This is a genomic window from Streptomyces sp. NPDC051563, assembly GCF_044454225.1.
GTDB lineage: Bacteria > Actinomycetota > Actinomycetes > Streptomycetales > Streptomycetaceae > Streptomyces.
Map to the genome: position 1 here is coordinate 1 of NZ_JBITDL010000015.1, position 56,181 is coordinate 56,181.

Below are 56,181 nucleotides of genomic sequence, written 5' to 3' on the forward strand. Positions count from 1 at the left end.
GACCCCATTCGCGTCGACTCCCTCCTCCGCCTTGCGATCCACGGCACCAGACCCCGCTCCCTGATCCGGCCTGATCGACAAGACACCCCCTAGGGGGTGTCCCTTCCGGATGTTGCCGGGCCCGCGACGCGGGGCCCGGCGCCCCGGTGGCCCCGTAAACCCTTTGCCGGGCCCTGGGGTCCCCGGCATCATGGCGCCATGACGACCACCCGCCGAAAGGGCGATGCCGCGTAGACGGCCCGGCGCGCTGCGCGCCGAACGAGGAACGTACGACCGCGGGCGACCCCCGGCCTGGGCGTGGGAACTCCCGCCCGTGGACCGGCTGTCGCCCGGCGCCGCCGCCGCCGCGCACTGGGGCCGGCCCGGACGGGGCGCCGAGATCACCGATCTGCTGAGCCGCTACCGGGCCTTCCTCGGCCGCCCCGGCAGCACCCTGCTCCTGCTCCCCTCCGAGTGCCCGGCCTGCCCAGGCTGTGCGCGCGAGGACGTCGCCGTGGTCCGGGACGAGCTGGGCGACCTGTACCGGGAGCTGCCGCCGGCCGCCCGCGCCGCGCTGGGCCGCGTGCTGCGGGGCCTGGACGCACGGTTCCGGCGCCGTACGCTCCCGCACCCGGTCCCGCCCGCCGGGGGATGGGTGGACTGGAGCGGCCGTCCGCGCGCCTGGTGGCACCGGCGGCTCTACGAGGGCGACTGAGGGGGCGCCGGACCGGGCGCCGGGCCGGACGGCTGACGGGACGGCCGGTCAGGGTGTCGTTCGAGCCAAAACGGGAGGACCGGTACGGTGGGTTCATGAGCGGAGAAAACGACCTGCGGAAGCTGCTGGCCGGAATGCGGCCCGAATTGAACGACGGGCTGTACGTGTTCTGCACCATCCCCGGCGACACCGACCCGGAGGCCCTGGCCGGGCTCACCCCCGTCGCCTCCGTCCTGGAACCCGAGGGGCTCACCCTCGTGCTGAGCCAGGAGGACGCCGACGAGGCCGGACTCCCCTACGACTACACCGCCGGCTGGATCACCCTGCGCATCCACTCCGCCCTCGACGCCGTCGGCCTCACCGCGGCCTTCGCCACCGAACTCGCCGCACACGGCCTGAGCTGCAACGTCATCGCCGGCTACCACCACGACCACCTCTTCGTGGACGCCGCCCGGGCCGCCGAGGCCGTGGCCGTCCTGGAAGCCTTCGCGGAGCGTTCCGCACAGGGCTGAGCCCATCCGCCCATACACCAGCGACCGGCCCCCGGAAGAAGATCAGCTCTATTTGCCGCACCGGCCTTCCCGAGCGGGTGCGCGGGCGTACGCTGAACCCCCGAACAGGCCTGGGGGGTACCAGCCATGACGGAACGCCGGACCCGCAAACGGCGCAAAATGTTCGAACGCGAGACCGAGCTCGCCGCCGTCGACGAAGCCCTGGACCAGCTCACGGACCCGGGCCCCGACGCAGGCGGAGCCCTGCTGGCCTTCTCCGGCCCCGCCGGCCTCGGCAAGACCGCGCTCCTCGGCGAAGTCCGCCGCCGCGCCCACACCAAGGCCTGCACCGTCCTCGCCGCCCGCGGCGGCGAACAGGAACAGAGCCAGCCCTTCCACGTCGCCCGACAGCTCATCCAGCCCCAGCTGGCCGGCACCTCCGACGCGGAACTGCGCGAGGCCCTCGGCAGCTGGTACTCCATCGTCGGCCCGGCCCTCGGCCTCTGCGCGGCCGAACAGGGCGCCCCGCCCGACCCCCAGGGCCTGCGCGACGGACTCGACTGGGTCCTCACCCACCTCGTCGTGCAGCGCGCCCCCGTCGCCCTCGTCCTGGACGACGCCCACTGGGCCGACCCCGAATCGCTCTCCTGGCTCGCCGCCTTCGCCCCGCGCGCCGAACACCTCCCGCTCCTCCTCGTCGTCGCCTACCGCCCCGACGAACTCCCCGCGCACGCCGAGGCCTTCCGTACGCTGCCCGGCCGCGCCGGACACCGCCCGCTGACCCTCGCCCCGCTCACCGCCGAGGCCGTCTCCGGGCTCGTCCGGGAGGCCGTCGGGGAACACGCCGACGAGGCGTTCTGCCGCGAGGCCTGGGCCGTCACCACCGGCAACCCCTTCGAAGCCGTCGAGCTCACCGCGAAGGTCCGGGACAAGGGCCTCGCCCCCGTCGAAGCCAGCGCCCCGCTCCTGCGCGACCTCGCGGCCGCCCAGCGCGGCAGTGGCCTCGTCGCCCGCCTGCACAGCCTCGGCCCCTCCACCGTCCGCTTCGCCTGGGCCTGCGCCGTCCTCGGCACCGACATCCCCGGGGAACTCGCCGCCCGCGTCGCCGGACTCGGCACCGAGGAGGCCGTCGACGCCACCGGGCGGCTGCGCGACGCCCGCATCCTGTCGGCCGCCGCCGAGGACACCGCCCCCGAGGAAGCGGCCGGGCTGGAGTTCGTCCACCCCCTCATCGCCACCGCCATCTACCGGGCGATCCCCGACGCCCTGCGCGTCGCCCTGCACGGAAAGGCCGCCGCGGCCGTCATCGACGCCGGACTCGGCCCCTCCGCCGCGGCCCGGCACCTGCTGGAGACCCACCCCGAGAACGACCCCTGGGTGGTGCGCACCCTGCGGGAGGCGGCCGGCGAGAACCTCCGTGCCGGCGCCCCCGAAGCCGCCCGACGCCAGCTCGCACGGGCCCTGCGGGAGCCCCCGGACTTCGACGAACGGGCGGCCGTCCTGTACGAACTGGGCTGCGCCTCCCTGCTCACCGAGCCCGCCAACACCGTCAACCACCTGCGCGCCGCCCTCGCGGAGCCCTTCGAGGACCCGGCGCTGCGCCAGGGCATCGTCATCAGGCTGGCCCAGGTGCTCTCGCACAGCGACCGGCTGGCCGAGGCCTCGGAATGCCTCGCGCACGAGATCCCGTACACCCAGGACGTCCGCGGCCGGCTGCGCCTGCAGTCCGAGCAGTTCATGTGGGACGCCTTCAACGCCGCCGAGCCGGACTCCCCGGCGCGCTCCCGGCGGCTCGCGAAGCTCGCGGACCGGCTGACCGGGCGGGACCTCACCGAGCGGTACGTCATCGGGCTGCGCGCCTGGGACGCCTGCCTGCGCGGGGAGCCCGTCGACGTGGTGCTGCACCATGCCGGGCGGGTCCTGGAAACCGACTTCAGCTGGGCCTACGCGGACCGGGGCTTCGAGGTGCCCGTACTCGTCGCCATGGTCCACATGTACGCCGACCGGCCGGAGCGGGCCGAGGAGCTGTTCGAGGCCGGCACCGCCGAGTTCGAGCGGCAGGGCTGGCGCGGGGCGCACCTGTCCTTCGCCTACAGCCTGCGCGCCTACATCCGCTACCGCCAGGGGCGCCTCGCCGACGCCGAAGAGCTGGCGCGGGCCGGACTGCGCCTCGCCGAACGCGTCGGGCGGCGTACGCCCGTGCACTGGTACGCCATCGCGATCCTCGTCACCACCCTGCTGGCGCGGGGCCGGGTGGACGAGGCCTGGGAGCTGTCCCGGGAACACGAGTACGGGGAACCCTTCCCCGCGGCGGTCGTCTTCCCCGACTCCCAGACCGTCTACGCGGAACTGCTGCTGGCCCGCGGCCAGGCGAAGGCCGCCGCGGCGGAGCTCGAAGCCGTGGACCGGCGGCTGACCCCCAGGGGGATCCAGAACCCGTCCTGGTGCCCGTGGCGGCTCCACCTCGCCCGTGCGGTCGCCGAGGAGGACCCGGCGCGGGCGCGGGAGCTGGCCGGGGAGGCCCTACGACGGGCCCGCGCCTTCGGGGCCGCGTCCGGCATCGGGCAGGCCCTGCGGGTGGCCGCGGAGGTGGCTGCGCCGCAGGACCGGGCCGCCCTCCTGGAGGAGGCCGTGTCCGTCCTGTCGGCTTCGCCGGCGGCCTACGAGCTGGCACTCGCGCTGGCCGCGCTGGGCGCGGAGCGGGGGGACGGCTCCCTCCTGGAGCGTGCGGTCGCGGCCGCGCGGGCCTGCGGGGCGGACGGCCTGGAGGCCCGCGCCACCGACGCCCTCCTCGCCCTCGGGGGCACCCCGCCCTGCCGCCCCGTGCCCGGCCCCGGCCCGACCCCGGTCCACTGACGCCTCCGCCGGGCCCGCGGCGGCAAGGGTCGCTGCGGGGCTCCGGCCCGGGTGGGGGGGGGTGTGCGTCCGGGGCGGGGGCCGGGTGAGGGGGTGGAGGGCCGGGAAACGTGGCGGGGCACGTACCATGGCGGCATGTCCTTCCTCCGCCGCCACCGCGCCGCCACACCCGCCGGCCCGGACTTCGACGTCCTGGCCATGGACCCGGGGGACTGGCCGGGCAATCTCGGGGCCGGGCTGCTGCCCGCGCCCGACGGCAGCTGCCAGGGTGTCTTCCTCCGCTACGACCTGTTCGGCGGACGCGGCCCCGCGATGATCATCGGAAACCTCCCCGAGGGTTCCCCCGCGCGCGACCTCTCCGAGGGCCAGGTCCCCTTCGAGGTCGCGCAGCTCCTCGACGCCCTCGAGAACGACGAGGACGTCGAGGTCACCGGTGCCGAGGACTGCCCCGTCATGCAGGGCGACAACCTCCTCATCGTGCGGAAGATCAAGCTCTCCGAGAGCCGGATCAGCTGCGTGCAGTTCGACCGCAGCGACAACGTGCTGGTCACCATCGCGAGCTGGGACCGGCCGATCACGGACGACCTCTACGCGCTGCTGAAGCCGCTCCCGGCCGAGCTCTTCCAGCAGGGCTAGTCCCGGGTCACGCGCCGTCCGCGATGTCGTTGGCGGCCACGTAGCCGAAGGTCATCGCGGGACCGATCGTCGACCCGGCCCCCGCGTAGCTGTGCCCCATCACGGCCGCACTCGCGTTGCCCGCCGCCCACAGGCCCCGGATCACCGATCCGTCCGCGCGCAGCGCGCGGGCCCGCGCGTCCGTGACGATGCCGCCCTTCGTGCCGAGGTCACCGGGCACGATCTTGAAGGCGTAGAACGGCGGCGCCCAGACCGGGGCCAGGCAGGAGTTCGGCGTCACGCCCGGGTCCGTGTAGTAGTGGTCGTAGGCGGTGTCGCCCCGGTGGAAGTCGGGGTCGGTGCCGCTCCACGCCTGCGCGTTGAAGCGGTTGAGGGTCGAGCGCAGCGCTGCCGCGGGCACCCCGATCTGATTGGCGAGGGCGTCCCAGGTCCACGCCTTCTTCGCCGCGCCCGCCTGGTACCAGGAATCGGGGAAGACGAAGGTCGGCAGGATGTCCTTGAACAGGTACTTGTTGCGGTAGCTCTGATCGACGATCAGCCAGGCCGGGATGTGCGAACCGGTGGCACCCCGGTCCTTCTCGTACATCACGTGCACCACATCGCTGTACGGGGCGGCCTCGTTGACGAAGCGCGCGCCCTTCGCGTTGACCATCAGGCCCCCGGGCAGGGTCCGTTCGGCCAGGCAGAAGTACGGTTCGTTCGGGAGCGGGATGGAGGGACCCCACCAGGCGTCCTCCATCAACGCCAGCGCCGCACCGGCGCGTTGGCCTGCCCGGATCCCGTCACCCGTGTTCTCCTTCGCGCCGACCGACCACTGGGTGCCGATGGGCTGCTGCTGGTACTGGGACCGCATGTCCGCGTTGTGCTCGAAGCCGCCCGAGCCGATGACCACGCCCTTGCGGGCCCGCACCACGCCCCGTACGCCCTCCTTCTCCACCACCACGCCGGTGACGGCGCCGCCCTCCTGGACCAGGTCGACGAGCGGGCTGTTCAGCCACACGGGGACCCCGGCCTGGATCAGTCCGGCCCGCAGGCCCGTCGCCAGAGCCTGGCCCATGGTGAGCGGCTTCTGACCGCACAGCGCGGCCGCCGTACCGCGCGCCAGGCATTCGGTGGACACCGCGAGCCCCTTGGCGCTCACGGCGGCGAGGTTGAGCCACTTGTAGTCCTGGCTGAACACCACCATTCCGGCCGGTACGGGCATGTACGGCGGGTTCAGGTGGGCCAGTTCGGCGCCGAGTATGTTCCCGTCGATCTGGTCCGGTTCGATGGAGCGGCCGTTCGGGAGCCCGCCGGGGAGGTTCGGGTAGTAGTCGCTGTAGCCGTCCATGAAGCGGAAGCGCAGCGGGCTGTTGGCCATCACGAAGTCCAGCATCCGGGGCCCGTTGGCCAGGAAGGCCGCCTGCCGGTCCGCGGAGGAGCCGTTGCCGACCACGGCGGACAGGTACTGCGCCGCCTTCGCCGGGGTGTCGGGCGCGCCGGCGCCCAGGATCACCGAGTTGTTGGGCAGCCAGATCCCGGCGCCGGACCGGGCGGCCGAGCCGCCGAACGTCGGGGCCTTCTCGACCACGAGCACGCTCAGGCCCCGCTTGGCCGCGGTGAGCGCGGCGGTCATCCCGGAGGCCCCGGAGCCGACCACGACGACGTCGTACTCGCCGAGCGAGGGTCCGTCCGCCGCTGCGGCGGCGTGCGCGGCGGCGGACGGCAGCACGGTGGCGGCGAGCGCCCCGGCGCCGGCGCCGGCGAGTACCGTCCGGCGGGAGGGGCGGGCGGAACTCGGTTCGGAACGCGGTTCGGAACTCGCTGCGGAGGCGGTTCTCGCGGTCATGGGCAGGCTCCAGCGGAGAGGGGGAGTGGAGGCGGATCCGGCATTCTGATGCCGAGTCAGAAAAGGTCTTCGGGGGATCATGTGAAGTCAAGGCATGCGCGCCGGTTGCCCTGCCCGCCCGGCCGTGTCCCGGACACGAGAAATCCCGTGGCAGGCACACCTGTTGTGCACACCACGGGATCGATACGTCCCGCCCGCCGCCCGGCGGGAAACCCGCCCGGCCCCCGGCCCCGCCTCAGCCGGTCCGGCTCTCCTCGGCCCGGACCAGGGGCTCGCGCAGCCGGGGTTCACGGTTCAGGACGGCCCGCTCCCGCTCGGTCAGCGCGGGTCCCTTGAGCAGCGGCCGCCGCAGGCCGCGGGCCGCGGCGAACAGCACGGCGGGGCGCCCCAGCACCGAGGCGGGCTTCTTCATGGTCATCACCTCGGTCAGCGCCTTGACCACGACGAAGTTGCCGATCGCGGTGTGGCTCAGCCGCTGCACGTACCGGGCCGCGACCCGGTCGCCCAGGCTGGGGGACTTGGCGACGGCGCCCGGGTAGAACCGGTCCTGGCCCACGGCCAGCAGCCAGGCCGCCGCGGCCGGCCGGGCGATGGCCTTCTGGGCCCGGGCGGCGAACTTCGGTGCGGTCACCGGAGTCTTCACGGCCGTGTCCCGCAGGGCGACGGCGCCCTGAGCGGCCGCGGACATGCCGTGGCCGTAGACCGGGTTCAGGCTCGTGGCGGCGTCTCCGAGGACGACGAGTCCGGCGGGCATCTCGGCCTTCTCGAACCGCCGCTGCCGATTCGCGGTCCGTCCGTAGACCTGTACCTCGCTGACGGGTTCCGCGCGCGCCAGGAACTCGGCGACCAGCGGGTGGCGTGCGCCCCGGGCGTACTCCTCGAAGAGCGCCTCGTCGGAGGTGGGCTCGCCGCCACGGGTGCCGGACAGGCTGACGTGCCACTGGCCGCCCTCGATGGGGACGATGGAGGCGATCCGGCCGGGCCGCCCCTGCCGCGGATCCGCCTGGATGTGGATCACCGGCCAGTCCCTCTCGGTGCCTTCCGGGGCGCGGTAGCGGCGACTGGCGTACCGTACGCCGGCGTCCACGACGGTCTCCTCGACCCGGGGCCCGCCGATCCCCGCGAGCCACTCCAGGATCTTCGAGCCGCGGCCGCTGGCATCGACGACGAGGTCGGCGCCGACCGTCTCCTGCGCGCCGTCCTCGCCGCGGACGACCACGCCGGTCACCCGCGAGGCATCGCCCACCAGGGAGACCACCGTCGCACCCGTGCGCACGCGGACGTTGGGTATCTCCAGGACGGCCGTGCGCACGCCCCAGTCGACGAGGTCGCGGCCGGCCCCGATCAGGTAGTGCGTCTCGGTCCACCGCCGGAACCAGCCCGCCGGTGCCAGGGAGACCATCCCGGTGGGAATCGGTATGCGGTGCGCGCCGGCCTTGAGCCACCGGTCCGTCGTGCCGGGGAGCAGCGACTCGATGGCGTCGGCGCCGCCCGCCCACAGCATGTGGGCGTGCGCCGCCTGGGGAAGTCTTGAACGGGGCACCGGGGATTCGGGGAGCGTTCGCTCGCGCTCGAGCACGAGCACCTCGGAGACGTGCGGCGCGAGGGCGGCGGCCGCGAGGGTGCCGCCCAGACTGCCCCCGAGGATGACGACGCGGGTCTTGCCGGGTGGGGTCTGGGTCATCGTGTGCTGCTCTCTAGGACGGCGGCTTCGCGGGTGGCTCGGACGATGGGGGACTTGGACAGGGCCCGGGACAGGAGTACGAGGCCGGCAGCGTTGACGGCGGAGGAGAGGAGGGGGACGTCGTCGGGCTGCTCATCGGGCGGGACCCCCTGGCCGCCCTCCCTGCGGGCCCGCGCGACGACGGCGTGGGCCAGGGCCGCGGCGTCCGCGATGGCGGCCGCGTCCGCGTCGGTGCGGGCGGTCTTGCGGGCTTCGGCGAGGGAGAGCGCGTGCACTTCGGGGTCCAGGTAGGGATGGACGGCCAGGATCCCGTCGTAGATGTCGGACTCCAGCCGGCACACCCGCACGTCGATCGGGGTCCGCAGCCGGACCGGCGGGCTGATGCCGTGCCGGGTGGCGTCCCGCAGCTCCTTCCACGCGGGCTGTAACTGGTAGTACCGGTGCCACGGGCCCACCAGGTTCACGAGCAGCTGGGACAGCAGCGGGAGAACGAAGCCGGTGCCGATCAGGAGCGCGGCGACGGCTGCCACCGACGGGGCGAGGGGCCAGCTCAGCCGGTCCAGGTCGTGGCCGCCCCAGCGGGCGCCGATCGCGGTGAACTTCAGGGCGTCGAAGGCCAGGTTGAGGACGTAGCCGATGACGATCAGGACCAGCCCGGCGCGCAGCGGCCCGCGCACCACCCGTGCCCAGCGGGTGCAGAGCACGGTCATCGCGACCGAGGCCGTGGTGTGCGCGACCAGATACAGCACGATCATCTCGCGCAGGTACGGGGTGTTCGCGTAGTACGTGTCGAGGTCGACCACCCGCTCGGCCGGGGCGTCGCCCAGGGCGAACAGGCCGATGATCGCGGCGATGACCGCGAGCGTGGCCCCGTTGCAGCGCCGGGACCAGCGGGCCGCGTGCGCGGCCTGGTCGGGTCCGCTGCTCCAGCGGATGATGAGGACCAGGTTGGAGCCCGAGAACGCGGTCAGCAGCGTGTACACGACCGGGGCGGCCGTGTTCGGGACGCCGCTGATCCGGTTGATCGCCGCGATGGAGGGAACCGCGGCGAGCGCGAACACGCCGGAGGCCGTGAAGAGCAGCGCGCAGACGGACCTCAGCAGCTCGTCCTTGGGGTTGTGCCACAGGGCGGGCAGCTTCAGACAGCCGGCCAGCAGCAGGACCGCGCCCGATGCGTAGAACACGGCGCCGTTGGGATTGGTCATGCGGCGACCTGCTCCACGAGGGGATTGCGGCTCACTGCGCCACCGCGAAGTCGTGGCGGAGAGCGCCGTACTGGCGGGATATCCGGGCGATCCCCCGGGTCCCGGTGCCGAGCACGGCGCCGAGGGCGGCGGTGCCCGTCTCCCGGGGCTCCTCGTCCGTCCCGGCGGCCGATTCCTTGGCCCGGATGGCGAGCGCGATCATCGTGGCCGCGGCCAGCGCCCACGCGTCCTCGGGGCTGGCCCCGTCGTCGAGCGCCCGGTCGCGACGTGCCGTCATGGCCCGCAGGTCGCAGTACGGGGCGAGGGCCAGCAGGTCGTCGTGGATGTCCGTCTCGCGGTCGAAGAGCCGGGACCCGAGGGGCTCCCACCAGGTGGTGGTCGCCGGCAGGCCCATCAGGGTACGGAGCCTGCGCCACAGGGGGCCCATCCACCGGTAGCTCTGCCAGGCCTCCCACGCCATGGCCGCGCGCCGGCCCTGCGGCAGCAGGAAGCCCGACGTGGTCAGTACGGCGCCCACGCCCGCCAGCGGCGGGGCGACGTCCGTACTGAGGAAGTCCAGGTCGCCGCCCGCCCAACGGGCGATGACTGCGACGGCCTTGGCCACGCCGAAGCTCGTGCTGAAGGTGAAGCCGGCGACGAGCGTCAGCAGTCCGGCCCGCAGCCATCCGTCCACCACGCGCGACCAGCGCCAGCACATCACCGGGACGACCACGCCGACCACGATGTGCCAGGTGAGGTAGACCACGACCATCTCGCGGATCCACGGCGTGGACGCGTAATGGGTGTCCAGGTCCCGGAGCCGCTCCACCGGTGCCTCGCCCAGCGAGAAGCACCCCACGAGCAGCACGATGACCCCGGCGCAGGCGCCGAACCACCGTCGCACCTGGCGCCGGGCGCCCTCGCCGAAGCCCTCGCGCCAGTACACGAGCAGCACGATGCAGAACGTGTTGAAGACGCAGAGGATCGCGTAGACCAGCGGGGCCGAGACGTTCGGCACGCCCGCCCACCGGTTGACCACGGCGATGGTCGGGGGCGCGGCCAAGGCGAATCCGGCCCCGGACATGAGGAGCAGTCCGGCGACGGCCCTGGTCATGGGATCGCGCCGGCGCCGGATGAATCCGCGGAGTTTGGTGACGAAGGCGATGCCGAGGGCCACCGCCGGTACGTAGTAGTCCGGTCCGCTCATCAGCCGTCGCCGAGGGAGGCCTGGATCCTGGCGGCGGGTCCTTCGAGGATCCGGTGCGCCGGGTCGAATTCGACCAGGTGACGAAAGCGCCGGCCGAGCATGCGGCCGTACAGTTCGGCCTCCGCCTCGTCGCCGGCGAAGGCGTGGGTCCGCGCGGCGACCAGGCGCACGGCTTCGTCCAGCTCCCCGGGGCTCAGGACGTCGTCGCCGAGCAGCCGGGTGGCGACCTGCGCCCCCAGCGCGTGGGTGCCGTGGTGGCCGCGGACCATGTGCCAGATCTCGTGGCCCAGGATGACGAGGGCGTGGAAGGGACTGGTGCTCTTGGCGACGACGATGACGTCCTCGGTCTCGCGGTCCAGCCAGAGCCCCGAAACGGGGCCGATGCCCTGGGGGAAGTCCCGCCGCACGATGCGTACGGGGCGTGCGGGATCGCCGCGGTACTCGGTGAGGTACCCGGCGATCCGGGCGATCAGCTCGTCGACGTCACGGGGTGCGGGCCGGCCGAGACCGGCGTAGAGCTCGTCGCACAGCCGGACCATCTCTTCTTCCAGCTGCTGGCCGCGCCGCCGGTTCCTCACGATCCCCACCCCTGACTCCTCCTTGCACCCCGCGTGCCCTGCCCTGCCGTGCCCTGCCGACCCGTCGTCCCCCGCACCTCCGTACCCCGCTGCCCCTGAACGCCGCCGAGCGGAGCCGGAAACGTTCCTTCAGGGCGCGGGCCGGCGCCCGGACGGCGTCGCGGTCAGGAAGCCGGGGGGCACCCCGAAGAGGTCTTCGATCCACGCCGCGAGTTCTGGACCGGGCCGCCTGCTGCGCAGGCTCTTCAGGTGAGGATCACCCTGGTCCATCACGCAATTCTCCTGGCGGGTCGGCGGCGGTGCGGCGGCCGCAGGACGACGCCGTCACCGGCGGAGCCCCCGGACCAGAGCGACGACCGGTTCCCCAACCGAAACGATCGTCGACGTCGCCAGGGTAAGCCTCACGGGCCGGGCCATCCAAGGGGGACGGTATCCCGGCGCGACGAACCGAGCGGAACCGGGAGTTTCCCAGGCCCGGCGCAACCCGGTCCGGCCCGGAGCCCGGACATGCCGAAGTCCCGCGGCCGGACCGCCGCGGGACTTGGGGACTGCGTGGAGGTTCGGGTCAGCGCGTGCCCACCGCCGCGCGGACCGCGCGGCGGGCCATGCCCGCGTCGTCGTGGAGGCGGCGGAGGAGCAGGCGCTGCTCCTCGCCCGAGGACAGGGAGCCCGCCGGGAGTGCGTGGGTCGGGGTGGTCGCCAGCATCGAGCGCTGCACGGCCGTCTCCGACATTCGGATCTCCCGGGTCAGCACCAGCATCAGGTTGACGAGGAAGGCGTCCCGCGCAGCCGGTCCGGCAGCCTGGGCCAGGCGGCTGATCTGGGCCCGTGCGGCGGGGGCGTCGCCCAGTACGGTCCACAGGGTGGCCAGGTCGTAGCCCGGGCGGTACCAGCCCGCGTGCTCCCAGTCGAGGAGCACGGGACCCGTCGGGGACAGCAGCAGGTTCGACAGCAGCGCGTCGCCGTGGTTGAACTGCCAGGGGTTGCCCGACATCTTCACGCCGTGCAGCAGCTTCTGCAGGTCGCCGAAGTCACGGTCGGTCAGCAGGCCCAGCTGGTAGTCGCGGGCGATGCGCCGGTCGTAGTCCAGCGGCCGCTCGAACAGCTCCTCGGCGGGCCGCCATCCGTTCACCTGGCGCACCGCTCCGAGTGCCGCCCGCAGGTCGGCCCGCGGCGGGGCCTCCACCGGATGCCGCTGGAGTGCGGCGACCCGGCCGGCCATCCGCTCGACGATCAGTACGCAGTTCTCGGGGTCGGCGGCGATCAGCCGCGGCACCCGGACCTGCGGGCGGTGCCGGACGAAGGTCCGGTACGTCGCTATTTCGTGCCGGTACCGCTCGCGCCACTCGGGCGAGTGATCCAGTAAAACCTTCGCGACGGCCGTCATCCGTCCGGTGGTTCCCACCAGCAGGACCGACCGGCCGCTGCGGCGCAGTACTTGCACCGGCGCGAACTCCGGACAGATGCGCTGCACGGAGGCGAGCGCGGTGCGCAACTGCGCCCCCTGCGGACCCGAGAGGTCGATCCTCCCGCTGAGCGGCTGCGATCCGGTACCCGGCATCCGCCGTGCCCGTACGGCGCCCTGCGCCGTGGCCGCGGGGCGGCCGGGTTCGAGGTAGGGGCCGCCGCCCGCGGGGAGCGTGCGGTGCGGCCGGACCGGGGCGGACACGGAGGACGTGGCTGCGTACATGGCGTTACGGATCCCTTCGTGCGCCGACGAGTTGCATACGCCGCCCCGCCGGATCCCGTGCATCACCCTGGGGAGTTCCGCCGGTGACCGGGTCGGGGAGGCGCATTCCTACCTGACACCCGGGCGTGGGTGGCGGACCACATTGCGTGCCCTGGCGAACCCTGGCGAATAGTCGCTCGGCATCTGACGGGGGGCTACTGTCAACTCAGCCGAGAACCTGGGGGCTTGACGTGAGCAAAGGTCCAAACACCCGTCTGAACGACCTGTTCGGCCTGGCCGGCTGGTCCAAGGGCGAACTGGCGAGGATGGTCAACCGGCAGGCGGCCTCGATGGGCCACCACCAGCTGGCCACCGACACCTCGCGGGTGCGGCGCTGGATCGACATGGGGGAGACCCCGCGCGAACCGGTGCCCACGGTACTGGCAGCACTGTTCACCGAGCGGCTCGGTCGTGTCGTGACCATCGAGGACCTCGGGTTCGTACGACAACGGCGCACCGCCAAACAGCAGCCGGACGGGGAGCAGGAGAACCCCGACGGGATGCCCTGGGCGCCCGAACGCACAGCCGCGGTCCTCACCGAATTCACGGGAATGGACCTCATGCTCAACCGTCGCGGTCTGATGAGCGCGGGTGCCGTGCTCACCGCCGGCTCCGCCATCGGCAACGCCATGCACGACTGGCTCCACACCGACCCCGCCCGTGCGAAGGAGGTACAGCGACACGGCGACTCCTTCCAGGCCGACTCCGCGGGCTACGACCGCTACGAGGCGGCGCCCATCGGCTCCCAGGAGATCGAGGCCCTCGAACGTTCGGTGGAGGTCTTCCGCGCCTGGGACGCCTCCAGAGGCGGCGGCCTCCAGCGCAAGGCCGTGGTCGGGCAGCTCAACGAGGTGGGCGGGATGCTCGCCTACCACCACCCCGACCACCTCCAGCGCAGGCTGTGGGGGGTGGCCGCCAACCTGGCGGTCCTGGCGGGCTGGATGTCCCACGACGTGGGCCTGGAGCCCACCGCGCAGAAGTACTTCGTCATCGCCGCGCACGCGGCCCGCGAGGGCGGCGACCGGCCGCGCGCGGGCGAGGCGCTCTCCCGGGCGGCCCGCCAGATGGTCCACCTGGGCAAGCCGAACGAGGCCCTCGACCTGATGAAGCTGGCCCAGTCCGGCTCGGGCGAGCAGACCCTGCCCCGGACCCGCGCCATGCTCCACACCATCGAGGCCTGGGCGCAGGCCGCGCTCGGCAAGGGGCAGGCCATGCGCCGCACCCTGGGCGAGGCCGAGGACCTGTTCGTGTCCACCTCGGGGGACGTGCCGCCGCCGTCCTGGATGCAGCACTTCGACGAGGCCGATCTGCACGGCATGCAGGCGCTGGCCTTCCGCACCCTCGCCGACCACGACCCCTCGGCGGCGACCATCGCGCAGCAGCACGCGAAGGAGGCCCTGCGGCTGCGGGCCGACGGCCACCAGCGTTCGAAGATCTTCGACTACATCTCGATGGCCTCCGCCTGCTTCATCGCCGACGACCCGGAACAGGCCGACCGCTACGCCCGCCTGGCGCTCGTCTCGATGAACGAGACCTCCTCGCACCGGACGTGGGACCGGCTGCGGGAGATGTACCGGCTCAGCGGCCACTATTCCGGATTCGCGGGCATCGAGGAGCTCCGCGAGGAGATCAAGCTGGCCCTCCCGAACAGCCCCGTGGCACGGTCGGTCTGAGCGGGTGGCCGGCCGGACCCGACGACGAGGAAAGGCCGCGCCTTCCGGCGCGGCCTAGAGTCCCGCGGAGTGCCGCGGACGATCTGTCTCCCGCAGCTCGCTAGGAGCCGATCCGGGCCACCAGGACGCAGGCGTCGTCCTCGCGCTCGCCCTCGCCGAACTCCCCGATCACCAGGCGCACACAGTCCTGGGCGGACCGGGCGGCGGAGAAGTGCGGTGCCAGCGCCAGCAGCCGCTCGGTCCCGTCGGCCTTGCTGAACTCGATGCTGCGCGGAGTCAGTCCGTCGGTGTGCAGGACGAGTACGTCGCCCACCTCCAGCCGCTCCTCGGCCTGGCCGTACGTGGCTCCGGAGGTGGCTCCGAGCAGGACGCCTTCGGGCGGCAGCAGCGAACGGCCCTGCCCGCGCCGGAACAGCAGCGGGGCGGGGTGGCCGGCCTGCGCCCAGGTCAGCACGCGGCGCGCGGGATCGTAGCGGCAGCACACCGCGGATCCGAGTGCGGGCTGCACGGAGGTCTCCAGGAGCTGGTTCAGCCAGCCCATCAGCGGGCCCGGTTCGATGCCCGCCATGGCCATCCCGCGCAGGGCGCCGAGCATCATCGCCATGCCGGAGGTCGCGGTCACCCCGTGCCCGGTGAGGTCACCCACCGTCAGCATCGAATCGCCGTGCGGGAGTTCGAGCGCGTCGTACCAGTCCCCGCCGATCAGTGCGCTGGTCGCGGAGGGCAGGTAGTGCGCCGCGAGGTCCAGCGCCCCGGTGTTGTCGTGCGGGAACCGCAGGGAGCCGCGCCACGGGGGGAGCACGGCTTCCTGCAGCTCGACCGCCAGCCGGCGCTCGGTCTGCGCGATCTCCTGCCGGCGCTGCAGCGAGTCCCTGGACTCGCGCACCGCCCGCTGGCTCCGGCGCAGTTCACTCACGTCCCGCAGCACGGCCCACATGGAGGCCGTGCAGCCGTCGGAGTCGAGTACCGGCTCGCCCCTCATGTGCAGCGTCCGGACCCGGCCGTCGGCCCGGACGATGCGGAACTCGCCGTCGATCGGCTTGCCGTCGACCAGACAGGCCGTCACCATCGCGGTCAGCAAGGGCTGGTCCTCGGAGAACAGGGTGGAGCCCAGTTCGTCGAGGGGGAGCGCGCCGGCCTCGGGGGAGCGGCCGAAGATCTGGAAGAGTTCCTCGGACCAACTGACCTCGTCCGTCAGCAGGTTCCACTCGGCACTGCCGACCCTGGTCTGCTGGGCCTCGGCCCCCGTCTCGGGGGCGGCCTGCGGCAGTGCGGCGGACTCGGCCGCGGTGGGCGGCAGTCCCTCCTTGAGCTGGCCCAAGTGCGCGCGGAGGTCGTCGAGGTGGTGGACGGCGAGATCGCACAGCGCGCGCTGCCAGCGGCCCTGTGCATCGTCGTCGTCGACCACGGTGTCGCGGCGGACGGCGTCGACTTCCCCTCGCAGCTGTCGGGTCTGCGAGATCAGCGCGTCCACCGACCCTGGCTCCGGGGGTTGCGCGGGGCGGTCCGCGTACAAGTGGGACGGCATCTGAGCTCCGATACAGGCGCGGCACGGCCAAGTCTGAGGAGGGACCGGTTCTGAAGGAAGGGCCGGTAACGACTGTGGCACAGCCGGCGACGGGTCGTAAGGCGTTTGGCAACATCCGACCCGGACTTGCTTAAGGCATATGCCTGAGGCCTTCCGGCCCTTCCTGGACCGTGCGAACGATTCCGGTCAGCGCGTGCCGACGGCCCGGTGGGGCGGCTCCGCGGGCCCTCGCCGTTCACGGAACGGACCGGCGCTGGCCCGAAGGGTGCGGTGCGTCGCAGCCGTGGTTCTTCACCCTCCTGTCCGCGGTCGGAAACCGGCCTTCCGGACGAGGGGGATCGATCGTACGGCCGAGGTGTACGAGGTCCGCCCGCTGCCGCGCCCACTTGGGGGCGACGCGGGATCCGGATCAACACGGCCGGGCCGCGACCCCCCGAACGAAGGACCCCGCGCTCCGTTTGGCGCCGTCCGCACCGGTCTTGGCGCCGTCCGTCCTGGCCGTCGCCCGGACGGTGCTGCGTCCGGTGTTCCGCCCGGCTGGTGATCAAGACTTCCGCCCGTACCGCCGAATGGCTACTCTACGTGCCGGTAACGAGCCGGGGAGGCCCGCCGAGGCGGGCCGCGCGCAGGGCGGGGACACACGACATGACCGGGCAGAGCCATGCGCCGACGGATGCACCGAACGACGGGCAGGGCCCTGCCCCGACCGACGGGCGGAGCGATGCGCCGCACGGCGGGCGCGGCCGGGCGCCGGCCGACGGCCGCAGCCGGAGCCGGCGGTCCTTCCTCACTTATCTGATCGCCGCCCCGACCCTGGCCCTCGTCACCCGCGCCGGGGCCGACCTCCTCGCCCCGCAGTCGGCACACGCCGTGGTCCCGACGCTGCCCGCCCTCGCCGACCTGGTGGACCTCGGCGACCTGTTCATCCTGGCCGGCGCCGCCACTTCGGCCCTGCTGGCGCTCGTGGTGGAGAGCGACGGAACCATCCGCTTCCGGCTCCCGCGCGAGGAGGTCGGCCAGGGGCTCACCACCGCCGTGGCGATGCTCGTCGCCGAGGAACTGGACGCCCCGCTGGCCGCCGTACGGGTCGAACTGGACGACGCGCGCCCCGAGCTGCTCTTCAACCAGCTCACCGGATCCTCCAACTCCGTCCGCTCCCTCTACGGTCCGGTCCGCCAGTGCGCCGCCACCGCCCGGGCCCGGCTGGTCGCGGCCGCCGCCGTGCGCTGGAGGCTCCCGGCAGCGGGCCTGACCACGGTGAACGGCGCCGTCCGCGCCCCCGACGGCCGCACCGCGACCTACGGTTCCCTCGCCGCGGCCGCCGCCGACCCCGCCCTGATCGTCCTCGGCGCCACCCCCAAGCCGCCGGCGCAGCACGCCCTGGTCGGCAAGCCCACCAGCCGGATCGACGCCCGTGCCATGGTCACCGGGGCGCAGCGCTACACCCTCGACCTCGACGTCCCCGGTGCCAAGCCCTGCGTGGTCCGCCGCCCGCCCACGCTCGGCGGCAGCGTCCGCTCCGTCGCCAACCTCGGCGCCGTCCGGGCCATGCCCGGGGTCCTGCACGTGGTTACCGTCGCCACCGGGGTCGCCGTCGTCGCCGAGACCTTCGGGCAGGCCCTCGACGCCAAGGCGGCCCTCCAGGTCACCTGGGGCCCGGGCCCGGCGGACCAGCTCTCGGACGCGGCCGTACGGACGAAGCTGCGCGCCGCCACTCCGCCGCTGCTCGTGCCGCCGCTGCTCACCGCGCACGTGGACGCCGAGTTCGACTTCGCCTTCGTCAGCCACGCGCCGATGGAGACCAACTCGGCCGTCGCCGACGTGCGCGAGGACCGCGCCGAGATCTGGTCCGGGCTCAAGTCGCCGATCGTGGCCCGCGAGACGATCGCCGCCGACCTGGGCCTGCCCCTCGACAAGGTCACCGTCCACGTGGTGCAGGCGGGCGGCTCCTTCGGCCGCCGGCTGTTCTTCGATGCCGCCCTGGAGGCGGCCCGGATCTCCAAGGCCTGCCGCCGCCCGGTCCGGCTGATGTGGACCCGCGTCGACGACACCCGGCACGGCCGGATGCGCCCGGCCACCCACCACAAGATCCGGGCGACGCACCTGCTGGGCGAGGTGCTCAGCTTCGAGCACCGGGTCGCCGCCGCGGAGACCGACTTCCGGCACGGCCTCGGCGAGATCATCACCGCCACCGCCGCGAGCCTCCCGCTCGGCATCGGCAACGCCACCCTCGCCCAGACCCTGTTCCTCACCACGATCAAGTCCCCGTACCACTTCGGGCTCACGACCCAGGCGCTCACCGAGGTCCCGACCGGAGTCCCCACCGGGTCCTGGCGCTCGGTGTACTCGGCGAACACCCGCGGGGCCGAGGAGATCGTGGTGGACGAGCTGGCCGCCGCGACCGGCCGGGACCCGTACCAGTTCCGCCGGACCTTCCTGAAGACGGCCGCCCAGCGCGCCGTGCTCGACAAGGCGGCCGCCGAAGGGGACTGGGGCCGGGCCATGCCCGCCGGGTGCGCCCAGGGCATCGCCTTCCACGAGGAGTACAAGTCCCGGACGGCCTGCCTGGTCGAGATCGACACCAGGGATCCGGAGCACATCCGGGTGACGAAGGCGGTCATCGCCGTCGACGTGGGCCTGCCCGTCAATCCGCGCGGTCTGGAGGCCCAGATGATCGGCGGCCTGACCGACGCGATCTCCACCACGCTGAAGGCCGGCCTGCACCTGGACAAGGGGCTGCCGCTGGAGGGCAGTTACAGCCAGTTCCACTGGGCGCGGCAGCGCGACACCCCGAAGGACGTACGGGTCTTCGTGCTCCCGGCGACCGGCACCGAGCCCGGCGGAGCCGGCGAGCTGGGCCTGCCCGCCGCCGTGGGCGCCATCGCCAACGCCTACGCCCGGGCCACCGGCACCAAGCCGCGCAGCTTCCCCCTCGACTTCGACGTCGACTTCACCCCTTACCCGCGCTAGCAAGCCAGCCAGGAGCCGAGCCGTGCCCTCGCACACCTTCACCGTCAACGGGCAGAGCGTCACCGTGGACGCGCCCGACGATCTGCCCCTGCTGTGGGTGCTCCGCGACATGCTGAACGTACGCGGCCCCAAATACGGCTGCGGAGTGGACGTCTGCAAGGCCTGTACGAGCCACCTCGACGGGGTGGACGTCCGTCCGTGCGTGGTGCCGGTCTCGGCGTGCGCGGGGAAGGCGGTGACCACGATCGAGGGACTGGCCGACGGCGAGGACCTGCACCCGGTGCAGGAGGCCTGGCTCGAACAGGACGTCGCCCAGTGCGGCTTCTGCCAGCCCGGCCAGATCATGGCGGCCGTCGCCCTGCTGCGGCGGACGAGCACGCCCACGGACGAGGACATCGACGCGATCGCCAACATCTGCCGCTGTGGAACGTACTTCCGGATCCGGGAGGCGATCCGCAGCGCGGCGGCGAAGATGTAGCCGGTTCACCCCATGACACAGGGTTTATATGGGACAAATCAACATGATTTTGGCTGATCATGCCTGAATGAGGCGTATCAATGCGAAACGTGTGCTGGTCGGCGAACCGCTCGACACCGCGCGTCTGGGCGAAACCCTGCTGCCCAAACGGCTCGCGCTCCCGATCTTCTGCAGCGACCCGCTCTCCTCCGTGGCCTACGCCACCGAGGAGATCCTGCTGATCCTCGCCCTCGGCGGGGTCGCGCTGCTCCACCTCGCCTGGTACGCGGCCGCCGCCATCGTGTTCCTGCTCGTGGTCGTCGTCGCCTCCTACCGGCAGACCTGCTACGCCTACCCGGGCGGCGGCGGCGCCTACATCGTCAGCTCCAAGAACCTCGGCCAGACCGCCGCCCTCACCGCCGCGAGCGCCCTGCTCGTCGACTACGTCATGACGGTCGCCGTGTCCGTGGTCTCGGGGGTCTCCGCCATCACCTCGGCGATCCCCTCCCTCTCCGACCACGAAGTCCCCCTGTCGGTGGGTTTCGTGGTGCTGCTGACCCTCATGAACCTGCGCGGGGTGCGGGAATCGGGCCGGGTCTTCGCCGTACCCACCTACGGCTTCGTCCTCGTCATCTACCTGATGTTCGCGGTGGCCGCCTACCGGCTCGCCACCGGAGACACGATCCGCGCCGAATCCGCCGCGCTGCCCATCACCGCCGAGGGCAACTACGCCGGCCTCGCCGTGGTGCTCCTCGCGCTGCGGGCCTTCGCCTCCGGCTGTACCGCGCTCACGGGCGTCGAGGCCATCAGCAACGGCGTCCCCGCCTTCCAGAAGCCGAAGAGCAAGAACGCGGCGACCACCCTCGCCGCGATGGGCGCGCTGGCCGTCACCATGTTCGCCGGGATCACCTACCTCGCCATGACCTACCAGGTGCACGTGGCGGCCGAGCCGACCGAGCTGGGCCTGGCCCCGGGAACCCCGATGTCCACGGCGCTCGCCCAGATCGGCCGGGCCACCTTCGGCGACTGGCACGTCCTGTTCTACCTGCTCCAGGCCGTCACGGCCGGCGTCCTGATCCTCGCCGCGAACACCGCCTTCAACGGCTTCCCGATGCTCGCCTCGATCCTCGCCAAGGACCGGTACGTACCGCGCCAGCTCTTCAACCGCGGCGACCGGCTCGTCTACTCCAACGGCGTCGTCCTGCTGGCCCTCGCCGCCATCGGCCTGATCATCGCCTTCGACGCCCAGCTGACCCGCCTCATCCAGCTCTACATCATCGGGGTGTTCGTCTCCTTCACCCTCTCCCAGGCCGGCATGGTCCGGCACTGGCAGCAGGAGCTGGCCTCCCCGGAGACCCGCAAGGAGGAGCGGATCCACATCCACCGCCGGCTCGCCATCAACGCGGTCGGCGCCACCATGACCTTCGTGGTCCTGGTCATCGTCCTGATCACCAAGTTCACCCACGGAGCCTGGCTCGTCGTCATCGCCATGCCGCTGCTCTTCATCGGCATGAAGGGCGTGCGCCGCCACTACGACACCGTGGCCCGGGAAGTCGCCGTCGCCCCCGGGGTCAAACCCCGCAAGCCCGCCCGCCACCACGTCGTCGTCCTCGTCGCCTCCGTGCACGCGCCCACGCTCAAGGCCCTCGGCTTCGCCATGGGCCTGCGCCCCGACACCCTGACGGCCGTCTCGGTGGCCGCCGACGAGGAGGACGCGAGCCGGCTGCGCGCGGACTGGGCGGACCACGACCCCGGCATCCCGCTCAAGGTGCTGCACTCCCCGTACCGCGAGGTGGTCGGGCCCGTACTGGCCTACGTACAGGAGCAGGCGGCCGCCGAGGGCACGGACATGCTCTCCGTGGTCATCCCGGAGTACGTGGTCGGGCACTGGTGGGAACAGCCCCTGCACAACCAGAACGCCCTGCGGCTCAAGGCGCGTCTGCTCTTCACGCCCGGGGTCGCGGTGATCGACGTGCCGTTCCTGCTGGAGTCGGCGCGGCCGCCGAAGGAGGGGGACCCGGGGGAGCGGCGGGAGGGGGCGGGGACCCGGCCGGGCGCTGGGTGACCGCCGTGTGCGCCAGTGCCAGCTCCACGACGTGGGCGGGATCGGCCAGCGACCGGCCGGTGAGCTGCTCCAGGCGGCGCATCCGGTTCGAGACGGTGTTGCGGTGGCAGTACAGCCGCTGGGCGGCGTACGCGGTCGAGCCCCGGCAGGCCAGCCAGGTGCCCAGCGTGGTCAGCAGCACCCCGCGGTCCTCCGGAGCCAGTGCCAGGACCGGACCCAGCACCACCTGACGCAGCCGGCCCGCCAGTTCGGGCTCGGCCGCCACCAGGGCCGCCGGGAGCCGTTCGTCCAGCAGCGCGGTGTGCGGGCCCTCGGCTCCCGGCGCCGCGCGCAGCGCGAGTACGGCCAGCCGGCGGGCCCCGGCCAGTTCGCCCGGAGTCTCCACCACCGGGCTCACCCCGGCCCGTAAGCCCAGGGGCGCGAGCAGATCGGTCACGGAGGCCAGTGGCAGCCCGCCGAGCTCCACCAGGCCGGTCTCCCCGTCGGCGCGGATCCGCCACAGCACGCGCGGGGCGCCGCCCGGGGCCGCCGGCCGGGCTTCCTCCCCGGGATCGAGGACCACCACGGCGAACCGGCCGCGCTCCGGCAGCCCGAGCCGCCGCGCCGGCTCGGCGGACCGGCCCGCCGGCCCGACGCCGTCGAACAGGGCGTCGAGCAGGGCACCCCGCAGCTCCCGCTCGCGGTCCCCGCGCACCGCCTCGGCCCGCCGGTAGGACTCGGCCGCGGCGTCCGCCATCCGGTCGACCACGTCCCACAGTGCGGGCGCCCCGGGCAGCAGCCGGGGCAGCGCCGCCCGGTCGTGGGCGGCGACGGCCTCCGTCAGGACCTGCCACAGCAGCCTGCCGGCGAGCCGGTGCACCCGCAGCAGGGAATCGAGCGGCAGCCCCTGCCGGGCGCGGAGCTCGCCGTCGGCGCGGGCCTCGCCGAGCTCGGGCGGCAGTCCGCGGGACGCCCGGACCAGACCGTCGACGCTCTGGCGGAGCAGCTGGTGGACCCGCTCGCGCAGGGCGGCCCGGCCGAGCAGGGCGACGTAGACCGCGCAGGCCGGATCCTCGGCCGGCGACCGGTCGGCGAGCCGCTCGGCGGCCACGGCGATCCGGCGGTCCAGGTCCTCGCGTATCTCCCCGATGATCCGCTCCATGACGGGCAGGGTGGCACGTCCGACGGGGCGCTGGGGAGGGCCTCGACGAGGCGGCGTCCGCTAGCGTGTCCGAAGCACTGCACGTGCAGTGCATATGCGGCGGTCATACCGGCGGCCGCGCCCACACGGTCAGGTACCCACCCATGCGCCAGAACCCGGAGCGCCGCGCCGCGCTGCTCGACGCCGCCATCGAAGTCCTCGCCCGCGAAGGCTCCCGGGGGCTGACCCTGCGCGCAGTGGACGCGGAGGCCGGGGTGCCCACGGGCACCGCCTCCAACTACTTCGCCCACCGTGCCCAGCTCCTCGTGCAGATCCTGCACCGCACCCGCGAACGGCTGACCCCCGATCCGGCCGACCTCGCGGGGCCGCTCGACACCAAGGTGCTGCTGCGCCGCCTCCTGGAGCGCATGCGCCGCGAGCGCAGCGTCCACACCGCGATGCTGGAGCTGCGCCTGGAGGCCACCCGGCGGCCCGAACTCCAGGAGGCACTGGCCGGGTTCCAGGGCGCCGAACTGGAGGCGAACCTCGACTGGCACCTGGAGGCGGGACTGCCGGGGGACCGGCAGGGCGTGGTCCTGATCTACCTGGCCATGCTCGGGCTGATCGTCGACGACCTGACCGTGCCCGGACTGCTGGAGCCCCGGTCCGCCGACGGGATCGAGGGGCTCATCGACACCATGGTCGAGCGTCTCCTCCCGGAGGGACCCGCCGACTGACTATCGTGCCGGTAGGGCCGGTTCCGGCAGGACCGGCTCGCATCGCGGGGATCGTGGAGATCGCGGGAGGCAGCCGTGGCATGGGCGGACATCACGGCGCAGGGCGCGGACGAGGGCGCCCGCGGCTGCGACGGGGGCATCCAGTGGCTGGCGGACTGGAGCGCCTGGTACGTCAGCCTCACCTTCGCCCGGGGCATCGGCCCCGAGGAACTCGCCGCCCGGCTCGGCGCCCTGCCGGACCTGCACCCCGGGCCGCTCGGAGCCATCGACGCGTGGAGCATGGTCACCGAGACGGTGGACGGGGACGGCGTCGCCCGGGTCGGGAGCTGGGGCGGCTGGTCCTTCGCCGTGGAACACGGAGTGCCCGCCGGGGCGCAGCGCCTCGCGGAGGTCTCCCGCTCCGGGGCCGAGGCCGTCCACCTCGACCCGCAGCCCGATCACCCGCCCAAGCAGTTCGCGTACGCCCGGGACGGCGAGCTGGTCTGCTGCTTCGGCCTCGGCGAGGAGCACTGGCGCGGCGGCCACCGGCCCGACTTCCTCCTGCCCGAGCTGGTCGAGGCCAAGATCCTCACCCCGGACGGCTGCTACGCCCGCCCCGACGACGAACCGGACGAGGAGCGCGACCGCCTCACCCTCGCCGTACTGGAACACCGCTTCGCCCTGTCCCTTCCCCGCCGCCTCGTCGAGGAGACCCCGCTCCCGGCCTTCGTGACCTGCACGCAATAGGCCGGAGGAACGGGGCACGTCCGAGAAGGAAGTGCGTCCCGGCGGGGCGTACGTCCCTTCAGCCGGCGTGGTCCCGGATCACCCGGCGGGCCAGCACGGCGCGGGCCGCAGCCAGCTCGGCCGCGACCACCTGCGCCCGGGAGCCGTCGCAGACGACCCGGGCGGGCTGCGGCCCGGCCGAGGCCAGGCACCGGCGCCGCAGGTGGGTCGGCGGATGGGTGTCGTCGACACTGTGCCCGCGCCGGGCCGATACCCGGCGCAGCCGCTCGTACTCGTGCTCGGGGACGAGGGCGATCCGCGCGGCCAGCCGTTCCCACAGCTCCCGTTCGGCGGCTTCGCGGACCTCGCGCGCGTCGCGTCCCCCCGATCCGAGGCCGGCCCGGGCCGCCGCCATCGACTCGCGGCGCAGGTGGGCCTCGACGCCCTCGCCGACCAGCATCCGGTCGAGCAGCGTGACGGCCGCCGCGCTGGAACCGGCCCGGGCCGCGCCGGTGTCGGCCAGGTACTCCGCACGCTGCGAGGCCCGCAGGGTCAGGCCGTCGAGCAGGTGGATCAGTCCGTAGACCGTCCAGCGCGGCAGGAACGTCAGGGCGTTCAGGAACCAGTCCACGATGCTCCCGTGGTTCACCGAGCGCAGGACGAAGAGCCATTCGACGAGGGACCGCAGGGCCCCGTGCATCAGGAAGGAGGAGCGGATGTCGCCGTTCGCGAAGTGCCCGAGCTCGTGCCCCAGCAGGGCCACGCGCTCCTGCGGCGTGAGGATCTCCCACAGGCCGAGGCCCAGGACCAGCACGCGACGGCCGCGGTACCCGTAGGTGCTGACCGCGGCGTTGAAGGAGGCGTCCACCACCACCGCGTGCACCCCCGCGGTCCCGACGGCCGCGCCCACCTCGTCGATCAGCCCGAAGAGTCCGGGGGCGTCCGCCCGGTACAGCACCGCGGGACCGCTCGGGCTCCGGCCGGGCCGGGGCAGCAGCACCGCCACGCCCACCAGGAGCAGGACGCCGAGCACCGGCTGGATCCCGGTGTGCCACCCGCCGACGATCAGCACGGCCGCGGCCAGGAACAGGCCCGCGGTGATCCCGTGCACCAGCAGGGCGAGCCCGAAGGCCAGGACGGTCGAGCCGTCCGGCCGGCCCCGGCGGTCCCCGCTCCCGACCCGCCCGATCTCCTCCGCCAGCTGCTCCCCGTGCCGCCGGGCCAGACGGCGCCGGACCTGCGCGAGGCGCCCCCGGTCCGGATCCGGGGCGCCCGGGTCCACGTTCCAGTCACAGGCCGCGCACCAGGTCACGTACCACGGGTGCACGCTCACCTCGGTCCCGCACTCCGGGCACGGCCGTACCTCCGGTCCGTGCGCCTCCGGCGCCTCCGGTGCCCCGGCGTCCCGTCTCACGGTTTCCACGTCCGCTGATCCCCCTCCCCGCCGCCGACCAGCCGTGATCCGCGGTCCGCGCAGGATAGAGGGCCACCGGACGGACCTCGCGGGCGCCCGGGGATGGACGGTTTTGGTCGGGGAGGGGGCGGCTTGTGACACTACGAGGGTGAACGCGACCGACTTGTTCCATCAGACGCTGCGCGAGCGGATCGCCCCGGCGCTGCGCGATGCGGGTTTCACCGGCACGGGGCTGGAGTACCGGCTCCGCGACGCCGAACCCGACCATGCGCTGCTCGGCTTCCAGCGGAGCGCCTCGTCCGGGGCCGCCGAGTGCCGGTTCACCATCAATCTGCGCGCCGTCCCGTACGCGGAGCACGAGGCCCTGCGGCGGCTGCGGCCGGCCCTCGGGACCCGGCTCAGTGCCAACCGCGTCGGCCCCGTCGGCTGGCACTCCAGGATCGGCCGCCTCCTCGGCCATCCGCACGACCACTGGTGGAGCATCACCGACGAACGCAGTGCCGCCCGGGTCGCGGACGAGGTCACGGACGCGGTACTGCGGTGCGCCGTCCCCGCCCTCTGGGGAGAGGTGAGCGACCGGCCCCCGCTGCCGGGGCCGGTGGTGGATCCGGTGCCCGACTGCCTGGACCCGGTGTGCCTGCGCGTGGACGGCGACCCGTTCCCCGTGACGATGGGGGAGGCCCCGCTGCCCGTGGACCTGGAAGGCACCCTCGTCCTGGAGATCGGAGAGCGCCGCCGGGCCTCGCCCTTCCTCACCGTCCACGACGAGTTGACCGATGCGGAGGCGCGCATCGTCATAGACGCCCCCTGGCGGCTGGAGCAGCCGCTCTTCGGCTCGGTCCGGGTCGGCATCGCCGCCGACGGCGACGTCCGGGTCTCCGCCAGCCCCGGCAGCATGCTCCCCGGCCATCCGCTGGCGCTCCTCGGCGAACTGGCCCTGTGCCGGATCAACACGGCCGAGGTCACCGGCAACGGCTCCCTGCGGCTCACCTTCGAACGGGGCACCCCGCGCGAGGCCTGCCTCACCGTCTCCGGCGCTCCGCACGCGCTGACCGTCGGTGCGCCCTGGCACATCGAAGGCTGGACGGCGGCCCGCATCTGAGCGGAGCGCCCGGTCTCCGCGGGGCGGGCATGAGTTGATCTTATGCTCAGGTTTACGCGCGTCCGCTGGTTTTGCGGCCGGTGAGCGACTTTGATGGGTTTGCCAGGCCTCGTACCGGAGCAGGGGGACCACTCATGGGCACCGAACACAGCCACAAGGACAGCGCGGGCGGCGCGGACGGCGCGAGCGGCGCGCACGGCGGCGGCGCCGCCACCCCCACCGCACCTACCCTCATCGGTTCCGTGCAGCGGGCGTTGCGGCTCGTGGAGGCGATGTACGCGGAGGGCGGGGCGACCGCCAAGCGCCTGGCCCGGGTCACCGGAATCCCGCTGCCCACCGTGTACCACCTGCTGCGCACCCTGAGCCACGAGGGCTACGTACAGCGCGAGGGCGGGTCCTTCCGGCTCGCGGACGATCTGCCGCTCGCTTCGTGATCCACAACAACGGTCAAAAGAGGTGGGGTTCCGGCCAAGCTGTCACGTGCCATCGCGCATGTTCCAGCGGAAAATGCCAGAACGCCCTTCCGTACTGCGGAACTTGAGTAAGTTCCCTTCTGTCGCGCCGTACGACCGTGCACCACGCCCGGTCCGGCCGGGAGGGGAGCCCGCGTGCCCGGGATCGACGAATGCCTGCTCGAAGCCATGGCCCTGCCTGGTGCCAGGGGGGCCGCGCTGGTCGACTGGAGCAGCGGACTGGCCCTCGGCACCGCCGGGGAATCACCGGTGGGGGACCACGAGACCACTGCGGCGGAGACCGCCGAACTGGCCCGGGCCGCCGCCGAGTACGAGTCCTTCGCCCCGGACGGAACCGAGGAGGCGCAGGACGGCGCCGGACCGCCCGTCGAGGACCTGATCGTCACCACCCGGACCGGCTACCACGTGCTCCGCTTCGTCGAGACCAGCTTCGACAGCAGTGTGTTCCTGCACCTGTGGCTCGACCGGACCGACGGAAACCTCGCCCTCGCCCGGCACAGACTCAGAGCCCTGGCCGAGGAGCTGGTGCTGAAGTGACCGCCGTCGCCATGGCCGCCGTCTCCCCGCTGCTCACCCGGCTCGCCGCCGAACGGGCCACCGGCGCCCTGTTCCGGGAGCGCGGCACCCTCTTCCTGGAGGACGGCCGCGTGGTGCACGCGGAGAGCCCGGCCACCCCCGGACTCGACGTCCTGCTCACCACGGGCGGGGGGCTCACCCCCGAGCGCTGGACCGAAGCCGTGAACGAGGCCGGCGCCCGCCGCCAGGTCGCCCGCTTCCTCGTCGACAGCGGCGGGCTCGCGGGCGGCGAACTGGAGATATGCCACCTCGCCGCCATCTTCGACGCCGCCTTCTTCGCACTCTCCCCGGGCAGCGGCCCCTCCCGCTTCCGCCGCGGGGCCACCCACTGGATCGGCTCCGTCCGCTCCGTACCGGCCGCCGCCGTCGAGCGGGAGAGCTGCCGCCGCCGCGAACTGCTCGACGCGGTCTGGCCCTACCCGCTGCTGGACACCTCCCCGGTCGTGCCCCGGGCCGCCGCCCCCGGACAGACCGTCACCGCCCGCCAGCGGATCCTGCTCGACCGCGCCGACGGGGTCCGCACACCGGCGGACCTCGCCTGGGCACTGGGCCGGCCGGCCTTCCACACCCTGCTCGACGTACGACGCCTCGCGGCGGCCGGGCTGGTCGAGACCCCGCACGCGCCGGCACCCGCCGCGGTGGAGGCGCCGCTGCCCGACTGGATGACGCAGGCACAGTCCCCGGACGTGGCATTGCTGCGCCGGTTACGCGACGCACTGGAGGCAAGCCTGTGAGGCTCCCGCTGCGAGCCGCCCAGCGCGGCGACCGTTCCGAGCGGCGGCAGCCCGAAAGGAGAAGGTCTGACATGAGTACGGTGCCCGCCGAAGCCGAGGCCGAGATACTCGCCGAGCTCCGACGGCTGCGGGCCCGCGTCCCGCAGCTGGGCGGGGCCCTCGCCGCGAGCGTCGACGGCCTGGTCCTGGCCCACGACAGCGCCGCCACCGAGGCGGAATCCGTCGCGGCCCTGACCGCCGCGGCCCTCGGAGTGGCCCAGCGGCTCAGCGACTGCACCGGCCAGGGCGCCTTCCGCGAGCTGCTCGTCCGCGGGGAGGACGGCTACGTGGCCACCTACGCGGCCGGCGACGCCGCCGTACTGACCCTGATCGCGGAGCCGCGCGTCAACGTCGGCCGGCTCCACCTGGAGGCCCGCAGGTCCAGCCTGCGCATAGCGGAGCTGATCGACCACAGCCTCGGCCGCCGCGGCCCGGCCCCGGGCGCGGTGCCCGGCACCGACCAGGGCTCCTGACCCCCCTCGGATCCCCCCTCGACCACGTACGTACGTACCGACCGAACGAAACGCACAGGACACCGAAGAGAAAGAGGAACCCCCATGGCCAACGTGGAGACATCGCTCAAGCAGGCCACCACCAGCATCGACGGCGTGCTCGGCGTCGCCCTGGTCGACTGCAGCAGCGGCATGGCGCTCGGCACCATCGGCGGCGGAAAGGACCTCGACCTCACGGTCGCCGCCGCGGGCAACACCGACGTGGTGCGGGCCAAGCTCCGCACGATGGAGATGCTCGGACTGAAGGAGGAGATCGAGGACATCCTCATCACCCTGGGAAGCCAGTACCACCTGATCCGGCTGCTGAAGGGCCGGGGCTCGGCGGGACTCTTCCTCTACCTGGCGCTCGACAAGTCGCGGGCCAACCTCGCGATGGCCCGGCATCAGCTGAAGAAGATCGAGGCAGAGCTGGAAGTCTGATCTGATGACGGCTGGGTGGCGGGCGGCTGAACTCATGGCCGCCCGCCCCGGCAGCTTCTCACTTATGTCCGAGACGACCGGAATTTATCATCTCGTTACAGAGTAAGATGCTGTAATCGGCTGATCATCAATATTGTTAGTAAGCTGGAGAACTCGCCGCCCATGCCCCCGCGCCTGAGTATCGTCGTCCCCGTCTACAACGTCGAGCTTTATCTCGACGAGTGCCTGGAGTCCATCGCAGCGCAGACATTCGACGACTTCGAAGTCGTGCTCGTCGACGACGGATCCACCGACGGCAGCGCGGCACTCGCCCAGGCGTTCGTCGACCGCGACGACCGGTTCCGCCTGGTCCTCCAGAAGAACGCGGGACTCGGCGCGGCCCGCAACGTGGGCGCCCGCCACGCCAGCCCGGGCACCGAGTACCTGGCCTTCGTCGACAGCGACGACACCATGCCGGCGTACGCGTACCAGCGCATGATCGACGCCCTCGACGAGACCGGCTCCGACTTCGCCGCCGGCAACGTGAAGCGCTTCCGCTCCGTCGGCATGCAGCAGTCCTGGGGCCACCGCGTCGCCTTCGCTGCCACCCGGCTGAAGACCCACATCTCCAAGTTCCCGGCGCTGGTCACCGACCGCACGGCGTGGAACAAGGTCTACCGGCGGAGCTTCTGGGACGAGCACGCCTTCCAGTACCCGGAAGGCATCCTCTACGAGGACGCCCCCGTCTCCATCCCCGCGCACTACTTCGCCAAGAGCGTCGACGTCATCGGCGAGTGCGTCTACCACTGGCGCGTCCGCGAAACCGGCGAGCGCTCCATCACCCAGCGCTCCACCGACCCGGTCTCGGTCATCGACCGCGTGACCTCCGTCCGCCTGGTCCGCGAGGCCCTCAAGGGCAAGCAGGGTGCCGCCTACACCCGCTACCTGCGCGACTACGACCGCAACGTGCTGAGCGAGGAACTCCCGCTCATCTACAAGTACGTCCCCGAGGCCGGCGACGATTTCCGTGCCGCCTTCGCCAAGGAGGCCGGCGGCCTCGTCCGGGAGATCGGCCCCGGGCTGTGGCCCGACCTGACGGTCGCCGACCGCCTCAAGGCCTACCTCGCCGGGGAGGGCCGGATCGAGGAGTTCGTGGCCCTCGTCCAGCACCAGCGGGACTTCACCTACAGCGTGCCGGTCAAGGGGCTGGCCCGCCCCCAGGCCGACTACCCGTTCCTCAAGGCACCGGTCCCCGCCAAGGTCCTCACCCTCGGCCCGCGCGAACGCCGCGTCGTCAGCCGGGTGGAGCAGGCCCACTGGGCCGACGGCAAGCTGCTGCTGCGCGGCTACGCCCTGCCCGGACACCTGGGCGCCGAGAGCCGCCTCGGCTCGCGCAAGATGCTGATCTTCCGCGAGAACGGCAAGCGCCGCCGGACCGTCGTCACCACCCGCACGGTCGCCTCCCCGATGGCCACCGTGAACTCCCCGCACCTCGCCCTGCGCCACGCCGACTGGGCCGGCTTCACCGCCGTCATCGACCCCACCGCCTTCCAGACGGGCGGGAAGTGGAACGAAGGCGTGTGGAGCACCTCCGTCGCCGTCACCGGCGCCGGCGGACTGCACCGCGCCCGCCTCAAGGGCGGCGAGCACGACAGCGGACAGAACCCGCCCGCGCACTGGGTCGCCCCGGACGTACGGATCGTCCCGAGCACCACCGGGACCTTCAGCGTCCAGGTGGAGATCGTCCGCGCCCGCGCCCTGGACGTCCGCCCGGCCGGTGACGACGCCGTCGAGGTGACCGGCGAGCTCGCCGCCGAAGTCGGCGCAGGAGCCGCCCTGCGCGCCGTGCACGTCTCCACCGGAACCGCGCTCACCTTCCCGCTGGAGACCGCCCCCGCCGCCGCCGGCGGCCGGATCCCCTTCACCGTGCGCGTCCCGCTGGCCGATCTGGCCGCCGTCCCGGACGCCCCGGCCGCGCCCGGCGAGTGGACCCCGGAGCCGTGGCGGCTGTCCGTCACCGGCGCCGGCGGCGCCGAGCACCGCCTCGCGCACGACGAGCGGGCCGGCTTCGCCGGACTCGTCCTCGCCCTGCCCGGGGAAGAGCCCGGCCGGACCCTCTTCGCCAAGCGCGGCACCACCGGGCACCTGACCCTCTCGGTCCAGGTCTCCCCGCCGCTGGTCGACACCGTCGAGGCCAAGGACGGGGCCCTCACGCTCCGGGGCCGGTTCCTCGCGCCCCTGGACGAGCCCTACGAGCTGGTCCTGCACGACCCGACCGGCCTGGAGTTCAGCTACCCCGTCACCCGCGACGGCGACACCTTCGAAGCCGCCTTCGAGCCGGTGCTCCCCGAGAGCCGGGCCGGCCGCACCCCGCTGCCGCAGGGCCGCTGGTGGCCCACGCTGCGCCCGGTCTCCCGGGGCGGAGCCACCGCAGGCCTGCTCGGCGTCGACCGCGGCGCCCCGCTGCAGTTCGCCCCGACCGCCCTGCACGAGGGACCCCACGCCGTCACGGCCCGGGGCCGCCGGATACGCGTCGAAGCCCGCCTCTTCGACCGCGTCGCCCTGGTCGCCGACCCGATGATCAGCCCGCACGACCGCTCGCGCTACGCGCAGCGGATCGCGCGCGACGTGACGTACCCGGCCCAGAGCGCGCTCCCGGTCAAGGACATCGTGGTCTACGACGCCTTCCAGGGGCACGGCGCCGGAGACTCGCCGCGCGCCATCCACGAGGAGCTGCTGCGGCGCGACGAGAAGCTGGAACACGTCTGGCTGGTGCGCGACGGCCGGGCCGAGGTCCCGGAGACCGCCCGTGCGGTCCAGTACGACAGCCTCGAATCCTGGGACGTGCTCGCGCGGGCCCGGTACTACGTGGTCAACGACAGCGTGCCGCGCGCCTTCCGGCGCCGTCCCGGTCAGACCGTCGTGCAGACGTGGCACGGTACGCCGCTGAAGCAGATCGGCCACGACTTCATGCACGACTACTACACCAGCCCCGAAGTGCTGGACGCGCTGGAGCACGACAGCGCGCAGTGGTCGCTGCTCGCCTCTCCCGGCTCGTACGCCACCCCGGTCCTCAAGCGGGCGCTCGGCTACGGCGGCGAGGTCATCGAATCGGGCAGCCCGCGCACGGACGCGCTGGTCCGGCCCGACGCGGAGCGGATCGCGGACGTCAGGCGGCGGCTCGGCCTGCCGGAGGGCAAGAAGGTCGTGCTCTACATGCCCACGTGGCGGGAGAACCGCCTGGGCTGGACGGTCGCCTCCGGCTACAAGCTCGACCTCAAGATCGACCTGGACGCGGCCCGCCGCGAGCTCGGCGAGGACCACGTCCTGCTGATCCGCGGCCACCACAAGGTCACCGAGCAGGTGCGCGAAGGCGTCCGCGACGGATTCGTCGTCGACGTGTCGCGCTGGCCCGACGCCACCGACCTGCTGCTCGTCGCCGACGTGCTGATCTCGGACTACTCCTCCGCGATCTTCGACTTCGTGCACACCGACCGGCCGGTCCTGCTCTTCGCCCACGACCTGGAGCACTACCGGGACACGCTGCGAGGGTTCACCTTCGACCTGGAGAAGAAGGCCCCGGGCCTGCTGCTGCGGGATTCGGCGAGCCTGATCGAGGCCGTGCGGAACGCGGACGCGCTGGGCGCGGAGTACGCGCAGGCGCGTGCCGCGTTCCGCGAGGAGTTCTGCGACCTGGACGACGGCCAGGCGGCCCGGCGGATCGTCGACCGCATGCTCGAGATGTAGCCCGCACGAGTGCATTGCAGGCGGAATGCGAACCGGTCCCGGCCCCACCGATGAGTTTCGGGGCCGGGGCCGGTCTGTATGTGCGGGACGGGATCTTCCCGCCCCCGCACACTCCGGAGGCAGTCATGGCGAGCAACCCCTTCACCACGTGTCTGTGGTTCGACGGCGCGGCGGAGGCCGCCGCCGACTACTACGTGTCGGTCTTCAAGGACGGCAAGATCGGCCGCGTGGGCCTCTTCCCCGAGAACGGCGGCGGCGTCACGGGCGAGGTCATGGTCGTCGAGTTCGAGATCAACGGCCAGAAGTTCGTCGGGCTCAACGGCGGTCCGCAGTTCCCCTTCACCGAGGCCGTCTCCTTCCAGATCAACTGCGCCGACGACGCCGAGGCGGACTACTACTACGAGGCGCTGACCGCCGACGGCGGGGCGGAATCCGCCTGCGGCTGGGTCAAGGACAAGTTCGGGCTGTCCTGGCAGGTCATCCCGGCCGGGGCGATCGAGCTGATCTCCGACCCCGACCCGGGGCGGGCCGGCCGGGCGACGGCGGCGATGATGAAGATGAAGAAGCTCGACGTGGCGGAGATGCGGCGGGCGGCCGACGCGGGCTGACACGGTCCGGCACGGGCGGCCGGGGCCCGGCGCGCGGGCCCCGGAAGGCGGGCCCCGGAAGGCGGGCCCCGGAAGGCGGGCCCCGGAAGGCGTGCCCCGGCGTGCCGGCCGCGGCGTGCCCGCCCCGGTCGGGTCAGAAGGGCGCGCCGCCGGAGGCGATCCGCGCCAGCAGGGCGGGCAGGGCCGTCCCGATGGGCTCGCGGATCACCTCGTCGGCCAGGGGGTCGTACGGGGTCTCCTCCGCGTTGACGATGATCAGGCGGGCCCCGGCCTCCGCGGCCATCCCGGCCAGCGAGGCCGCGGGCTGCACCTGGAGCGTCGAGCCCACGGCCACGAAGACCTGACACCCCTTGGCGACCGCGACGGCCCGGGCCAGCACCTCGGGATCCAGCCGTTCCCCGAACATCACGGTCGCCGCCTTCAGGATCCCGCCGCACGCGAGGCACGCCGGATCCGGCTCCCCGGCGGCGACCCGGGCCAGCGCCTCGTCCATACCGGTGCGCGCATGACAGACCGTGCAGACGACGGCCCGCGCCGTGCCGTGCAGTTCGAACACCTTGCGCGCGGAGGTCCCGGCGAGCTGGTGCAGCCCGTCCACGTTCTGCGTGATCACCCGCAGCGGGATCCCGGCACGCTCCAGCTCGGCGACGGCACGGTGCGCGGCGTTCGGCCGCGCCCCCAGAGCGCCGATCTCGGCGCGCATCAGCCAGGACCGGCGCCGGATCTCCGGATCGGCCATGTAGGACGCGTAGGTCACGAGCTTCTCGGCGCCGGGCTCCCGCCGCCACAACCCCTGCGGCCCCCGGTAGTCGGGAATCCCCGAATCGGTGGACATCCCGGCCCCACTGAACACTGCGACGAGCGGCTTTCCCATGGGGCGACTCTAGGCACCCCGGGCGGGACTCTCCACGGGGTTTCGGCTACCGCGCGGCGTCCGTGTCCAGCAGTTCCTGAAGGCGGGGAACGGCGAAGTCGACCAGGGCCGGGACGGGCAGGAGCCGGCACACCGCGCCGCCCACCCGGGACGGACGGATGCCCGCGTGCCGTTCGAAGTCGGGGCCCACGACGGGGAAGTGGGTGTCGTTGTCGTTGCCCACGTCGGGAGTTTCGATCCAGACCCGCTCGCCCGCCAGTTCCATCGGGAAGCGCCGCACCCGCAGCCGGGGGCGGGGTACGAGGGACTCGACGTAGTGCAGGAACGAGTTCCGGTTGTGACCGACCCCGATCAGCAGGATGTGCGCGCCCAGGTCGTGCAGCCGGCCGAACGGCGAGGTGCGACCCAGCGCGAAGCCCAGCGACTGCCCCGCCGTGACCTCTGCCGCACGGGCGCCGACCGCTGCCACCGAAGCCTGGGGGTGTCCGCTGCGCAGGCTGTCGGGCAGGGACCGAAGGGCCTCCGGTACGGCGCCGAGCGCACGCGTGACCGGCAGCCCCGGGTGGAATAGCGGTACCGCGGCCCGGCGTGCCGCGACCGCGGCGTCCGCCGCGCCCACGTGCTCCGGGTCGGGATCGGCCACCTCCCAGGTGAACGCCGGGACGGCCACCGTCCCGGCCGGCCCCACGGCTTCGCGCAGGCTCGCCACCACCGTCGCGGCGCCGCCGTCCACGCGTCCGAGCGCGGACAGCGAGGCGTGCACCATCAGCGCCATGCCCTCGCAGACGCCTGCCTCCCGCCAGCCGGCGACCAGCTCACCCATCCCGAGCACGAACGTCCTCCCGTTCCCCGGCCGGCTCCGATTCCGGTGCTCCGGCCTTCCGGTTCCTCATGCGATCACATCATTCCGGTGGCCGGCCGGTGCATCCGGGGCCCGGCTCCGCGCGGGCATCCGTAGGGTGGCGGCATGCCGACCACCGTTCTGTACTGCTGCGATCCGCTGAACGGGCGCCGCCCCGACGCCCACTTCGCCGAGGAGGCCCGCGCGGTGCGCTCCGCCGGGGGCGGCGTCGGGCTCATCGACCACGACGCGCTGCTCGCCGGGGAGGCCGGCCGGGCGGTGGCCGGGGTGCCCGCCGGGGCGGGGCCGCTGTGGTACCGGGGCTGGATGGTTCCGGCGGGCCGGTACGCCGCACTCGACGCGGCCCTGCGCGAGCGCGGCAGCGCCCTGCGGGTCGGCCCGGAAGCGTACCGGCGGGCCCACGAACTCCCCGGCTGGTACGAGGCGTTCGCGGGGCTGACCCCGCCCAGCCGCTGGCTGGCGACGCCCCCGGGGAAGACCCCGGAGCCGGCCCGGCTCGCGGACGCCGCCGCGGCCCTGCCGTCCCGCGCGGGCATCGTCAAGGACTACGTCAAATCCCGCAAGCACGAGTGGGCCGAGGCCTGCCACCTCCCCGATCTCGCGGACCGGGCCGCCGTCCACCGCGTCGTGAACCGGTTCGTGGAGCTCCAGGGCGAGGATCTGGCCGGCGGGGTGGTGCTGCGCGCCTTCGAACGGTTCACGGCGGCCGAGGGCGTGGCCACCGAGGTGCGGGTCTGGTGGCGCGACGGCGAACCCCGGCTGGTCACCGCCCATCCCGACAGCCCGTACGCCGAGGCCGCCGCTCCGGACCTCGGACCGGTCCGGGCCGCCGTCGCGGAGCTCGGCTGCGCCTTCGTCACCACGGACCTCGCGCTGCGGGCGGACGGGGTATGGCGGGTCGTGGAGGTGGGCGACGGGCAGGTGAGCGATCTGCACCGGGACGCCGATCGCGCGGCGTTCGTCCGCCTCCTGACGGGTGGTTGAGCCCACCCGGACCAAGGGGCGGATCTGGTACAACAGCGGACATGACCGGACTCACTGGATTCGAGATCAACGGTGCGAGCGCGGCCGACATGGCGCTGCTCCGGGACTGGGCCGACGCGGAGGGCTGGAACCCCGGGGACTCCGACCGGTTCGCGTTCGCCGTCGCCGATCCGGGCGGATTCCTCGTGGGGCGGCTCCGCGGGGAGCCCGTGGCCTGCATCTCGGCCGTCCGCTACGGGGCCGGATTCGGCTTCATCGGCTTCTACATCACCCGTCCCGACCTCCGCGGCCAGGGGTACGGGATCCGGCTGTGGAAGGCCGGCATGGAGCGGCTCGACGGACGGCTCGTCGGGCTGGACGGGGTGGTCGAGCAGCAGCACAACTACCGGACGTCCGGCTTCCGTTCGGCCTGGAACAACGTCCGCCACGAGGGGGTTCCGCGGCCGGCCGGCGAACTCCCGGAGGAGTCGGCGTCCGGGGTGCGGATCGTGGACGCGGCCACCGTGCCCTTCGGGCAACTCGCCGCCTACGACCGGAGGTTCTTCCCCGCACCCCGCGACGCCTTCCTCGCCGCCTGGATCGGCCTGCCCGGCCGTACCGCCCTCGCCGCGGTCCGGGACGGCCGGATCGAGGGGCTCGGAGCCGTCCGGCCGGCGAGCGGCGCCGCCCGCATTGGCCCGCTCTACGCCGCCGACCCGGACGTGGCCGCCGCCCTCCTGCTCCGGCTCGCGGAACGGACCCCCGACGGGAAGGTCGCCGTGGACGTGCCGGACGCCCATCCGCGAGCCGCCGCCCTGCTGGGCGGACTGGGACTGACCCCGGTGTTCGAGACCGCCCGGATGTACACCGGCCAGGAGCCGGACCTCGATCTGACCGGCATCTACGGGGTCACGAGCCTGGAGCTGGGCTGATCTCAGATGGCGAAGGCCGTGCCGGTGCTGTGCCACAGCGCGCACGGGTTCGCGTAGGTGTAGGTGTAGCTCATCCGGCGGCCCTGCCACACGCCCTCCGCGGTGACCGTCACCGGGCTCCACTCCCGGGTACACGCCGCGTCGGGGCGCGGCTCGGCGAGCGCGTCCAGGTCGGGGGCGTGTACCCGTAACTCGGCGCACGCGGCCGCGGGGTCCGGGTGGGTTCCGCCGGGCCGGGGCGCGCAGACCAGCGTGACCGCGCGCAGCACCGTACCGCTCGCCGCGTCCGCGCCGTCGGTGACGCTCAGGACGAGCGCGGACGGCGCGTACAGGCTTTCGCCGCCGGCGGGCGCGGCTCCGGCGGCGCCCGAGCCGGCCAGGGCGGTGAGGGCGGTGAGCCCCATGGCGGCGGACGACAGTCCCAGGGTCCTGGTGATGGATCGCATGTCGAACACTCCTCGCGTCGTTGCGTCGGATAACGGACGCGAGTCTTGCCCATGCGGAACCGGAACGCCCGTTCGCACCACTACTTCTCGTCACTCAGTGCGCACGCATGACCGCAGACCGCAGCGGTCCGGGGGTGGCTGACCTGTGGGGGAGCGGTCGGCGGAATCGGCCCGAACCGTCCGGGTCAGCTCGCGGCGAGGCGGGGGGCGTACAGATCCATCAGCCGGGTCCGGGTCTGGTGCAGCCGCAGCGCCAGGACCCGCCCGACCCAGTGGCCGAGGGCGGATCCGAAGGCGGGATCGGCGTCCATGAGCATCCGTACGGTCGTGGCGTCGAACTCGTACGCCCGCACCGGCGTCATGGCCGACGCGCCCAGCTGCCACACGTACGGGGGGAACAGCCACGACCAGCCGACCAGCTCGCCGGGGCCCAGGCTCTCGATGGCGGTGGGCCGGCGGCCCGGGACCGGGATCTCCAGGGTCACCGTGCCGGAGCGCACGATCCAGAAGGAATCCGCCCGGGTGCCCTCGTCGAAGATCCGTGCGCCCTCGTGGAAATTGACCTCATGGGCGTGGGACATCAGCCGCCCGCGATGCTCGGTCGACAGGACGGCAGCGATCCGGATGGGGGAAGGTGTGCTCACGACGGCCTCCGATCGGGACCCCCCGCTTCCCCCAGTGTCGCCGACGCCGGGTCGAATCCGAGGTGTCCGCCTCCGGAGGATTGTCCGATTTTCGGCGACACAAACCCCGAGGGCCGCAAACACGGGCCCGAAACGGGCCCGGCTCCTTTTTCCGGCGCTTCTCTCCGGCCCTCGCCGGTTGCTCTCCGGCGGCGCCCGGTCACTCCTCGGCGCCGGCCTCCAGGCAGGCCAGCTCCATGGCGTCGAGGACGGCCTCGTGGCTGCGCCCGCTGAGCTCGGAGACGTTCTCGATCTGCGCCGTCGCCCAGGCCGCCAGGGTCATCACCAGCACGCGGAGTCCGTCGGTCCCGTACTCCGCGAGGACCTCGTCGGCGGTGCTCATCGCCTCCTCGGGCACCTGCTCCGGTGGTTCCAGCCCGGCCAGGCCGCGGAGCAGGATCAGGGTGCGGCGGGAGATCTCGGGGGTCATCCTCGCCAGCCGCGTGTCTTCTTCGTCGCTCATCCCGCTCCGCCCCTCCGGTCCCGCGCCCGCGTACGTCCCCGGGCGTGCGCTCCTGCCCGTGCCTGTGCCGTCCCCCAGGGCACCGTAGAGGGGCGCGGGCCCGGGCGGGGCGGCAATCGCCAGAACGGGCCCGGCATCCCAGGGTGCGGACAGGGGGAGCGGGGGCGAAAGGGCCGCAGGCCCGGTGCCGGTGTGCGGGACCGGTGCGATTCGGCATCCGATGGGTCAAGTGCGGTGAACGGAGCCGGGATTCCGCCTAAGGTGCCCGAGGCCGGAGCCGTGGACGTCCGTGCGATAGTTTCTGGCCATTCCGTTTTTCACACTCCGTCCAACCGCACTTCGCATTCCGTAGAACTGGGGGGTTCATGCACAGATCCAGAGGGCTGGCCACCGCTCTCACCCTGGCCCTGGCCGGCACCTGCACGGCCATGGGCTTCGGCCTCGTAGAACAGGCAGCCGCCGTCACACCGCCGGTGGCCTTCACCGCCGACGAGCTGCCCACCTGGCAGGCCAACGGCGTCGTCTGGGCCCTCGCCGAGGCGGGTGACCAGGTCTTCGTCGGCGGCACCTTCTCCGCCGTGCGCCCGCCGGAGGGCGCCGCCGGAACCGAGCAGGAGGCGGTGAACTTCGCGACGCTCGACGCCGCGACGGGCGCCCCGACCGCCTGCAAGCTGTCCTTCACCGTGGGCTCGGGCACCGCCACCGTCCGCGCGCTCGTCCTCTCGCCGGACAAGTCGACCCTGTACGCGGGCGGTTACTTCGGGGCCGTCAACGGCACCCCGGTTTCCAGCCTCGCCGCCATCGACGTGGCGACCTGCACCGTCAAGACCGGCTTCCGGCCCGCCTTCGCGGCCACCGTCCGGGCCCTCGCCGTCACCGGCGACACCGTGTACGCGGGCGGCGACTTCCTGACCGTCGCGGGCCAGCCCCGCGAGCGGTTCGCCGCCGTCGACGCGGCCGACGGCACGCTGAAGCCGTTCACCGCGAACGCCGACGAGCCGGGCCGGGCCGTCGAGGTCGCCCCGGACGGCCAGCACGTGATCCTGGGCGGCGACTTCTTCACCGTGGGCGGCACCAACAGCCACGCCCTCGCTGTCGTCGACGCCACGAGCGGCGCCGTCACCAAGGCCTACCCGGGGTTCATCGAGACCAACTCGGTGGTCAAGGACATCGCCACCGACGCGACCGGCTTCTACACCGGCAACGAGGGAACGGGCGGCGGGGTCTTCGACGGCCGGATCGCCCTGAACCTGAGCGACTACGGCCAGCGCTGGCGCGACACCTGCCTCGGGGCGACCCAGGCCGTGCTCCCGTACCAGAACGTGCTCTACAGCGCCTCGCACGCGCACGACTGCTCCAGCGTCGGCGAGTACCCGGACGGGCAGCGCCACCACCTGCTGGCCCAGCCGACGACGGCGACCGGCAAGCTGGGCTGGGCTCCCGACACCAACGACGGCATCGGCGAGGGCATCGGCCCGCGCGTGATGACGGTCGGCGCCAAGGGCGGCGTCCAGTACCTGTGGGTCGGCGGCGAGTTCACCACCGTCAACGGAGCGGCGCAGCAGAGCCTGACGCGCTTCGCCTCCACCGGGGACACGGGCGCGCCCAGCGTTCCCGTGGCGAGCGCCGTGAGCTTCAAGCCCGGTGAGGTGCAGGTGCGCTGGCGCACGAGCCTCGACCTGGACGACAGCACGCTCACCTACAAGGTCTACCGCAACGGTTCGGCCACCCCGATCGCCACGGTCGCGGCGGACTCGCTGTTCTTCCGGCGCCCGCAGGCCTCCTGGACCGACACCACCGTCACGGCGGGGCAGTCCTACACCTACCGGGTGACCGCCACCGACGCGGCCGGCAACGCCAGCGCCCTGTCGGCGACGGCGAGCGTCACGGTCCCGAACTCGGCCGACGCCTACCCGAGCGCGGTCCGCGCCGACGGCGCCCAGCTGTTCTGGCGCTACGACGAGTCGGCCCTGCCCTTCGTCGCCGACTCCTCGGACGGCAACCAGAGCGGTGTGCACCTGAACGCCCCCGCCCTGCGCCAGACCCCGGGCGCGGTCTCGGGCGCGAGCACGGCCATCGGCTTCAACGGCACGGACACCCAGGTGTACGGGGACCGCCGCCAGAACGTCGGCTCCACGTACAGCATCGAGACCTGGTTCAAGACGAACACCACCACGGGCGGCAAGCTCGTCGGGTTCGGCAACAACCAGGCCCGCGGCAGCAGTCAGTACGACAAGCACATCTACATGACCAATGACGGCCGGCTCGTCTACGGCGTCTACAGCGGCGGCACCCACACCGTCACGACCGCCGCCGCGTACAACGACAACCAGTGGCACCACGTCGTCGCGACCCAGGGTCCGGGCGGCATGACCCTGTACGTGGACGGGGTCCAGAAGGGCACGCTGGGCTTCACCGCCCACGAGAACTTCACCGGCTACTGGCACGCGGGCGGCGACAGCCTCGGCGGCTGGCCGGACCGTCCGGTCAGCGAGTACTGGGCGGGCCAGCTCGACGAGACGGCCGTCTACCCGACGGTCCTGAGCGCGGCACAGGTGCAGAACCACTACACCCTGGCCTCCGCCCCGGCCGACTCGGTCGTCGAGGTCCAGGCCGCGGAGGACACGTACGCCAACGCGGGCGCCCCGGGCACCAACTACGGCACGTCCGGTTCGCTCGCGGTCCGCGGAAGCTCGTTCTATGCGAGCTACCTGCGGTTCAACCTGCCGGCCGCGCCCGCCGGCACGGTGCTCAAGTCGGCCACGCTGAGCGTGAAGACCAGCACCATGAGCGGCGCCGGCACGACGGACACGGTGTCCGTGCTCCCGGTCACCGGCTCCTGGACCGAGGCCGGGACCACGTACGCCAACCGCCCGGCGCTCGGCGGCCCGGCACTCGGCAGCTTCGCGGGCGTCCCGGACGGGTCGGCCGTCCAGACGACCGGCCTCGACAAGGCCACGGTCGCCGGGGCGCTCGGCAGCGCCTACAGCCTGGCGCTGAGCAGCGCCGGTACGGACGCGCTGTGGCTGTGGTCCTCGGAGGCCGCGGCCAACGAGGGCTCGCCGAAGCTGACGCTCACCTTCGGCGCGCCGTAGCCGGAGCGGGTCCCGCGTGCGGCGGCCGGTGCGCATCCTGCGCCCGGCCGCCGTCGCGGTTTGCGGCCCGGCGGGCGTCGCTGTTTGTTCATGGCCCGGCGGGCGGAGCGGTCTCTAGGCCCGGCTGCCGTGGTGCACGTGCGCCAGGATCTGCCGGAGCAGGGCGGCGACGTGCTCGTCGTGGAGTTCGTAGATCACGCTGCGCCCGTCGCGGCGGCCGGTCACCAGGTCGAGGTGCCGCAGGAGCCGCAGATGGTTCGAGACGGTGGGCTGGCCCAGGCCGAGGGCCTCGGCCAGCTCGCCGACCGAGCAGGGGGAGTGCAGCAGGCGGGCGAGGATGCGGATCCGGGCCGGGGAGGCCAGGCCCTGCAGGACCTCGGCCACGGCGGCGGCGTCCGGTTCGGTGAGCGGTTCCGGTTCCATGCCGGTCACTTTAGATCAGCGCATCAGGACATCTCCAGGTTTATATATTTCGACATGCTGATATGTTGATGTCATGACTGAAGCCGAGAACGCGACCACGAGCGGTGGCGGGACCACCCACCGCCAGGGATTCCCGGGCGAGCGCGCGGAGCTGGTCAGCGCCCTGCTCGCCCTCACCGTCTACCTCACGGGCCTCGCCCTCCAGCTCACCGGGCACGCAGGCCCCGTCCCGCAGGCCCTCTTCGCCGCGGCCTACGCCTTCGGCGGGTTCTTCACCCTCCGCGAGGCTCTGGTCACCCTGCGCGGGGGCCGTTTCCAGGTCGACTTCCTCATGCTCGTCGCCGCGGCCGGCGCCGCCGCGATCGGGCGCTGGGAGGAGGGCGCCGTCCTGCTCGTCCTGTTCAGCCTCGGCCACGCCCTGGAGGGCTACGCCCTGGGCCGGGCCCGCCGCTCCATCGAAGCGCTCGGCGCGCTGGCCCCGCGTACCGCCCTGGTGCGCCGGGGCGCAGGGGCGCCGGTGGAGGTCCCGGTCGAGGAGCTGGCCGTCGGCGACACCGTCGTCGTGCGCCCCCACACCCGGGTCCCGGCCGACGGTTTCGTCGCCGTCGGCACCAGCAGCGTCGACCAGTCGCCCATCACCGGCGAGAGCGTCCCCGCCGACAAGGTCCCCGTCGCCGACCGGGCCGCCGCCCTCGCCGACCCGGGCGCGGCCGGACCGCAGAGCCGCGTCTACGCGGGCACCGTCAACGGATCCGGCGCCCTCGACGTCGCCGTCACCCGCCTCGCCGGGGAGAACACCCTGGCCCGCGTCGTCAAGCTCGTCCAGGACGCCGAGGAGCGCACCTCGCCGACCCAGCGGTTCACCGAGCGGTTCACGAAGTTCTTCGTACCCGGGGTCCTCGTCCTCGTCGCCGTGCTGCTCGCCGTCGGCGCGCTCACCGGCGAGCCCTTCGCGGACACCTTCTACCGCGCCATGGCCGTCCTCGTCGCCGCCAGCCCGTGCGCCCTGGCCATCGCCACCCCGGCCGCCGTGCTCAGCGCGGTGGGCCGGGCGGCGCGCGGGGGAGTCCTGATCAAGGGCGGGGCGCCGCTGGAGGAGTTCGGCCGACTGCGGACCATCGCCTTCGACAAGACCGGCACCCTGACCGAGGGCCGGCCCCGCCTCACCGAGATCGAGCCCGTCCACCCCGCCGGCCGCGAGGAACTGCTGAGCACCGCCGTCGCCGCGCAACGCCTCAGCGACCACCCCCTCGCGCAGGCCGTGGTCCGGGACGGTGCCGGACTCCTCCAGGAGGCGGCCGCCTCCGGGGCGGCCCCTTCCGAGGCCGCGAACCTGCGGGCCCTCGTCGGCCTCGGGATCGTCGCCGAGCTCGACGGGGAGGCCGTCCACATCGGCAGCCTCGGCTACGCCGACACCCTCGCGGGCCCGCCCGTACCGGCCCGGCTCCGCGACCGTACCGAGGAACTCGCCCGGACCGGCCGCACCACGATGCTGGTCCGCCGGGGCGACCGCTGGCTGGGCACGCTCGGCCTCATGGACGCCCCGCGCCCCGAGGCCGCCGCGGCGGTGGCCGCCCTGCGCGGGCTCGGCGTGCAGCGCACCGTGATGCTGTCCGGCGACGACCAGCGGGTGGCCGACGCGGTGGGCCGCGCGATCGGCATGGACGAGGTCCGGGGCGGCCTGCTCCCCGAGGACAAGGTCACCGAGGTGACCCGGCTGCGCCGCACGGCCCGTACGGCGATGATCGGCGACGGCGTGAACGACGCCCCGGCCATGGCGGGCGCCACCGTCGGCGTGGCGATGGGCGCGGCCGGCTCGGCCGTGGCACTGGAGACGGCCGACATCGCCCTGATGTCCGACGACCTGCGCCGGCTCCCCTTCATCACCGGCCTCAGCCGCCGCGCGAGCCGCATCATCCGCCAGAACCTCTGGCTGAGCCTCGGCATCGTCGCGGTGCTCGTCCCGGCCACCGCCCTCGGCCTCGGCATCGGCCCGGCGGTCCTCGTCCACGAGGGCTCCACCCTCGTGGTCGTCGCCAACGCGCTGCGCCTGCTGCGCTACGCCGACTGACCGGTGGCAGTGGCCTCGGTCGCGGCCTCGGCGGTGACCGCGTCCGGGGCCGCGGCCGTGAACGCGTAGTCGAAGGCGTATTCCACCGAGGTGTCGCCGTAGTGGTGGGCGAAGGAGCCGGAGCCGCCGAGACCGGTCAGGCCGCCGGTACCCGAGCCGGGGACCACGGTGAAACGGCACTGGGTTCCGGTGGCGTCGAAGGTGCCGCGTTCCTCCAGGACGAAGCTGCCCTCGCGGCCGTCGACGGTGCCGGTGACCAGCTCCATGCCCGTGAAGGAGCCGGTGGTCTCCCCCGTGTAGGCCACGGTGTAGGCGCAGGTGGTCGCGGGGGCGGTGAGGGAGCCGGTGAAGGCGTTGGTGACCGTGGCGCGGGCCAGGCGGGGGAAGACGCCTTCCGGGGTGACGGGGTGCTCCTCCCAGTCCTTGAAGGTGAATCCGTTGGCGGTGGACGTGGGCACGGGGGCCTCCTGGTGTGGTGGTGGAGCGGTGTGGTGCACAGCCTGGCCCTCGTACCTGACATCTCCTGTCAGGTATGCCGGACAATGACCGCATGCGCGCCGACCGGCTCCTCTCGCTCCTCCTGCTGCTCCAGAACCGCGGCCGGATGACCGCCCCCGAACTCGCCGCCGAGCTGGAGGTCTCCGTCCGCACGGTGTACCGGGACGTCGAGGCCCTCGGAGCCTGCGGGATCCCGGTCCACGCCGACCGCGGGCCGGCCGGCGGATTCCGGCTCGTCGACGGCTACCGGACCCGGCTCACCGGTCTCACCGACGTCCAGGCGGGCTCCCTGTTCCTCGCCGGTGCCCCGGGCCCCGCCCGCGACCTCGGCCTCGGCGCGGACCTCACCGCCGCCCAGCTGAAACTGGAGGCCGCCCTCCCCGCCGAACTCGCCGACCGGGCCCGCCGGATCCAGCAGCGCTTCCACCTCGACGCACCCGCCTGGTTCCGGGACGCCGACCCCGTACCGCACCTCGCACGGATCGCCGGGGCGGTGTGGGACCAGCGGATCCTGAAGACCCACTACCGCCGCTGGAGCGGAGCCGTCCACCGGATGCTGTGGCCGCTCGGGCTCGTCCTCAAGGGCGGCATCTGGTACTTGGTTGCGCGGCCGGCGGACACGACTGACACGGCGGCCGGGGCGGAGACAGCGGCCGTGCCCGCCCCCGGGCGGGCCGACGGCGCCGTGCGGACCTACCGGGTGGGGCGGTTCCTCGCCGTGGACACCCCGGGCGAACACTTCGAACGCCCCGAGGGCTTCGAACTCGCCGCGTACTGGGAGGAGTCCGCCCGCCGCCTGGAGGCGGCCACGCGCCGGGAGACCGCCGTCGTCCGGCTCTCCCCGCACGCCCGGCGCCTGCTGCCGATGTGGTTCGGGGCGGCGGGCGTCCGCGCCCTCGCCACCGCCGGGCCGCCGGACGCGGACGGCCGGGTGGACGTGGAACTCTCCGTAGAGTCCGGTTCCGTGGCCGTGGGCGACCTGCTCCGCCTCGGTGCGGAGGCCGAGGTGCTCGGCCCCCCGGAACTGCGCCGGGCCCTCGCGGAGGCGGTTGCCGAACTGGCCCGGCGCTACCGGTGAACAGCGCGGGAAAGCCGTTCGCACCCGGCCCGGGGCCCGGCCGACCGGGTGGACGCCCGGCCGAAGGAGTCCGTTCAGGACCGCACCACGAGCGGGACCATGGACGTGCCGGTGGGCCGGAACTCCACCGTCGCGCCCGCGCGGACACGGTCTGCCTGGACGTCGGGCATTCCCATCGGGCGAGTGTGCCCCGGCGGTGTGCCCGGCGGGTACCGGATTTCGCGGAGGGTCAGGCGGGCGGCGGCTCGACCTCCAGGAAACGGCGGCGGCGGGGGCCTCGGTACAACAGGCAGACCCAGCCGAGCCGTTCGAGCGCGGCCGCGCAGGCCGTGAGGCGCTCCTGCTCCTCCTCGGCCGCGCCGCCGCCCGGCGGACCGAGCCAGGTCACCTCGACGCGGCCCTCCCCGGACCCGGCGGGGCCCACCCGGTACCCGGTCCGGGTGCGCGCACCGTCCGGGTCCCGCGGATCGCGTGCCGACGGCGGAATGCCGGCCGCCTCCAGGGCCAGGGCCACCGCGCGCGGCATCAGCCGGAGCTCCCACGGGGCGGGAACCCCGGCGCCGGACGGGCCGTTGACGAGCCGGCGGATCTGCAGCAGGCCCTCGTAGGCGGTGCGCAGCTCCGCCGCCCGTCCTGCTCCGGAGGGTGCGGGGCCGTCGCCGCTCGCCGGTTCGAAGCCCTGCCCGGGTGTGTTCACGTACGGCCGTCCCCTCGTCCGATCCGGTACCTGCGGTCATGTCGTCGTGCGTCCGGTTCCGTCCGGTCTCCCCGTCCCCGGGTCCCGTCCGGTCCGCTTCTGAGTACCTCGCACTCAACGGCCTGAGTATCCGGCCCGATTCCCGGGACGGCCCCCGCTGATCGAATGGGGGCATGACCTCCGAGACCGTCACCGCCACCGGCACCGCCAACGCCACCGCCCGCGCCATCGCGCCCGCCGCGAGCCGCCCGCGGATGCAGCAGCACGTGACCACCGCCGGTTCGGCCCTGGCCGTGGCCCTGGTGCCGCTCGTGGTCGGGGTCCTGGTCGCCAAGGGGCTCGCCGCGGACCCGCACGCGCCGGTCAACGCCCTGATCACCGGCGGCGGCCAGCGCGCCGGTCTGCCGCGGGCGGAGTGGCGCCGCCGCGGGCACGCCACGATGCGCCGGCTGCGCACGGTCCGGCGCGGAGCCGTGCGCGGCGCGGTGCGGGGCCGGGCCTACGTGACGCCCGGCCGCCCGGCCGGCCGCTGAGCCCGCAGCCAGGCCTCGGCGGCCTTCGGGGAGCGCAGCCGCACCACCCGCAGCGGGGCGAACCGGGCATCCCCGGCCAGCCCGCCGAGCAACGCGCGCCGGGCCCCGTACTGGGACCAGGCCCACCACGCCGGGTGGTCGGCGAGCAGCCACTCCCGCCACCGCTCCCGATTGCCGCCGAACAGCCGCTCCCGCAGCAGGCTCCGGCGCAGCGAGCGCACCAGCACCCGGCGCATGACGGTCCGGCGCGGCTGGTCCAGCCACACCACGGTGTCGGCCCGCCGCCACAGCAGCTCGCGCGCGGCCTCGGGCCCGTGGGAGTCGAGGATCCACCCGTCGTCCTGTGCGATCCGCGCGAGGTCCGCTACGTAGGAGGGGCTGACGGCCCACCCCGGCCCGGAGAAGTGGAGCGCGTCCATCTCGTGGTAGGGCAGCGCGAGCAGCCGTCCCAACTCCCGGGCCAGGGTGGACTTGCCGGATCCGCTGATGCCGACCACGAGGATGCGTTGCATCAGCGGAGCCTAACCGGGGCGCGGGCCCTCAGGCGCCGAGGGGCTCCTGCAGTTCGGTGACCCACTGGTCGCGGTCCGCCGGGCAGGCCAGCGACACCTCGCGGGCGTAGCCGCAGGAGCGCTCCCCGTTCGCGTCGATCCACTGGGCCAGGGCCTGTGCGGTCGGCAGGACGGAGTCCATCGAACCCCGGTGCACGACCGTCGCCGCCCGTTCGACGGCGGGCAGCACCACGATGCGCACGTCGCCCCCGAGGTCCTCGGCCCGGACGTCCGCGGTGACCGCCACCCCGGCGTGGACCACGACGGCGCCGGGCCGCGACGCGTCACCGGCGTCCTCGTAGTACGCCACGCCGGGTTCCGTCAGCGTGACGCCGGCCGCCGCGACGCGGCTCAGCAGCTCCTCGTAGAGCGGGTTGATGACCGGGCCGATGTCCTGCCCGTCGTAGCTGGCCGCGACCGCGCTCAACTCGGCGAGGCGGACGGGCGGAAGGCTCTTCACGACGATGTCGATGGAAGACATGATTCCCTCGTTCTCGATGATCCGGAGCCTCGTCTCGACCTGGGTCAGCCGGGCCGCCGCGGCGGCCATGGCCGATTCCAGTTCCGCCTGCCGCAGCCGCAGCATGCCGCGCAGCTCCTCCGCGCTCACCAGCTCGTCGAGTATCGACCCCACCTGTTCCAGGCTGAAGCCGAGCTCCTTGAGCGCGATGACACGGTTGAGGCGGGCGAGCTGCCCGGCCTCGTAGTAGCGGTAGCCGCTGGCGGGGTCGACACGGGCCGGGTGCAGCAGTCCGAGGGCGTCGTAGTGACGCAGCATGCGGACCGACACCCGGCCGTGCTTGGCGAAGTCTCCGATGGTGAACATGACGCCTTCCAGTGCAGGCCCTGACACGGTGTGAGGGTCAAGCCCGCCCAGCGTATGCAGCCATCGGTCCAGGTCACCGGCCGGCTTGGCGGATGCAGAGATCGACGATGGAGGGCGGCAGCGAGCCTTCCGCGGCCGCGCACAGCTCGTCCGTACGGGGCAGCGGCGGTACGGGGTGGCGTACGGGGCGTTCGGGCCGGGCGGCGGCCGGCTTGGGCGGGTGCGCGCGGCGCGGCGCGGCCGCCTTCGCGCGTCGTTCGGCCGCCGGGCGGAGGGCCTTGGCGGCCCGCCGGGCCGCTTCGTGCCCGTCGACCCGGCCGTCCGGGCCGGCAGCGCCGGACCCGCCGGACCCGTCGGTGGCGTCCTGGCCGCGGCCGTCGGTCGCCGGGAGGTCGCCGAGGGGCAGCGCCTCGGCGGGGAGCCCCAGGGCACCGGTTGCGGGGGACGCGTCGGCCGGTCCGCTCGGATCCGGCGCGCCGGCGGGCGGTACGGGGCCGCGCGCGGGCGCGTCGGACGTCCCCGGGCCGCCGACGGACACGCAGCCGGCGCTCGCGAGGAGGGCGACGAGGGAGAGGGGGAGGACCCGGCGTAACTGCATCGGACCACCATGCCGCACGGACGGGCGGGCCGGTTCCCGCCCTCCCGCGGGCGGGTGGGACGGGGGGAGGGCCGGGGGGGCCGGGAAGGGCGCCGTGGGGGCTGCTGAAACGGTTCGGCGGGCTCACTGTGATCGTTTCTGCCCTGTCGGGAGGTTCACCGGCCCGGGAGAACGCGCACGTGGACGGGGGTGGACCTGACGGAGAAATCCCGACAAGGTTCGGAGGGGAACGACAGTGCGGATGCCGGGGGAGGCGCGACCTCCGGTGTTCCGCGCCGCCGTGCCGGCTCACCGGGCCGGACCCGCCCGAGCGGCGGGAACGCTCCGGCTGGGCCGCCCGTCCGCCCGTCCGCCCGTCTGCCTGCCTGCCCCGTATGGAGTCTCGCCCCATGACCGCAGCCCCCGCGCCCGGCAACGAACCGCAGTCCCCGGAGCCGAAGCATCCGCCGGCCCCCGCCCCCACCTCCGCCCCCACCTCCGCCCCCATGTCCACCCCCGTCTCCACCCCCGGATCGCCCGACGGAGCCGAGATCTCCGGGAAGGGCGCGGCGGCCGCACCGGACCGGCCCGTCGCCGGGTGGCGGGGCTGGGGAGCCGTCGGGGCGGTGTCGCTCGGCATCTTCTGCCTCATCACCTCCGAGCTGCTGCCCGTCGGCCTGCTCACCTCCGTGAGCGGCGACCTCGGCGTCTCCGACGGCACCGCCGGGCTGATGGTCACCGTGCCGGGGCTGGTCGCGGGATTCTGCGCGCCGCTCGTCACCGTGGGCGCCGGCCGGCTCGACCGGCGGTGGGTCCTCGTCGTGCTGATCGCCCTGATGGCCGTAGCCAACCTGGTCGCGGCCCTCGCGCCCGGCTTCGGGCTGCTCCTGGCCGCCCGGCTGCTCGTAGGGGTCAGCGTCGGCGGCTTCTGGGCCATAGCCGGCGGCCTCGCCGTCCGCCTCGTCCCGGCGCACCACGTCGGCCGGGCCACCGCGCTCGTCTTCGGCGGCGTTCCCACCGCCTCGGTGCTCGGCGTCCCCGCCGGAACCCTGCTCGGTGAACTCGGCGGCTGGCGCTTCGCCTTCGCGGCCGTGGGCGGGCTCGGAGTCCTCACCCTGGCCGCGCTGCTCCTGCTGCTCCCCGCGCTGCCGCCGACCCGGACCATCACTTTCGCCCAACTGCCGTCCCTGCTCCGGCGCAACCGCGCGGTCCGGGCCGGGGTGGCCGTCACCTTCCTGCTGGTGACGGGGCAGTTCGCCGCCTACACCTTCGTCCGGCCCATCCTGGAGGACGTGTCCGGCGTGGACACCGCGTACGTGAGCACCCTCCTCCTCGGCTACGGAGTGGCGGGCGTCGCCGGCAACTTCCTGGCGGGCGCGCGCGACCCGTACCGCGCGCTGTTCACAGTCGGGGCCTCCCTCGCGGTGATCCTGGCGTTGCTCGCCACGGTGCCGGGAGCGGTCGCCGGGACGGTGCTGCTGCTGGCCTGGGGGTTCGTGTACGGCGGGGTCTCGGTCGGTCTCCAGAGCTGGATGATCAAGGCCGCACCGGACGAGGCGGAGGCCGCCTCCTCGCTGATGGTGGCGATGTTCAACCTGGCGATCGCCGCGGGCGCGCTGGGGGGAGGTCTCGCCGTCGACGGAATCTCGGTACCCGCGGCCGCCTGGGGCGGAGCCGCCCTGATGGCCCTGGCCGCCGTCACCGTCCGGGCCACCACGGGGACCTCCCGCACGACCTCCCGCACGGCCACGCGCACGGTCGCGGGCGGGGGCGAGGCGCCCGCGACCGGTGCCGCCGCCACCGAGACCGCGGCACGGGCAGGGACCCAGACGACGTCTCAGACAGGGACTCAGACAGGGACTCAGACCGGGACAGGTACCGAATCCGGCGGCTTCCCCGGACCCCGGGACGCCTCACCGGCCGATCAGCGGTAGACGGTAGACCCGCCCATGGACCCCGGCGACAGACCCCCGTACAGGAGTTGGCCGTCCGCAATTCGGACGGCCGACCTCCCACCTTGGCAGAGAGACCGCTCCCGAGGGGTCGGTTCCGGTGAAGAGGTCATGCCAGGTCGGGGCGGATGGGGCGGATCGGACATCCGGCTTGACCTGGGGCATCTCCTGGAGAAAGAGTGCGCCGGTCGAACACCACCACCCGGACCGGGCGCGCCCGCGCCGGTGCCGGGACGGTCCTGTCCGCCCGGCGGCGCAGGACCTGACGGGCCGGGTGCGGGGGCCGGCACCGCACCGCCGCGCCGGCCCCCGCACCCACCGTGAACCACCGTGTCCCCCGACCCCGATGAGAGTGGGATCGTGCCCGAAGACGATCGCTTGCTCGTACGCCCCTACGTGGCCCCCTCGGGCCCGCTGCCCGGCCCCTCCGCGCCCGCCTGGCCCGAGGAGTCCGGGCGGATCCACGTACCGACGCGCTTCGGGGCGCCCGGCGCGGCGCCCGGGCCCTCGCGCACACCCGGTGCGGACCCCGCGCCCGCGGAGCGGACCGACTCCCCGGCGGCCTCGCGGACTTCGGGGGCCGCGGCGGCTCCGGTCGCTCCGGTGGCCGACCGGCGGGGGAGCCGGCTCCCCCTCGTGGGACTCGCCCTGCTGGCACTCGGGGCCGCGGGGGCCCTCGCGTTCCTCCTGCGCAGCCCCGACCGGGAGCCGCCGCGCACCGTGGTCCCGCCGCAGCTGTCGGTGCCGGTCCTTCCCGCGCGCAGCCCGGGGGCGGGCGAGGAGAGCGCGCCCGCCGGGGAGTCCGTGAGCCCGCCCGCGCCCGGAGGCCCGTCCGCGACGGCTCCGCCGGCCACGGGGCGGCCCTCTTCGGGCCCCTCGCCGAGTACGAGCCGGTACCCGAAGCCCGCGGGCCCGACGGGCACGCGCCCGACGCCGGGCGGTGGCGGGACCCTGGGGCCGGGGGACCGCGGGGCAGAGGTGCGCGCCCTGCAGGAAAGGCTCCACGCGCAGGGGTTCACGTACGTGTCCGTCACCGGGGTCTACGACGAGCAGACCCGGCGGGGTGTCCGTCAGCTCCAGCAGAACAGGAGCATCGAGGGCGACCCGCCCGGCATCTACGGCCCGGCCACCCGCGCGGCCTTCGGAACCGAAGGCTGACACGGCCCGTTCGGTCAGCGCCCGCCGGCGACGCGCAGGATCGTACCGGTCGTGTACGCGGCGTCCGCGGACAGCAGCCAGGCGATGGCCGAGGCCACCTCCGCCGGCTGTCCGGCCCGCCCGAGCGGGATCTCGGCGGCCGCGAGCGCCGGGCGGTCGGGGTCGCCCATGGCCGCGTGCATGTCGGTGTCGATGATGCCGGGAGCCACGGCGTTGACCCGGATCCCGTCCGGGCCCAGCTCCTTGGCGAGGCCCAGGGTCAGGGTGTCGGTCGCGGCCTTCGTCGCGGCGTAGTGGACGTAGCGGCCGGGACTGCCCAAGGTGGCGGCCGCGGAGGAGACGTTGACGATCGCGCCGCCGCCCGACTCGGCCATGTCCCGGGCGGCCCGGCGGCAGCAGAGCAGGTACCCGAACAGGTTCACGTCGAGCACGCGGCGCAGGTCCTCGGTCCGGATGTCGGCGAGCCGGCCCGGGGTGCCGGTGACTCCGGCGTTGTTGACCAGCCCGGTCACGGAGCCGAACTCGGCTCCGGCGATGTCGAAGAGCCGCTCCACGCCGCACTCCTCGGAGGTGTCGCCGCGCACGGTCACGCACCGCCCGCCGGCCTCCCGCACCCGGTCGGCGGTGGCCTTGGCGGCGTCGTCGTCGTGGAGATAGCCGAGGACGAGGTCGTGCCCGTCGGCGGCGAGCCGGACGCACGTGGCGGCGCCGATCCCCCGACTGCCACCGGTGACGATGGTGACCGGACGATGTGACATATGAGCCTCCTGTGTGACGCAATACCCCGTGTCGTGCCCACACCTGGGATCGCCGCAGGCTACACCGCGACCATCTGCCGGACCAGCAAGAACGAACTCCCGCGGCACGCTGCCGGGCGGATCGTGGCGTACGCACGCATCCGCGCACGGACCCGCGCGTAAGGGCCTCCGGACCGGGGCCCGCGGGTGCGGCCGGGGGCGGTCCGGCGGCCCGGCCGGGGCCCGGGAGGGGCCTGGGGGCGGGCGGCTACAGTGCCGATATGGACGCAGCGAACACGGCCACCGGTACGGGCACCGGCACGGCCACCGGCACCGGCACGGCCCCGACCCTGGAGGACGTGGCCCGGGCCGCCGGGGTGTCCCGGGCCACGGTGTCCCGCGTGGTGAACGGGGTCCGCAACGTGGACCCCGCCATCCAGCAGGCCGTCCAGCAGGCCGTCACCGCGACCGGATACGTACCGAACCGCGCGGCCCGCTCGCTGGTGACCCGGCGCTCGGGCGCGGTGGCGCTGGTGGTCTCGGGTGCGGGGGCCGACACCGGCCGGGTGTTCCAGGACCCCTTCTTCGGGCGGGTGGTGAGCGGGGTCGTACGGGCCCTGCGCCCGCGCGGGGTGCATCCGGTGCTGCTGTTCGCCGACGGGGAGGCGGACCGCGCACAGGTGGTCGCGTACCTCACCCAGGGCGGTGCGGACGGGGCGCTGCTGGTCACCACCGACGGCCGGGACCCGCTGCCCGGCCTGCTCGCCCGCGCCGGTCTGCCCGCGGTGCTCTTCGCCCGGCCGGCGCCCGGGATCCCGCTGGACTGGGTCGACCTGCGCCACCGCGAGGGCGGGGCGCTGGCCGCGCGGCACCTCCTCGCCCGGGGCTGCCGGCGGCTCGCCGCGATCGGCGGCCCGGCGGACGTCCCGGCCAGCCGGGACCGGGTGGCGGGCTTCCGCGAGGCCCTGGACGGAACGGCGGTACGGGTGGCCGAGGCGGACTTCACGCTGGACGGCGGCGAGCAGGCGATGCGCGCGCTGCTGGCCGAACGCCCGGATCTGGACGGGGTGTTCGCTGCGAACGACCTGATGGCCCAGGGCGCCTGCCTGGTACTGCGCGAACACGGCCGCCGGATCCCCGAGGACGTGGCGGTGGTCGGCTTCGACGACTCCGGCGCGGCGGTGGCGGCCAGGCCCCGCCTGACGACGGTCCGGCAGCCGGTCGAGGAGATGGCGGCGGAGATGGTCCGCCTCCTCCTGGACCGGGTCGCCGGCACGGCCCCCGCGGACCCGGCGGCGGTGCTCTTCGACCCGGAGCTGGTGGTCCGCGACTCCGCATGAACTGCCGCGCGGCGGGCGCCGGTCCCGAAGACCGGCAGGCCGTCCCGGGACGTGCTGAGCCGGTTCCTCCGCGCGGTCGGCCACCGGCTGCGCAGGCCGGTGGTGCTGGTTTCGGAGGGGGAAGAGGAGCGCGGCCGCCCGCTCATCGGCTTCGACGCCGGCCGTCACTGCGTGCCGGCACGGCCCAACGGGTAGTCGGTGTCCGGGACTTCAGGCCGCGTGCTCGGCCCGAGCGGGATGCTCAGCAGTCGAAGGCCGACCAGCAGATGCCGTTCCGCAGCCGCTGGTCGTCGAGGACGAGCGCGCGGATCGCCTCCGGGAGCTGCTCGCGCTGCCACCGGCATTCCCGGCGGCCCGCCGCATCGCCCTCGCCCTCCGGCGCCGCGGCGCGGGCGGCCTTGACCGCGTAGGCGGCCGCGCCGAGCTCGTGTGCGGCGACGTGGGCGACGGCGCCGGCCTGGCCCGCTGCGTACGCGGCGTGCCGGGCCGCCCCGCGCAGGTCCCGGGCGGCGCCCATCGCATGGCCGCCCGCCGCGCGGGACGCGGTCATCGTCACCTCGCCGCGCACCCACGCGCGGGCGTGCTCGATCGCCCGGCGCGGCCGGGGATCCTCGGGCCGAGCCGACTCGAACAGGCCGAGGACGTGCTCCGCGCAGGATGCCGCCCACAGGGCGAGGAGGTGATGGTCCGGGTCGGTGAGGGTCCCGCCGCGGCGGATCGTCACGAGCCGGGGGTCCCGGATCTTCGGGAGGATCATGGGGGCTCCGTCCGTTCCGTTCGGGTCAGCTGTATTCGGTTCGCTGCGTTCGGTCCGCTGGGTTCCTCGGCCGGGCGGTCGCCAGAGTAGCCGCCGGGACGGTGCGCACGGCGTCTCGCCGCCGCCCGCCCCGGCCGGGTAGGGCCCTCCTACGCCCCGGCCGCCGTCGGGCCGCCGCGGGTCTGGAGCGAGGTCTGCCAGCCCGGAGCCTCCGCCGCGGGCTCCGGCGGGGTGCGCCGTCCGCCGGCGGCGAAGAAGGCCGCCAGGGGGAGGGTGGCCGCGCCCACCGTGACCGCGTCCGGGCCCAGGGAGCCCATGTCGATGGTGACCCGCGCGGCCGGATGGCGCAGCGAGTAGCGCATCGCGTGTTCCCGTACCGCCGTGAGGATGTGCGGACCGAGCATCAGGCCGGCCCAGCCGCCGATCAGGATCCGCTCCGGCTGGAACAGGTTGATCACGTCCGACAGGCCCGCGCCCAGGTACTCCGCGGTCTCCTCCAGGAGGTCGAGAGCGACCTTGTCCCCGTCACCGGCCGCCGCCAGCAGCGCGGCCAGCGCGTCCTCCTCGTCCCGGGCGACCGCATCCTCAACGGCATTCTCCGCGGCGGCCGTTGGGGAGACAATCGGAGCCGTCTCCCCGCCGCCGCCCCGCTCCGCCCACTGCGCCAGGAGCGATTCCGCCCCCGTGTAGGCCTCCAGGCAGCCCAGCGCCCCGCAGCGGCAGCGCCGGCCGCGGACCTGCACCGTGAGGTGGCCCCACTCCAGCGGCGCGCCCCCGGTGGTGGCGTCGTCCGGGGAGCCGTCGGTGATCAGGCTCGCTCCGACACCGGAACCGAAGAGCACGACCACGGCGTCCCGGGCCCCGCGCCCCGCGCCGAACCACATCTCCGCCTGGCCGAGCGTGCGCGCACCGTTGTCGA

At 73.8% G+C, this 56,181-nt stretch carries 51 protein-coding genes (1 of these 51 only partly in view); 27 read left to right on the top strand and 24 right to left on the bottom strand.

The window, feature by feature from the left end:
- Positions 1–223: 223 nt before the first annotated feature.
- The 4 genes from ACIA8F_RS18895 (at position 224) to ACIA8F_RS18910 (ending at position 4,677) form a co-directional block, all read left to right on the top strand.
- Complete coding sequence (locus ACIA8F_RS18895; RefSeq protein WP_399380050.1) at positions 224–694, top strand: hypothetical protein; 471 nt, start codon at positions 224–226, stop codon at positions 692–694.
- Between the two features lie 95 nt (positions 695–789).
- Positions 790–1,206 carry an ACT domain-containing protein gene (locus tag ACIA8F_RS18900; protein ID WP_399380052.1) on the top strand — a complete coding sequence of 139 codons (417 nt, stop codon included), beginning with the start codon at positions 790–792 and terminating at the stop codon, positions 1,204–1,206.
- A 159-nt stretch (positions 1,207–1,365) separates the two neighbouring features.
- The gene (locus ACIA8F_RS18905; protein WP_399380054.1) at positions 1,366–4,041 is read left to right on the top strand and encodes an ATP-binding protein; all 2,676 of its coding nucleotides are present in this window, start codon (positions 1,366–1,368) and stop codon (positions 4,039–4,041) included.
- A gap of 135 nt (positions 4,042–4,176) precedes the next feature.
- Positions 4,177–4,677, top strand: a complete 501-nt coding sequence (locus ACIA8F_RS18910) for a hypothetical protein (protein ID WP_150520950.1) — start codon at positions 4,177–4,179, stop codon at positions 4,675–4,677.
- Between the two features lie 7 nt (positions 4,678–4,684).
- Here the strand turns inward: ACIA8F_RS18910 and kstD are convergent, their stop codons facing one another.
- From kstD to ACIA8F_RS18945, 7 genes are all read right to left on the bottom strand, one after another.
- The gene (gene kstD / locus ACIA8F_RS18915) at positions 4,685–6,505 is read right to left on the bottom strand and encodes a 3-oxosteroid 1-dehydrogenase (RefSeq protein WP_399380056.1); all 1,821 of its coding nucleotides are present in this window, start codon (positions 6,503–6,505) and stop codon (positions 4,685–4,687) included.
- Between the two features lie 235 nt (positions 6,506–6,740).
- Positions 6,741–8,189 (bottom strand): FAD-dependent monooxygenase, encoded by a 1,449-nt coding sequence (locus ACIA8F_RS18920; protein WP_399380057.1) that lies wholly within the window; start codon positions 8,187–8,189, stop codon positions 6,741–6,743.
- Positions 8,186–9,394: an MAB_1171c family putative transporter gene (locus ACIA8F_RS18925; protein WP_399380058.1), complete on the bottom strand. Its 1,209-nt coding sequence runs from the start codon at positions 9,392–9,394 to the stop codon at positions 8,186–8,188. Before ACIA8F_RS18925 ends, ACIA8F_RS18920 begins: the two co-directional genes overlap by 4 nt.
- Before the next feature lie 31 nt (positions 9,395–9,425).
- The gene (locus tag ACIA8F_RS18930) at positions 9,426–10,580 is read right to left on the bottom strand and encodes an MAB_1171c family putative transporter (RefSeq protein ID WP_399380060.1); all 1,155 of its coding nucleotides are present in this window, start codon (positions 10,578–10,580) and stop codon (positions 9,426–9,428) included.
- Complete coding sequence (locus tag ACIA8F_RS18935; protein ID WP_399380062.1) at positions 10,580–11,167, bottom strand: toxin-antitoxin system, toxin component; 588 nt, start codon at positions 11,165–11,167, stop codon at positions 10,580–10,582. Before ACIA8F_RS18935 ends, ACIA8F_RS18930 begins: the two co-directional genes overlap by 1 nt.
- A 120-nt stretch (positions 11,168–11,287) precedes the next feature.
- Positions 11,288–11,428, bottom strand: a complete 141-nt coding sequence (locus ACIA8F_RS18940; RefSeq protein WP_399380064.1) for a hypothetical protein — start codon at positions 11,426–11,428, stop codon at positions 11,288–11,290.
- Between the two features lie 295 nt (positions 11,429–11,723).
- Positions 11,724–12,848 carry an aminoglycoside phosphotransferase family protein gene (locus ACIA8F_RS18945; protein ID WP_399380066.1) on the bottom strand — a complete coding sequence of 375 codons (1,125 nt, stop codon included), beginning with the start codon at positions 12,846–12,848 and terminating at the stop codon, positions 11,724–11,726.
- Between the two features lie 230 nt (positions 12,849–13,078).
- Between ACIA8F_RS18945 and ACIA8F_RS18950 the strand changes: the two genes are divergently transcribed.
- Positions 13,079–14,560, top strand: coding sequence for a hypothetical protein (locus ACIA8F_RS18950; RefSeq protein ID WP_399380068.1), 1,482 nt, complete (start codon positions 13,079–13,081; stop codon positions 14,558–14,560).
- 100 nt (positions 14,561–14,660) lie between these two features.
- Here ACIA8F_RS18950 and ACIA8F_RS18955 read toward each other — a convergent pair whose 3' ends face one another.
- On the bottom strand, positions 14,661–16,088 hold the full coding sequence (locus tag ACIA8F_RS18955) for a PP2C family protein-serine/threonine phosphatase (protein ID WP_399380069.1): 1,428 nt from the start codon (positions 16,086–16,088) through the stop codon (positions 14,661–14,663).
- A gap of 645 nt (positions 16,089–16,733) precedes the next feature.
- Here ACIA8F_RS18955 and ACIA8F_RS18960 point away from each other — a divergent pair.
- The 3 genes from ACIA8F_RS18960 to ACIA8F_RS18970 all read left to right on the top strand — a co-directional run bounded on the left by ACIA8F_RS18960 (position 16,734) and on the right by ACIA8F_RS18970 (position 21,580).
- The gene (locus ACIA8F_RS18960; protein WP_399380071.1) at positions 16,734–19,058 is read left to right on the top strand and encodes a molybdopterin cofactor-binding domain-containing protein; all 2,325 of its coding nucleotides are present in this window, start codon (positions 16,734–16,736) and stop codon (positions 19,056–19,058) included.
- Positions 19,059–19,080: 22 nt separating this feature from the next.
- Positions 19,081–19,536, top strand: a complete 456-nt coding sequence (locus ACIA8F_RS18965; protein WP_399380073.1) for a (2Fe-2S)-binding protein — start codon at positions 19,081–19,083, stop codon at positions 19,534–19,536.
- 67 nt (positions 19,537–19,603) lie between these two features.
- A complete protein-coding gene (locus tag ACIA8F_RS18970) occupies positions 19,604–21,580 on the top strand; it encodes an APC family permease (protein WP_399380075.1) in 1,977 nt (658 codons plus the stop codon).
- Here the strand turns inward: ACIA8F_RS18970 and ACIA8F_RS18975 are convergent.
- Complete coding sequence (locus ACIA8F_RS18975) at positions 21,462–22,721, bottom strand: PucR family transcriptional regulator (RefSeq protein ID WP_399380076.1); 1,260 nt, start codon at positions 22,719–22,721, stop codon at positions 21,462–21,464. The genes ACIA8F_RS18970 and ACIA8F_RS18975 overlap by 119 nt on opposite strands.
- A gap of 143 nt (positions 22,722–22,864) precedes the next feature.
- Between ACIA8F_RS18975 and ACIA8F_RS18980 the strand changes: the two genes are divergently transcribed.
- On the top strand, positions 22,865–23,437 hold the full coding sequence (locus tag ACIA8F_RS18980; protein ID WP_399380078.1) for a TetR/AcrR family transcriptional regulator: 573 nt from the start codon (positions 22,865–22,867) through the stop codon (positions 23,435–23,437).
- A 75-nt stretch (positions 23,438–23,512) separates the two neighbouring features.
- Positions 23,513–24,163 (top strand): DUF6461 domain-containing protein, encoded by a 651-nt coding sequence (locus tag ACIA8F_RS18985; protein WP_399380080.1) that lies wholly within the window; start codon positions 23,513–23,515, stop codon positions 24,161–24,163.
- 58 nt (positions 24,164–24,221) lie between these two features.
- Here ACIA8F_RS18985 and ACIA8F_RS18990 read toward each other — a convergent pair whose 3' ends face one another.
- Entirely contained in the window at positions 24,222–25,475 is a 1,254-nt protein-coding gene (locus tag ACIA8F_RS18990; RefSeq protein WP_399380082.1) for a M48 family metallopeptidase, read from the bottom strand.
- A 229-nt stretch (positions 25,476–25,704) separates the two neighbouring features.
- On the opposite strand from ACIA8F_RS18990, the gene ACIA8F_RS18995 reads away from it, so the two are divergent.
- From ACIA8F_RS18995 to ACIA8F_RS19030, 8 genes are all read left to right on the top strand, one after another.
- A complete protein-coding gene (locus ACIA8F_RS18995; RefSeq protein ID WP_399380084.1) occupies positions 25,705–26,658 on the top strand; it encodes a DUF4304 domain-containing protein in 954 nt (317 codons plus the stop codon).
- Between the two features lie 134 nt (positions 26,659–26,792).
- Positions 26,793–27,092 carry a helix-turn-helix domain-containing protein gene (locus ACIA8F_RS19000; protein ID WP_399380086.1) on the top strand — a complete coding sequence of 100 codons (300 nt, stop codon included), beginning with the start codon at positions 26,793–26,795 and terminating at the stop codon, positions 27,090–27,092.
- Positions 27,093–27,266: 174 nt separating this feature from the next.
- Positions 27,267–27,668, top strand: coding sequence for a hypothetical protein (locus tag ACIA8F_RS19005; RefSeq protein ID WP_399380088.1), 402 nt, complete (start codon positions 27,267–27,269; stop codon positions 27,666–27,668).
- Between the two features lie 11 nt (positions 27,669–27,679).
- On the top strand, positions 27,680–28,441 hold the full coding sequence (locus ACIA8F_RS19010) for a transcriptional regulator (protein ID WP_399380371.1): 762 nt from the start codon (positions 27,680–27,682) through the stop codon (positions 28,439–28,441).
- 71 nt (positions 28,442–28,512) lie between these two features.
- Positions 28,513–28,953 carry a roadblock/LC7 domain-containing protein gene (locus ACIA8F_RS19015; RefSeq protein WP_399380089.1) on the top strand — a complete coding sequence of 147 codons (441 nt, stop codon included), beginning with the start codon at positions 28,513–28,515 and terminating at the stop codon, positions 28,951–28,953.
- Between the two features lie 84 nt (positions 28,954–29,037).
- The gene (locus tag ACIA8F_RS19020; RefSeq protein WP_399380090.1) at positions 29,038–29,412 is read left to right on the top strand and encodes a hypothetical protein; all 375 of its coding nucleotides are present in this window, start codon (positions 29,038–29,040) and stop codon (positions 29,410–29,412) included.
- A 162-nt stretch (positions 29,413–29,574) separates the two neighbouring features.
- The gene (locus ACIA8F_RS19025) at positions 29,575–33,138 is read left to right on the top strand and encodes a CDP-glycerol glycerophosphotransferase family protein (protein WP_399380092.1); all 3,564 of its coding nucleotides are present in this window, start codon (positions 29,575–29,577) and stop codon (positions 33,136–33,138) included.
- 125 nt (positions 33,139–33,263) lie between these two features.
- Positions 33,264–33,746 carry a VOC family protein gene (locus ACIA8F_RS19030; RefSeq protein WP_399380094.1) on the top strand — a complete coding sequence of 161 codons (483 nt, stop codon included), beginning with the start codon at positions 33,264–33,266 and terminating at the stop codon, positions 33,744–33,746.
- A 133-nt stretch (positions 33,747–33,879) separates the two neighbouring features.
- On the opposite strand, the gene ACIA8F_RS19035 is transcribed toward ACIA8F_RS19030, so the two are convergent.
- On the bottom strand, positions 33,880–34,620 hold the full coding sequence (locus ACIA8F_RS19035) for an SIR2 family NAD-dependent protein deacylase (protein WP_399380096.1): 741 nt from the start codon (positions 34,618–34,620) through the stop codon (positions 33,880–33,882).
- Positions 34,621–34,666: 46 nt separating this feature from the next.
- A complete protein-coding gene (locus tag ACIA8F_RS19040) occupies positions 34,667–35,443 on the bottom strand; it encodes an aminoglycoside N(3)-acetyltransferase (protein WP_399380372.1) in 777 nt (258 codons plus the stop codon).
- A 144-nt stretch (positions 35,444–35,587) separates the two neighbouring features.
- On the opposite strand from ACIA8F_RS19040, the gene ACIA8F_RS19045 reads away from it, so the two are divergent.
- Positions 35,588–36,466 (top strand): ATP-grasp domain-containing protein, encoded by an 879-nt coding sequence (locus ACIA8F_RS19045; RefSeq protein WP_399380097.1) that lies wholly within the window; start codon positions 35,588–35,590, stop codon positions 36,464–36,466.
- 41 nt (positions 36,467–36,507) lie between these two features.
- Positions 36,508–37,377, top strand: coding sequence for a GNAT family N-acetyltransferase (locus ACIA8F_RS19050; protein WP_399380099.1), 870 nt, complete (start codon positions 36,508–36,510; stop codon positions 37,375–37,377).
- A gap of 2 nt (positions 37,378–37,379) precedes the next feature.
- Here the strand turns inward: ACIA8F_RS19050 and ACIA8F_RS19055 are convergent, their stop codons facing one another.
- The 3 genes from ACIA8F_RS19055 to ACIA8F_RS19065 form a co-directional block, all read right to left on the bottom strand.
- Positions 37,380–37,823, bottom strand: coding sequence for a subtilase-type protease inhibitor (locus ACIA8F_RS19055; protein ID WP_399380101.1), 444 nt, complete (start codon positions 37,821–37,823; stop codon positions 37,380–37,382).
- 185 nt (positions 37,824–38,008) lie between these two features.
- A complete protein-coding gene (locus ACIA8F_RS19060) occupies positions 38,009–38,467 on the bottom strand; it encodes a cyclic nucleotide-binding domain-containing protein (RefSeq protein ID WP_399380103.1) in 459 nt (152 codons plus the stop codon).
- Between the two features lie 199 nt (positions 38,468–38,666).
- Positions 38,667–38,969 carry a hypothetical protein gene (locus ACIA8F_RS19065; protein ID WP_399380104.1) on the bottom strand — a complete coding sequence of 101 codons (303 nt, stop codon included), beginning with the start codon at positions 38,967–38,969 and terminating at the stop codon, positions 38,667–38,669.
- 365 nt (positions 38,970–39,334) lie between these two features.
- On the opposite strand from ACIA8F_RS19065, the gene ACIA8F_RS19070 reads away from it, so the two are divergent.
- Positions 39,335–42,064, top strand: a complete 2,730-nt coding sequence (locus tag ACIA8F_RS19070) for a DNRLRE domain-containing protein (protein WP_399380106.1) — start codon at positions 39,335–39,337, stop codon at positions 42,062–42,064.
- Between the two features lie 114 nt (positions 42,065–42,178).
- On the opposite strand, the gene ACIA8F_RS19075 is transcribed toward ACIA8F_RS19070, so the two are convergent.
- The gene (locus ACIA8F_RS19075; RefSeq protein WP_399380108.1) at positions 42,179–42,487 is read right to left on the bottom strand and encodes an ArsR/SmtB family transcription factor; all 309 of its coding nucleotides are present in this window, start codon (positions 42,485–42,487) and stop codon (positions 42,179–42,181) included.
- Positions 42,488–42,560: 73 nt separating this feature from the next.
- Here ACIA8F_RS19075 and ACIA8F_RS19080 point away from each other — a divergent pair, with 73 nt between their 5' ends.
- Positions 42,561–44,558 (top strand): heavy metal translocating P-type ATPase, encoded by a 1,998-nt coding sequence (locus ACIA8F_RS19080; protein WP_399380109.1) that lies wholly within the window; start codon positions 42,561–42,563, stop codon positions 44,556–44,558.
- On the opposite strand, the gene ACIA8F_RS19085 is transcribed toward ACIA8F_RS19080, so the two are convergent.
- Positions 44,546–45,016, bottom strand: a complete 471-nt coding sequence (locus ACIA8F_RS19085; RefSeq protein ID WP_399380111.1) for a DUF3224 domain-containing protein — start codon at positions 45,014–45,016, stop codon at positions 44,546–44,548. The genes ACIA8F_RS19080 and ACIA8F_RS19085 overlap by 13 nt on opposite strands.
- 92 nt (positions 45,017–45,108) lie before the next feature.
- Here ACIA8F_RS19085 and ACIA8F_RS19090 point away from each other — a divergent pair, with 92 nt between their 5' ends.
- Positions 45,109–46,134, top strand: coding sequence for a helix-turn-helix transcriptional regulator (locus tag ACIA8F_RS19090; RefSeq protein ID WP_399380373.1), 1,026 nt, complete (start codon positions 45,109–45,111; stop codon positions 46,132–46,134).
- Between the two features lie 229 nt (positions 46,135–46,363).
- Here ACIA8F_RS19090 and ACIA8F_RS19095 read toward each other — a convergent pair whose 3' ends face one another.
- Entirely contained in the window at positions 46,364–46,831 is a 468-nt protein-coding gene (locus ACIA8F_RS19095; RefSeq protein ID WP_399380113.1) for a hypothetical protein, read from the bottom strand.
- Positions 46,832–47,004: 173 nt separating this feature from the next.
- On the opposite strand from ACIA8F_RS19095, the gene ACIA8F_RS19100 reads away from it, so the two are divergent.
- Entirely contained in the window at positions 47,005–47,364 is a 360-nt protein-coding gene (locus tag ACIA8F_RS19100) for a hypothetical protein (RefSeq protein ID WP_399380114.1), read from the top strand.
- On the opposite strand, the gene ACIA8F_RS19105 is transcribed toward ACIA8F_RS19100, so the two are convergent.
- The 3 genes from ACIA8F_RS19105 to ACIA8F_RS19115 all read right to left on the bottom strand — a co-directional run bounded on the left by ACIA8F_RS19105 (position 47,331) and on the right by ACIA8F_RS19115 (position 49,339).
- The gene (locus tag ACIA8F_RS19105; protein WP_399380116.1) at positions 47,331–47,876 is read right to left on the bottom strand and encodes an adenylate kinase; all 546 of its coding nucleotides are present in this window, start codon (positions 47,874–47,876) and stop codon (positions 47,331–47,333) included. The genes ACIA8F_RS19100 and ACIA8F_RS19105 overlap by 34 nt on opposite strands.
- Positions 47,877–47,904: 28 nt before the next feature.
- Positions 47,905–48,741, bottom strand: a complete 837-nt coding sequence (locus ACIA8F_RS19110; protein ID WP_399380375.1) for a MerR family transcriptional regulator — start codon at positions 48,739–48,741, stop codon at positions 47,905–47,907.
- A 73-nt stretch (positions 48,742–48,814) separates the two neighbouring features.
- On the bottom strand, positions 48,815–49,339 hold the full coding sequence (locus ACIA8F_RS19115) for a hypothetical protein (protein ID WP_399380117.1): 525 nt from the start codon (positions 49,337–49,339) through the stop codon (positions 48,815–48,817).
- A 389-nt stretch (positions 49,340–49,728) separates the two neighbouring features.
- Here ACIA8F_RS19115 and ACIA8F_RS19120 point away from each other — a divergent pair, with 389 nt between their 5' ends.
- On the top strand, positions 49,729–51,252 hold the full coding sequence (locus tag ACIA8F_RS19120) for an MFS transporter (protein WP_399380119.1): 1,524 nt from the start codon (positions 49,729–49,731) through the stop codon (positions 51,250–51,252).
- A gap of 378 nt (positions 51,253–51,630) precedes the next feature.
- Positions 51,631–52,428 (top strand): peptidoglycan-binding protein, encoded by a 798-nt coding sequence (locus ACIA8F_RS19125; RefSeq protein WP_399380121.1) that lies wholly within the window; start codon positions 51,631–51,633, stop codon positions 52,426–52,428.
- Positions 52,429–52,442: 14 nt separating this feature from the next.
- Here the strand turns inward: ACIA8F_RS19125 and ACIA8F_RS19130 are convergent, their stop codons facing one another.
- Entirely contained in the window at positions 52,443–53,186 is a 744-nt protein-coding gene (locus ACIA8F_RS19130; RefSeq protein WP_399380123.1) for an SDR family NAD(P)-dependent oxidoreductase, read from the bottom strand.
- A gap of 260 nt (positions 53,187–53,446) precedes the next feature.
- On the opposite strand from ACIA8F_RS19130, the gene ACIA8F_RS19135 reads away from it, so the two are divergent.
- Positions 53,447–54,505: a LacI family DNA-binding transcriptional regulator gene (locus ACIA8F_RS19135; RefSeq protein WP_399380125.1), complete on the top strand. Its 1,059-nt coding sequence runs from the start codon at positions 53,447–53,449 to the stop codon at positions 54,503–54,505.
- A gap of 241 nt (positions 54,506–54,746) precedes the next feature.
- On the opposite strand, the gene ACIA8F_RS19140 is transcribed toward ACIA8F_RS19135, so the two are convergent.
- Together ACIA8F_RS19140 and ACIA8F_RS19145 are read right to left on the bottom strand one after the other, a co-directional pair.
- On the bottom strand, positions 54,747–55,262 hold the full coding sequence (locus tag ACIA8F_RS19140) for a putative immunity protein (RefSeq protein WP_399380127.1): 516 nt from the start codon (positions 55,260–55,262) through the stop codon (positions 54,747–54,749).
- 149 nt (positions 55,263–55,411) lie between these two features.
- On the bottom strand, positions 55,412–56,181 hold the 3' portion of the coding sequence (locus ACIA8F_RS19145) for an ROK family protein (protein WP_399380129.1). The gene runs 595 nt beyond the window's last position; the window shows 770 of its 1,365 coding nt (coding positions 596–1,365); its start codon lies off the right edge, out of view; it ends in the stop codon at positions 55,412–55,414.

Bases quoted from the DNA above. Each gene is read 5' to 3' on its own strand.
- ACIA8F_RS19045 (WP_399380097.1), top strand. From the start codon at position 35,588: ATGCCGACCACCGTTCTGTACTGCTGCGATCCGCTGAACGGGCGCCGC.
- ACIA8F_RS19070 (WP_399380106.1), top strand. From the start codon at position 39,335: ATGCACAGATCCAGAGGGCTGGCCACCGCTCTCACCCTGGCCCTGGCC.
- kstD (WP_399380056.1), bottom strand. From the start codon at position 6,505: ATGACCGCGAGAACCGCCTCCGCAGCGAGTTCCGAACCGCGTTCCGAA.
- ACIA8F_RS19120 (WP_399380119.1), top strand. From the start codon at position 49,729: ATGACCGCAGCCCCCGCGCCCGGCAACGAACCGCAGTCCCCGGAGCCG.
- ACIA8F_RS19010 (WP_399380371.1), top strand. From the start codon at position 27,680: ATGGCCGCCGTCTCCCCGCTGCTCACCCGGCTCGCCGCCGAACGGGCC.
- ACIA8F_RS19140 (WP_399380127.1), bottom strand. From the start codon at position 55,262: ATGATCCTCCCGAAGATCCGGGACCCCCGGCTCGTGACGATCCGCCGC.
- ACIA8F_RS19100 (WP_399380114.1), top strand. From the start codon at position 47,005: ATGACCTCCGAGACCGTCACCGCCACCGGCACCGCCAACGCCACCGCC.
- ACIA8F_RS19030 (WP_399380094.1), top strand. From the start codon at position 33,264: ATGGCGAGCAACCCCTTCACCACGTGTCTGTGGTTCGACGGCGCGGCG.
- ACIA8F_RS18960 (WP_399380071.1), top strand. From the start codon at position 16,734: ATGACCGGGCAGAGCCATGCGCCGACGGATGCACCGAACGACGGGCAG.
- ACIA8F_RS19135 (WP_399380125.1), top strand. From the start codon at position 53,447: ATGGACGCAGCGAACACGGCCACCGGTACGGGCACCGGCACGGCCACC.
- ACIA8F_RS19115 (WP_399380117.1), bottom strand. From the start codon at position 49,339: ATGCAGTTACGCCGGGTCCTCCCCCTCTCCCTCGTCGCCCTCCTCGCG.
- ACIA8F_RS19040 (WP_399380372.1), bottom strand. From the start codon at position 35,443: ATGGGTGAGCTGGTCGCCGGCTGGCGGGAGGCAGGCGTCTGCGAGGGC.
- ACIA8F_RS19065 (WP_399380104.1), bottom strand. From the start codon at position 38,969: ATGAGCGACGAAGAAGACACGCGGCTGGCGAGGATGACCCCCGAGATC.
- ACIA8F_RS19035 (WP_399380096.1), bottom strand. From the start codon at position 34,620: ATGGGAAAGCCGCTCGTCGCAGTGTTCAGTGGGGCCGGGATGTCCACC.
- ACIA8F_RS18940 (WP_399380064.1), bottom strand. From the start codon at position 11,428: ATGGACCAGGGTGATCCTCACCTGAAGAGCCTGCGCAGCAGGCGGCCC.
- ACIA8F_RS18905 (WP_399380054.1), top strand. From the start codon at position 1,366: ATGTTCGAACGCGAGACCGAGCTCGCCGCCGTCGACGAAGCCCTGGAC.
- ACIA8F_RS19055 (WP_399380101.1), bottom strand. From the start codon at position 37,823: ATGCGATCCATCACCAGGACCCTGGGACTGTCGTCCGCCGCCATGGGG.
- ACIA8F_RS19015 (WP_399380089.1), top strand. From the start codon at position 28,513: ATGAGTACGGTGCCCGCCGAAGCCGAGGCCGAGATACTCGCCGAGCTC.
- ACIA8F_RS18980 (WP_399380078.1), top strand. From the start codon at position 22,865: ATGCGCCAGAACCCGGAGCGCCGCGCCGCGCTGCTCGACGCCGCCATC.
- ACIA8F_RS19090 (WP_399380373.1), top strand. From the start codon at position 45,109: ATGCGCGCCGACCGGCTCCTCTCGCTCCTCCTGCTGCTCCAGAACCGC.
- ACIA8F_RS19075 (WP_399380108.1), bottom strand. From the start codon at position 42,487: ATGGAACCGGAACCGCTCACCGAACCGGACGCCGCCGCCGTGGCCGAG.
- ACIA8F_RS18925 (WP_399380058.1), bottom strand. From the start codon at position 9,394: ATGACCAATCCCAACGGCGCCGTGTTCTACGCATCGGGCGCGGTCCTG.
- ACIA8F_RS18955 (WP_399380069.1), bottom strand. From the start codon at position 16,088: ATGCCGTCCCACTTGTACGCGGACCGCCCCGCGCAACCCCCGGAGCCA.
- ACIA8F_RS19025 (WP_399380092.1), top strand. From the start codon at position 29,575: ATGCCCCCGCGCCTGAGTATCGTCGTCCCCGTCTACAACGTCGAGCTT.
- ACIA8F_RS19080 (WP_399380109.1), top strand. From the start codon at position 42,561: ATGACTGAAGCCGAGAACGCGACCACGAGCGGTGGCGGGACCACCCAC.
- ACIA8F_RS19105 (WP_399380116.1), bottom strand. From the start codon at position 47,876: ATGCAACGCATCCTCGTGGTCGGCATCAGCGGATCCGGCAAGTCCACC.
- ACIA8F_RS18930 (WP_399380060.1), bottom strand. From the start codon at position 10,580: ATGAGCGGACCGGACTACTACGTACCGGCGGTGGCCCTCGGCATCGCC.
- ACIA8F_RS18975 (WP_399380076.1), bottom strand. From the start codon at position 22,721: ATGGAGCGGATCATCGGGGAGATACGCGAGGACCTGGACCGCCGGATC.
- ACIA8F_RS18945 (WP_399380066.1), bottom strand. From the start codon at position 12,848: ATGTACGCAGCCACGTCCTCCGTGTCCGCCCCGGTCCGGCCGCACCGC.
- ACIA8F_RS18970 (WP_399380075.1), top strand. From the start codon at position 19,604: ATGAGGCGTATCAATGCGAAACGTGTGCTGGTCGGCGAACCGCTCGAC.
- ACIA8F_RS19130 (WP_399380123.1), bottom strand. From the start codon at position 53,186: ATGTCACATCGTCCGGTCACCATCGTCACCGGTGGCAGTCGGGGGATC.
- ACIA8F_RS18895 (WP_399380050.1), top strand. From the start codon at position 224: ATGCCGCGTAGACGGCCCGGCGCGCTGCGCGCCGAACGAGGAACGTAC.
- ACIA8F_RS18910 (WP_150520950.1), top strand. From the start codon at position 4,177: ATGTCCTTCCTCCGCCGCCACCGCGCCGCCACACCCGCCGGCCCGGAC.
- ACIA8F_RS19020 (WP_399380090.1), top strand. From the start codon at position 29,038: ATGGCCAACGTGGAGACATCGCTCAAGCAGGCCACCACCAGCATCGAC.
- ACIA8F_RS19050 (WP_399380099.1), top strand. From the start codon at position 36,508: ATGACCGGACTCACTGGATTCGAGATCAACGGTGCGAGCGCGGCCGAC.
- ACIA8F_RS18900 (WP_399380052.1), top strand. From the start codon at position 790: ATGAGCGGAGAAAACGACCTGCGGAAGCTGCTGGCCGGAATGCGGCCC.
- ACIA8F_RS19110 (WP_399380375.1), bottom strand. From the start codon at position 48,741: ATGTTCACCATCGGAGACTTCGCCAAGCACGGCCGGGTGTCGGTCCGC.
- ACIA8F_RS18920 (WP_399380057.1), bottom strand. From the start codon at position 8,189: ATGACCCAGACCCCACCCGGCAAGACCCGCGTCGTCATCCTCGGGGGC.
- ACIA8F_RS19000 (WP_399380086.1), top strand. From the start codon at position 26,793: ATGGGCACCGAACACAGCCACAAGGACAGCGCGGGCGGCGCGGACGGC.